Annotated in this window: 52 protein-coding genes (2 of these 52 cut by a window edge); 38 read left to right on the forward strand and 14 right to left on the reverse strand. The window is 71.3% G+C overall.

Translation table 11 applies throughout. From position 1 onward, the window contains the following. From ABH941_RS06955 to ABH941_RS06980, 6 genes are all read left to right on the forward strand, one after another. Nucleotides 1-1,305 carry the 3' portion of a PucR family transcriptional regulator gene (locus ABH941_RS06955; protein ID WP_370127699.1) on the forward strand. It extends 270 nt beyond the left edge of the window, so 1,305 of the gene's 1,575 nt are visible here — the last part of the coding sequence; its start codon lies beyond the left edge, outside the window; it ends in the stop codon at nt 1,303-1,305. Nucleotides 1,306-1,398: 93 nt separating this feature from the next. Beyond that, nucleotides 1,399-2,520: an ROK family glucokinase gene (locus ABH941_RS06960; protein ID WP_370127700.1), complete on the forward strand. Its 1,122-nt coding sequence runs from the start codon at nt 1,399-1,401 to the stop codon at nt 2,518-2,520. A gap of 169 nt (nt 2,521-2,689) precedes the next feature. Further along, nucleotides 2,690-4,120, forward strand: a complete 1,431-nt coding sequence (locus ABH941_RS06965; protein WP_370127701.1) for an ammonium transporter — start codon at nt 2,690-2,692, stop codon at nt 4,118-4,120. After that, nucleotides 4,117-4,458 carry a P-II family nitrogen regulator gene (locus ABH941_RS06970; RefSeq protein ID WP_370127702.1) on the forward strand — a complete coding sequence of 114 codons (342 nt, stop codon included), beginning with the start codon at nt 4,117-4,119 and terminating at the stop codon, nt 4,456-4,458. The genes ABH941_RS06965 and ABH941_RS06970 overlap by 4 nt, the downstream gene beginning before the upstream one ends. A 167-nt stretch (nt 4,459-4,625) precedes the next feature. After that, nucleotides 4,626-5,267 (forward strand): bifunctional 2-polyprenyl-6-hydroxyphenol methylase/3-demethylubiquinol 3-O-methyltransferase UbiG, encoded by a 642-nt coding sequence (locus ABH941_RS06975; protein ID WP_134010658.1) that lies wholly within the window; start codon nt 4,626-4,628, stop codon nt 5,265-5,267. Nucleotides 5,268-5,319: 52 nt separating this feature from the next. Next, entirely contained in the window at nt 5,320-5,958 is a 639-nt protein-coding gene (locus ABH941_RS06980) for an MBL fold metallo-hydrolase (protein WP_370127703.1), read from the forward strand. 75 nt (nt 5,959-6,033) lie between these two features. Here the strand turns inward: ABH941_RS06980 and ABH941_RS06985 are convergent, their stop codons facing one another. Both ABH941_RS06985 and ABH941_RS06990 read right to left on the reverse strand, forming a co-directional pair. Beyond that, on the reverse strand, nt 6,034-6,663 hold the full coding sequence (locus ABH941_RS06985) for a phosphatase PAP2 family protein (protein WP_370127704.1): 630 nt from the start codon (nt 6,661-6,663) through the stop codon (nt 6,034-6,036). Next, nucleotides 6,660-7,316, reverse strand: a complete 657-nt coding sequence (locus tag ABH941_RS06990; RefSeq protein WP_370127705.1) for a DedA family protein — start codon at nt 7,314-7,316, stop codon at nt 6,660-6,662. The genes ABH941_RS06985 and ABH941_RS06990 overlap by 4 nt, the downstream gene beginning before the upstream one ends. A gap of 129 nt (nt 7,317-7,445) precedes the next feature. On the opposite strand from ABH941_RS06990, the gene ABH941_RS06995 reads away from it, so the two are divergent. From ABH941_RS06995 to ABH941_RS07015, 5 genes are all read left to right on the forward strand, one after another. Continuing rightward, the gene (locus ABH941_RS06995) at nt 7,446-7,838 is read left to right on the forward strand and encodes a BlaI/MecI/CopY family transcriptional regulator (RefSeq protein WP_370127763.1); all 393 of its coding nucleotides are present in this window, start codon (nt 7,446-7,448) and stop codon (nt 7,836-7,838) included. Further along, complete coding sequence (locus tag ABH941_RS07000; protein ID WP_370127706.1) at nt 7,835-8,851, forward strand: M48 family metalloprotease; 1,017 nt, start codon at nt 7,835-7,837, stop codon at nt 8,849-8,851. Before ABH941_RS06995 ends, ABH941_RS07000 begins: the two co-directional genes overlap by 4 nt. A gap of 29 nt (nt 8,852-8,880) precedes the next feature. Further along, on the forward strand, nt 8,881-9,297 hold the full coding sequence (locus tag ABH941_RS07005; RefSeq protein ID WP_370127707.1) for a secondary thiamine-phosphate synthase enzyme YjbQ: 417 nt from the start codon (nt 8,881-8,883) through the stop codon (nt 9,295-9,297). A gap of 144 nt (nt 9,298-9,441) precedes the next feature. Continuing rightward, on the forward strand, nt 9,442-10,254 hold the full coding sequence (locus ABH941_RS07010; RefSeq protein ID WP_370127708.1) for an SGNH/GDSL hydrolase family protein: 813 nt from the start codon (nt 9,442-9,444) through the stop codon (nt 10,252-10,254). A gap of 48 nt (nt 10,255-10,302) precedes the next feature. Then, nucleotides 10,303-10,692 carry a glyoxalase gene (locus ABH941_RS07015; RefSeq protein WP_370127709.1) on the forward strand — a complete coding sequence of 130 codons (390 nt, stop codon included), beginning with the start codon at nt 10,303-10,305 and terminating at the stop codon, nt 10,690-10,692. Here ABH941_RS07015 and ABH941_RS07020 read toward each other — a convergent pair. Continuing rightward, nucleotides 10,665-12,509, reverse strand: coding sequence for a long-chain fatty acid--CoA ligase (locus ABH941_RS07020; protein ID WP_370127710.1), 1,845 nt, complete (start codon nt 12,507-12,509; stop codon nt 10,665-10,667). The genes ABH941_RS07015 and ABH941_RS07020 overlap by 28 nt on opposite strands. Before the next feature lie 222 nt (nt 12,510-12,731). Between ABH941_RS07020 and ABH941_RS07025 the strand changes: the two genes are divergently transcribed. From ABH941_RS07025 to ABH941_RS07050, 6 genes are all read left to right on the forward strand, one after another. Further along, nucleotides 12,732-13,688, forward strand: a complete 957-nt coding sequence (locus ABH941_RS07025; RefSeq protein WP_370127711.1) for an alpha/beta fold hydrolase — start codon at nt 12,732-12,734, stop codon at nt 13,686-13,688. Nucleotides 13,689-13,898: 210 nt separating this feature from the next. Continuing rightward, complete coding sequence (locus ABH941_RS07030) at nt 13,899-16,511, forward strand: nitrate- and nitrite sensing domain-containing protein (protein WP_370127712.1); 2,613 nt, start codon at nt 13,899-13,901, stop codon at nt 16,509-16,511. After that, nucleotides 16,508-16,924, forward strand: coding sequence for a roadblock/LC7 domain-containing protein (locus ABH941_RS07035; protein WP_370127713.1), 417 nt, complete (start codon nt 16,508-16,510; stop codon nt 16,922-16,924). The genes ABH941_RS07030 and ABH941_RS07035 overlap by 4 nt, the downstream gene beginning before the upstream one ends. Before the next feature lie 8 nt (nt 16,925-16,932). Next, entirely contained in the window at nt 16,933-17,484 is a 552-nt protein-coding gene (locus ABH941_RS07040; RefSeq protein ID WP_370127714.1) for a DUF742 domain-containing protein, read from the forward strand. A 447-nt stretch (nt 17,485-17,931) separates the two neighbouring features. Further along, nucleotides 17,932-18,165: a hypothetical protein gene (locus tag ABH941_RS07045; protein WP_370127715.1), complete on the forward strand. Its 234-nt coding sequence runs from the start codon at nt 17,932-17,934 to the stop codon at nt 18,163-18,165. After that, a complete protein-coding gene (locus ABH941_RS07050; RefSeq protein WP_370127716.1) occupies nt 18,162-18,893 on the forward strand; it encodes a hypothetical protein in 732 nt (243 codons plus the stop codon). The genes ABH941_RS07045 and ABH941_RS07050 overlap by 4 nt, the downstream gene beginning before the upstream one ends. Before the next feature lie 896 nt (nt 18,894-19,789). Here ABH941_RS07050 and ABH941_RS07055 read toward each other — a convergent pair. Continuing rightward, nucleotides 19,790-21,052, reverse strand: a complete 1,263-nt coding sequence (locus ABH941_RS07055; RefSeq protein ID WP_370127717.1) for an MFS transporter — start codon at nt 21,050-21,052, stop codon at nt 19,790-19,792. A gap of 74 nt (nt 21,053-21,126) precedes the next feature. Between ABH941_RS07055 and ABH941_RS07060 the strand changes: the two genes are divergently transcribed. Then, nucleotides 21,127-22,026, forward strand: coding sequence for a winged helix-turn-helix transcriptional regulator (locus ABH941_RS07060; RefSeq protein WP_370127718.1), 900 nt, complete (start codon nt 21,127-21,129; stop codon nt 22,024-22,026). 50 nt (nt 22,027-22,076) lie between these two features. Then, nucleotides 22,077-22,679: an ATP/GTP-binding protein gene (locus ABH941_RS07065; RefSeq protein WP_370127719.1), complete on the forward strand. Its 603-nt coding sequence runs from the start codon at nt 22,077-22,079 to the stop codon at nt 22,677-22,679. Here ABH941_RS07065 and ABH941_RS07070 read toward each other — a convergent pair. Next, nucleotides 22,673-24,439 carry a hypothetical protein gene (locus tag ABH941_RS07070; RefSeq protein WP_370127720.1) on the reverse strand — a complete coding sequence of 589 codons (1,767 nt, stop codon included), beginning with the start codon at nt 24,437-24,439 and terminating at the stop codon, nt 22,673-22,675. The two genes, ABH941_RS07065 and ABH941_RS07070, sit on opposite strands and share 7 nt — an antisense overlap. 396 nt (nt 24,440-24,835) lie before the next feature. Here ABH941_RS07070 and ABH941_RS07075 point away from each other — a divergent pair, with 396 nt between their 5' ends. The 6 genes from ABH941_RS07075 (at nt 24,836) to ABH941_RS07100 (ending at nt 32,061) form a co-directional block, all read left to right on the forward strand. Beyond that, a complete protein-coding gene (locus ABH941_RS07075) occupies nt 24,836-25,645 on the forward strand; it encodes a hypothetical protein (protein ID WP_370127721.1) in 810 nt (269 codons plus the stop codon). Nucleotides 25,646-25,708: 63 nt separating this feature from the next. Beyond that, nucleotides 25,709-26,722, forward strand: coding sequence for a LacI family DNA-binding transcriptional regulator (locus tag ABH941_RS07080; RefSeq protein WP_370127722.1), 1,014 nt, complete (start codon nt 25,709-25,711; stop codon nt 26,720-26,722). A gap of 223 nt (nt 26,723-26,945) precedes the next feature. Then, entirely contained in the window at nt 26,946-28,349 is a 1,404-nt protein-coding gene (locus ABH941_RS07085; RefSeq protein ID WP_370127723.1) for an extracellular solute-binding protein, read from the forward strand. 93 nt (nt 28,350-28,442) lie between these two features. Next, complete coding sequence (locus ABH941_RS07090; protein ID WP_370127724.1) at nt 28,443-29,393, forward strand: carbohydrate ABC transporter permease; 951 nt, start codon at nt 28,443-28,445, stop codon at nt 29,391-29,393. 8 nt (nt 29,394-29,401) lie between these two features. Next, nucleotides 29,402-30,295, forward strand: coding sequence for a carbohydrate ABC transporter permease (locus ABH941_RS07095; protein WP_370127725.1), 894 nt, complete (start codon nt 29,402-29,404; stop codon nt 30,293-30,295). Between the two features lie 89 nt (nt 30,296-30,384). Next, nucleotides 30,385-32,061, forward strand: a complete 1,677-nt coding sequence (locus tag ABH941_RS07100; protein ID WP_370127726.1) for a glycoside hydrolase family 13 protein — start codon at nt 30,385-30,387, stop codon at nt 32,059-32,061. Nucleotides 32,062-32,285: 224 nt separating this feature from the next. On the opposite strand, the gene fahA is transcribed toward ABH941_RS07100, so the two are convergent. Next, entirely contained in the window at nt 32,286-33,482 is a 1,197-nt protein-coding gene (fahA, locus tag ABH941_RS07105; RefSeq protein WP_370127727.1) for a fumarylacetoacetase, read from the reverse strand. Next, complete coding sequence (locus ABH941_RS07110) at nt 33,479-34,705, reverse strand: homogentisate 1,2-dioxygenase (protein ID WP_370127764.1); 1,227 nt, start codon at nt 34,703-34,705, stop codon at nt 33,479-33,481. The genes fahA and ABH941_RS07110 overlap by 4 nt, the downstream gene beginning before the upstream one ends. Before the next feature lie 328 nt (nt 34,706-35,033). On the opposite strand from ABH941_RS07110, the gene ABH941_RS07115 reads away from it, so the two are divergent. The 7 genes from ABH941_RS07115 (at nt 35,034) to ABH941_RS07145 (ending at nt 44,022) form a co-directional block, all read left to right on the forward strand. After that, on the forward strand, nt 35,034-36,323 hold the full coding sequence (locus tag ABH941_RS07115; protein ID WP_370127728.1) for an extracellular solute-binding protein: 1,290 nt from the start codon (nt 35,034-35,036) through the stop codon (nt 36,321-36,323). 435 nt (nt 36,324-36,758) lie between these two features. After that, a complete protein-coding gene (locus ABH941_RS07120; RefSeq protein ID WP_370127729.1) occupies nt 36,759-37,754 on the forward strand; it encodes a carbohydrate ABC transporter permease in 996 nt (331 codons plus the stop codon). A 47-nt stretch (nt 37,755-37,801) separates the two neighbouring features. Further along, nucleotides 37,802-38,704, forward strand: coding sequence for a sugar ABC transporter permease (locus ABH941_RS07125; RefSeq protein ID WP_370127765.1), 903 nt, complete (start codon nt 37,802-37,804; stop codon nt 38,702-38,704). A 60-nt stretch (nt 38,705-38,764) separates the two neighbouring features. Further along, nucleotides 38,765-40,459: a glycoside hydrolase family 13 protein gene (locus ABH941_RS07130; RefSeq protein WP_370127730.1), complete on the forward strand. Its 1,695-nt coding sequence runs from the start codon at nt 38,765-38,767 to the stop codon at nt 40,457-40,459. A 1-nt stretch (nt 40,460) separates the two neighbouring features. After that, the gene (locus ABH941_RS07135) at nt 40,461-41,549 is read left to right on the forward strand and encodes a LacI family DNA-binding transcriptional regulator (protein ID WP_370127731.1); all 1,089 of its coding nucleotides are present in this window, start codon (nt 40,461-40,463) and stop codon (nt 41,547-41,549) included. 148 nt (nt 41,550-41,697) lie between these two features. Next, entirely contained in the window at nt 41,698-42,948 is a 1,251-nt protein-coding gene (locus ABH941_RS07140) for an MFS transporter (protein WP_370127732.1), read from the forward strand. A 48-nt stretch (nt 42,949-42,996) separates the two neighbouring features. Then, complete coding sequence (locus ABH941_RS07145) at nt 42,997-44,022, forward strand: LacI family DNA-binding transcriptional regulator (protein ID WP_370127733.1); 1,026 nt, start codon at nt 42,997-42,999, stop codon at nt 44,020-44,022. A 70-nt stretch (nt 44,023-44,092) separates the two neighbouring features. On the opposite strand, the gene ABH941_RS07150 is transcribed toward ABH941_RS07145, so the two are convergent. Further along, nucleotides 44,093-44,947 (reverse strand): sirohydrochlorin chelatase, encoded by an 855-nt coding sequence (locus ABH941_RS07150; protein ID WP_370127734.1) that lies wholly within the window; start codon nt 44,945-44,947, stop codon nt 44,093-44,095. A gap of 456 nt (nt 44,948-45,403) precedes the next feature. Here ABH941_RS07150 and ABH941_RS07155 point away from each other — a divergent pair, with 456 nt between their 5' ends. Further along, nucleotides 45,404-45,646: a DUF397 domain-containing protein gene (locus ABH941_RS07155; RefSeq protein ID WP_030247960.1), complete on the forward strand. Its 243-nt coding sequence runs from the start codon at nt 45,404-45,406 to the stop codon at nt 45,644-45,646. A 95-nt stretch (nt 45,647-45,741) separates the two neighbouring features. On the opposite strand, the gene ABH941_RS07160 is transcribed toward ABH941_RS07155, so the two are convergent. Beyond that, the gene (locus ABH941_RS07160) at nt 45,742-46,323 is read right to left on the reverse strand and encodes an ATP-binding protein (RefSeq protein ID WP_370127735.1); all 582 of its coding nucleotides are present in this window, start codon (nt 46,321-46,323) and stop codon (nt 45,742-45,744) included. 422 nt (nt 46,324-46,745) lie between these two features. Between ABH941_RS07160 and ABH941_RS07165 the strand changes: the two genes are divergently transcribed. Further along, nucleotides 46,746-47,612 (forward strand): helix-turn-helix transcriptional regulator, encoded by an 867-nt coding sequence (locus ABH941_RS07165; protein ID WP_134010717.1) that lies wholly within the window; start codon nt 46,746-46,748, stop codon nt 47,610-47,612. On the opposite strand, the gene ABH941_RS07170 is transcribed toward ABH941_RS07165, so the two are convergent. Continuing rightward, the gene (locus ABH941_RS07170; RefSeq protein ID WP_370127736.1) at nt 47,609-48,187 is read right to left on the reverse strand and encodes a TetR/AcrR family transcriptional regulator; all 579 of its coding nucleotides are present in this window, start codon (nt 48,185-48,187) and stop codon (nt 47,609-47,611) included. The two genes, ABH941_RS07165 and ABH941_RS07170, sit on opposite strands and share 4 nt — an antisense overlap. A 134-nt stretch (nt 48,188-48,321) precedes the next feature. Continuing rightward, nucleotides 48,322-49,830, reverse strand: a complete 1,509-nt coding sequence (locus ABH941_RS07175) for an MFS transporter (protein WP_370127737.1) — start codon at nt 49,828-49,830, stop codon at nt 48,322-48,324. A gap of 87 nt (nt 49,831-49,917) precedes the next feature. Between ABH941_RS07175 and ABH941_RS07180 the strand changes: the two genes are divergently transcribed. Beyond that, entirely contained in the window at nt 49,918-50,310 is a 393-nt protein-coding gene (locus ABH941_RS07180) for a MarR family winged helix-turn-helix transcriptional regulator (RefSeq protein WP_370127738.1), read from the forward strand. Between the two features lie 53 nt (nt 50,311-50,363). Here the strand turns inward: ABH941_RS07180 and ABH941_RS07185 are convergent, their stop codons facing one another. The 3 genes from ABH941_RS07185 to ABH941_RS07195 form a co-directional block, all read right to left on the reverse strand. Next, nucleotides 50,364-51,293, reverse strand: a complete 930-nt coding sequence (locus ABH941_RS07185; protein ID WP_370127739.1) for a DMT family transporter — start codon at nt 51,291-51,293, stop codon at nt 50,364-50,366. A gap of 225 nt (nt 51,294-51,518) precedes the next feature. Further along, a complete protein-coding gene (locus ABH941_RS07190) occupies nt 51,519-52,472 on the reverse strand; it encodes a M56 family metallopeptidase (protein ID WP_370127740.1) in 954 nt (317 codons plus the stop codon). Nucleotides 52,473-52,616: 144 nt separating this feature from the next. Next, the gene (locus tag ABH941_RS07195; RefSeq protein ID WP_370127741.1) at nt 52,617-53,258 is read right to left on the reverse strand and encodes a DUF5134 domain-containing protein; all 642 of its coding nucleotides are present in this window, start codon (nt 53,256-53,258) and stop codon (nt 52,617-52,619) included. 330 nt (nt 53,259-53,588) lie between these two features. On the opposite strand from ABH941_RS07195, the gene ABH941_RS07200 reads away from it, so the two are divergent. The 3 genes from ABH941_RS07200 to ABH941_RS07210 form a co-directional block, all read left to right on the forward strand. Next, nucleotides 53,589-54,860 (forward strand): glycosyltransferase, encoded by a 1,272-nt coding sequence (locus tag ABH941_RS07200; RefSeq protein ID WP_370127742.1) that lies wholly within the window; start codon nt 53,589-53,591, stop codon nt 54,858-54,860. Continuing rightward, on the forward strand, nt 54,857-55,582 hold the full coding sequence (locus ABH941_RS07205; RefSeq protein ID WP_370127743.1) for a polysaccharide deacetylase family protein: 726 nt from the start codon (nt 54,857-54,859) through the stop codon (nt 55,580-55,582). The genes ABH941_RS07200 and ABH941_RS07205 overlap by 4 nt, the downstream gene beginning before the upstream one ends. Nucleotides 55,583-55,770: 188 nt before the next feature. After that, nucleotides 55,771-56,896 carry the 5' portion of a DUF6421 family protein gene (locus ABH941_RS07210; RefSeq protein WP_370127744.1) on the forward strand. The gene runs 272 nt beyond the window's last position, so only the first 1,126 of its 1,398 coding nucleotides appear in the window; its start codon is at nt 55,771-55,773; the stop codon falls past the right edge of the window.

Here is a 56,896-nt window from a genome sequence, read left to right on the forward strand (position 1 = left end):
GTCGCGGCCTGCGAGCGGCACCGGATGCCGCTGTTCGCGGTGCCCGAGGACGTCGCGTTCGCGCAGCTCACCGAGTACGTGGTGCGCCAGGTCTCGGCGGACCGGGCCGCCGACCTGTCGGCGCTGGTGGACCGGCACCGGGTACTGGTCTCGGCCAGCGGCGGGGCCGGGCTGGACGCGGTGCTGGAGCTGCTGGGCGGCGATCTGGACCTGGACTGCTGGGTGCTCACTCCCAGCGGCCGGGTCGTCGCCGGACCACCCGACCGGCTCAACGAGGCCGAACGGGACCAACTGGTCCGGGCCCACCTGGACGGTCAGCGCCGCCGTCCGGGACCGTCCGTCCGGGCCAGGGTCGGCCCGCGGCAGTTCTCGGTGCTGCCGGTCGCCGCCGAGGGCGCCGGGCTGCTGGCGCAGTGGCTGCTGGCCGTCGAGGGCGATGTCACCGAGTGGACGCCCAAGCGCCAGCAGCTCGCCGAGAACCTCGCCAGGCTGGCCGCGGCCGAGCGGGAGCGCCGGGACGAGAGCCGCAGGCTGCGGATCCGGCTGGCCGACGAGGTGATCACGCTGCTGCAGCGGGACGCGCCGCCGGAGGAGCTCAGCCGCGCGCTGGAGGCCTCGCTGGCGATGGCGCAGACCGCCCTGGACGCCCCGGTGCCGGACTCCTGGGTGGTGGTTTCCGCCGAGGGCCAGGGCCTGCCCGAGGGCGCGGCCAGGGCCGCCCTGGTCGAGGCGCTGACCGGCGCGGACGACCGGGCGCTGATCGGCGGCGGCGGGACCGGCGCGATCCTGCTGGTCCCCGAGCCGGCCGACGGCGGCACCATGGCGGAGCAGCTGCGGACGCTGCTGGCGCCGCTGGAGGCCGGGCTCGGTGCGGACGGCCGGCTCACCCTGGGCGCCAGCGCCCCGGCCGCCTCGGCGGGCGGGCTGCGCGGCGCGCTGGAGGAGGCCCGGCACGCCCGCCGGATCGCCTCGTCCCGGGTCGGCCGGATCTGCGTCAGCGGTCCGGAGGAGCTGGCCTCGCATGTGCTGCTGCTCGCGGCCGTCCCCGACGAGGTACGCCGGGCCTTCCGCAGCAGGCTGCTCGACAGGGTGATCGGCTACGACCTGGAGCACCAGGCGGACCTGGTCCGCACCCTCGGCGCCTTCCTCCGCTACGACGGCTCCTGGACCCGCTGCGCCGCCGCCCTGCACGTGCACGTCAACACGCTGCGGTACCGGATCGGCCGGATCGAGGAGCTGACCGGGCGGGACCTGTCCAAGCTGGAGGACCGGGTGGACTTCTACCTGGCGCTGGAGCTGTCCTGACGGACGGGGGCCGGGTCGCTTCCCGCCGCGGAAAGGAGGGAGGATGGCTGGCAGCCACACCACAGACCCAGGTGAAGGAACGGAACCGACCACGTGACGACCCCGCGCAGCCCCTACTTCCGAGGCACCGGCCTCAGCGCCACACGGCTGGGCACCCCAGGACGCCGCACCCCGCCGCGCCGTGACGGCGCCCCCCGCCCCGGGCTGCTGCGGCTGCCGACCGTCGGCATCGACATCGGCGGCACGAAGATCGCCGCCGGGGTGGTGGACGGCGACGGACGGATCCTGGAGCAGCTGCGCACCGAGACCCCGGACAAGAGCAAGAGCCCCAAGGTGGTCGAGGACACCATCACCGAGCTGGTGCTGGACCTGGCGGACCGTCATGACGTGCACGCGGTGGGCATCGGCGCGGCCGGCTTCGTGGACGCGGACCGGTCCAGGGTGCTCTTCGCCCCGCATCTCTCCTGGCGCAACGAGCCGCTGCGCGAGGCGCTCAGCTCGCGGCTCAGGCTCCCGGTGGTGGTCGAGAACGACGCCAACGCCGCCGCCTGGGCCGAATGGCGCTTCGGCGCCGGCGCCGGCGCCGACCACCTGGTCATGGTGAACCTGGGCACCGGCATCGGCGGCGCCATCGTCCGCGATGGCTGGCTGGAGCGCGGGCGGTACGGCATGGCCGGGGAGTTCGGCCATATGACCGTGGTGCCGGGCGGGCTGCGCTGCCCCTGCGGCAACCGGGGCTGCTGGGAGCAGTACTCCTCCGGCAACGCCCTGGTCCGCGAGGCCAGGGAGCTGGCCGCCGCCGAATCCCCGGTCGCCCAGCCGCTGCTGGACCGGGTCGACGGCGACGTCAGCCTGATCACCGGGCCGCTGGTCACCGAGGCGGCGCAGCAGGGCGACGCGGTGGCGGTCGAGCTGCTCCAGGAGATCGGCCACTGGCTCGGCCTGGGCATCGCCAACCTCGCCGCGGCCCTGGACCCGGGCCGTTTCGTCATCGGCGGCGGGGTCTCCGCGGCGGGCGAGCTGCTGATCGGCCCGGCCCGGGAGGCGTTCCGGCGCAACCTCACCGGACGCGGCTTCCGCCCCGAGGCGGACATCGTGCTGGCCCGGCTGGGCAACGAGGCCGGCCTGGTCGGGGCGGCCGACCTGGCACGTCAGGTGGCCCGGCGTTTCCGCACCGTCAAGCGCAGCCGGGTGGAGCGCCGCCCACGGAGTTGAATCCATCAACATCCTTTTCCTGCAACGGAACTGATCATTCATCAGTGAAAGGGTAATTTTCCGCCCGGAAATACTGACGCAACGTCAGGGAAACCGCACCGCTGGACCTTCCGGTTGGATGTGCGCGGCTCGGCCGCGCCGCTCAATCCCCGACGGGAGGCACTGCGCAGTGATTCCCTATCCAAGTTGGCTCAACTCGGGCGACAACACGTGGCAGTTGGTGGCCGCGACGCTGGTCGGTCTGATGAGCATTCCCGGTATCGCGATCCTCTACGGTGGTCTGGTCCAGCGCAAATGGGCCGTCAACACCATGCTCATGGCGTTCAGCGCGTTCTCCATCGTGCTGGTCGCCTGGGTGCTCTACGAGTTCAAGATGAGTTTCGGCAGTCCACTGCACATGGGCCCGGGCATCCTGCGCGCGGCCGTGGGCAAGCCCGGGACCATCACCGGTGCCAAGGCCGAGATCGGCCAGGCCAACATTCCACTGGTCAGCGGGGCCGGCCTGATGCCGGCTTTCCGCTTCCCGCAGTCCACTCTCGCCTACTTCCAGTTCGCCTTCGCGGCGATCACCCCGCTGCTGTTCCTCGGCAGTGTCATCGGCCGGATGAACTTCAGAGCCTGGCTGCTTTTCGTACTGCTGTGGTCCGGAATCGTCTACTCCGTCAATGCCTTCCTGCTCTGGGGCGGCGGCTGGTGGGCCCAGATGGGCGCGCTGGACTACTCCGGCGGCTATGTCATCCACCTCGCCGCCGGGACCTCGGGCTTTGTGGCAGCCGCGGTCGTGGGACCGAGGCTGGCCCGGGACAGAGCCAGAGCCGTGCCCAACAACCTGCCTCTGGTGGCAGTCGGGGCGGGTCTGCTCTGGCTCGGCTGGAACGGCTTCAACGGCGGCGACATGTACTTCGGCGGCCAGAACGCGGCCGCGGGCGTGCTGAACACCAACCTGGCCACGGCGGTCGCCCTGCTCACCTGGCTGCTGCTGGACATGTTCGCCGGCGCGCAGCGCAAGCCCACCTTCCTGGGCGCGGTCAACGGCATGATCGTCGGTCTGGTCTCGATCACTCCGGCAGCGGGTTTCGTCACCGGCGTCGGTGCGATCCTGATCGGTCTGATCGCCTCGGTCCTGGTCTGGCTGTCCTGGAACAAGCTGGGCAAGCTGAAGTTCATGAGCCGGGTCGACGACGCCCTGGGCGTGGTCCACACCCATGGCGTGGCCGGTCTGGTCGGCGGCCTGCTGGTCGGCCTGTTCGCGGACCCGGCGATGGCGATCTACTACAACCAGGACGGCAGCGCCGTCTCCGTCGCGGGCCTGTTCCACGGCCACCCCAAGCAGCTGGCGCTGCAGGCCGGGGCGGCCGGGACGATCATCGTCTGGGACGGCCTGATGACCTTCGTGATCCTCAAGGTGATCGGACTGTTCGTCAAACTCCGTTCCCCCGACGAAGTGCTGGAGCTGGGCGACCTCGCCGTGCACGACGAGGAGGCGTACCCGAGCGAGGAGGGCCTGGCGGCCGTGGGCGCCGGCTCCGTCAGCACCGGCCCTCCGCCGACGGAGGCCCCGGCATCCGCCAAGAGCGCCGAACCCGCCGCTGAACCGTGAAACTGATCACGGCCGTCCTTCCGACGGCCGGCTTCGAGCAGGTCCACCAGGCGCTGCGGACCCTCGGCATCCCGGGGGTCACCGTCAGCACCGTACTGGCGCCACCGCTCGGGCGGGGCCGGCGTACCCCCCGGTACGAGGTGTACCGGGGGGTACGCCGGCAGGTCGCCCTGCACCCCGCCGTGCGGATGGACATCGTCACCACCGATCTGGACGCCGTGGACGTGGTCCAGGTGATCACCGTCGCGGGTGCGGGCAGCGGCGGCACGGTGTGGGTCCAGCCGGTCGACACCCTGGTCAGGATCCGCACCAAGGAGCGCGGAGAGGCCGCGCTGTAGCGCGACCGCAGCCGGGGGAGACGGGCCGGGCGGCGGGCCAGGAGTCGGGGTCCGCCTGCTCGCGAAGATCACACCGGAACGACAGCCAGGAGCCACCTGACGCCCTGCGGGCCTTAAGCTTCTCGAACAGAGGTCCACAGACTCCATACCTGAAGGTGTCACCCCTCATGGACAAGCTGGTAGAGCACTCTTCCCACGGCGATTCCGACGACGACGGCGCGCCGACGGCACTCCCGGAATACACCGAGCGTCTGGCGACCCTGGAGACGTCCGGCCTGAAGCGGCTGCTGCCGACTCAGGCGCCCTACCGGTGGAACCTCCGTCGGCTCGATCTGGGCCGGGTGCTGGACGTGGGCTGCGGGCTCGGCCGCAATCTGCTGGCGTGCTCACCTTCGAGCGTGGGCGTCGACCACAACGAGCACTCGGTGGCGACGGCCCGGGCGCGCGGCCTCAACGCGTACACCCCGGACGAGTTCAGCGCGTCGGACGACGGCAAGCCGGAGAGCTTCGACAGCCTGCTCTGCGCGCATGTGCTGGAGCACCTGGACCAGGACGTCGCCGAGGAACTGCTGGCGACCTACCTCCCCTCGGTGAAGCCCGGTGGCAAGGTGGTCCTGATCACCCCTCAGGAGGCCGGCTTCGCAAGCGACGCGACCCATGTGCGCTTCGTCGACCTGGACGGGCTGCGCGCCCATGTCGAGACGGCCGGGCTGGACGTCGTCCGGTCGTACTCCTTCCCGCTGCCGCGGGCGGCCGGGCGCAGCTTCAAGTACAACGAGTTCGTGATGGTGGCGACCGTTCGTCGGTGACGGAACCGACGCCCCTATCATGCAGTGACAGCGCGAACCGACGAGGAGAGCCATGCGCCTCACCAAGATGTCCCACTCCTGCGTCCGGCTGGAGAAGGACGGCCGGACCCTGGTGCTCGACCCCGGGGTCTTCTCCGAGGCGGAGGCGCTGGACGGTGCGGACGCCGTCCTGATCACCCATGAGCACTTCGACCACTTCGAGGAGTCCCGGCTCCGGGCCGCCGCCGAGGCCAATCCGGCGCTGGAGATCTGGACCAACGGCGATGTGGCCGAGCAGCTGACCGGCCTGGGCGAGGGGCGGGTGCACCGGGTCGGGCACGGGGACGCCTTCACCGCGGCCGGGTTCGAGGTGGAGGTGCACGGCGAGTGGCATGCGCTGATCCACCCGGACATCCCGCGGATCGGCAACATCGGCTTCGCCGTGGACGGCAAGGTGTTCCACCCCGGAGACGCGCTGACCGTACCCGACCGGCCCGTCCCGACGCTGCTGCTGCCGGTGCACGCGCCCTGGTCCAAGACCGGCGAGGTCGTTGACTACGCCCGCGCGGTCGGCGCGGAGCGGGCGTTCGCCCTGCACGATGTGCTGCTCAGCCCGCTGGGGCTGGCCGGGGTGGAGCGGTTCATCGGGATGCTGGTCAAGGACGCCGGCTATGAGCGGCTGGCGCCGGGCCAGGGCGTCGAGCTGAGCTGAGCCACTACGCGCCGTGGGCCCGTACCCGGTACCGGGTACGGGCCCACACACGTTTTGAGCTACGGCGGTCCTGAGCTATGCAGTCAGCAGCGGGCGCAGGAAGCCCGACTCCAGCCGGACCACCAGTGGCGGCCCGTAGCGCTTGGCCGCCAGCATCACCGGGACGGCCACGACCGCTCCGACGACGAGGCCGACCACGACGTCGTGCGGGTAGTGGGCGCCGACCCAGATCCGGGAGAAGCCCATCACCAGAGCGGCCAGCGTCGCGATGATCCCGAGTCTGCGGCTGATCAGCCAGACCGCCGCCGCGGCGGCCGCCGCGATTGCCGAGTGGTTGCTCGGGAATGCCCAGTCGCCGACCCCGGGGCAGGGCTGCACCGTCGCCGGGGAGGTGATCACCTGGCAGGGCCTGGCCTCGTCGAAGACGCTCTTGACGATGTCGTTGACGACATAGGCCACGACCACCGCGACCGGCACGGCCAGGGCCATCGCCATGGCGACCGAGTCGCGGGACCGGCGCGCCCGCCACCAGCACCAGATCATCATCAGCGCGAACAGGCCCAGCCCGTAGGTCGCGTAGAAGGAGACCAGGTCGTCGAGCCAGTGCGGGGCGTTCGCGGCTTGGGTGATGAACCAGTGGTACAGGCCGCCGTCGATGGACTTGCCGTCCAGCGCTGCCAGCAGCGTGGGGGAGTGCTGGATCACTGAGCCGCCTTGGCGGCCCTGCGGCTGCGCAGTACCTCGAGCACGATCGGGATCAGCGAGACCACGACGATCAGGGCGATGATCGGCAGCAGGTACTTGTCGATGCTGGGGATGGTGTTGCCGAGGCCGTAGCCGGCCAGGGTGACCCCGACGCTCCACAGCACGCCGCCGACGACCTGCCAGAGCGTGAAGGTGCGGACCGGGACGTTCAGGGCCCCGGCCATCGGGTTGAGCACGGTGCGGACCACCGGGATGAAGCGGGCCAGCACGATCGCCTTGGCGTATCCGTACTTGGCCAGGATCTCCTCGGCCCGGACCGCGCCCTGCTGGAGGTGCTTGCTCTTGCTGCGGGCCAGCAGCGCCTTGCCGCCCTGGACCCCGATGACATAGCCGACCTGCGCGCCGACCAGCGCGCCGATCACGGCGGCGACCAGGACCTCGGCCAGGTTGAGGTGGACGCCGTTCTTGCTGGTGGTGCAGAGCAGACCGGCCGTGAACAGCAGCGAGTCGCCGGGCAGGAAGAAGCCGACCAGCAGCCCGGTCTCGGCGAACAGGACGACGGCGATGCCGAGCGCCCCGAAGGAGGCGAGCAGCGAGTTCGCGTCCAGCGGGTTCACCGCCAGATTGATCAAGGCCGTCGGGTCCGGGGCCATGGACGTCACACTCCTGCGATGGGGGACACTGGTTCGAGTCCAAGCACTATCGTCTACATGTGTGTAGACGGTTGCTGCCACTCTAGTGGATAACAACGGTTGGCTCGTGGGAGGCGAAAGTCCTTGACGATGATCGGACCGCAGCGTCGCCACCCCGGCGAGCTGGAGGCGAGTGTCCTCGCCGTGCTCTGGGCCGGGGAGCGGGCGCTGACGCCCGGCGACATCCAGCGTGCCATCGGCGGCGAACTCGCCCGGACCACGGTGAACACCATTCTCACCCGGCTCTTCGACAAGGGAGTGGTGGTCCGCACGCGTGTCGGGCGTGCCTTCGCCTACGCGCCGGCGCAGGAGGCGCAGGACGCGCCCGGGCTCGCCGCCCGGCGGATGCGCTCCGAACTGGAGAAGGAGGCGGACCGCTCGATCGTGCTCGCGCGCTTCGTCTCGGGACTGAGTGAGGACGACGAGCAGGTGCTGCGGGCCCTGCTCAGCCGGGACGCGGGCGACGACGGGGTGCGGCCGTGACCATCGACGTCTGGGCGCCGCTGCTGCTCCCGCTGCTGCTCGCACCACTGCTCGCGCTGCCCTCCATGGGCGCGCTGCCCGACCTGCTGCCGCCCAGGGCCGCCGCCTGGCTGCTCACCGCGACCGCGGCCGGGCTGGCCGCTGCCGGTGCGGCAGCGCTCGTCCTGCTGACCGTGGCGGCGCTGCTGCACCTGCCGTTCGTCGCCGCGCTGGGCCACCTCGACCTGCCGGTCGCCCGGCATCTCGCGCCCGGAGCGGTGGCGCCGGTCGGAGCGGTGGCCGCGGCCGTGCTGGTCGTACTGGCCCTGCGGTCGTTGCGGGTACTGCGCCGGCACCGGGCAGAGCACGCCGCCGCCAGGATGCTGGTCGCGCGTCACACCGGCCCCGGCGCCGGCGGCGACGTCGACCTGATCGTGCTGCCGGACCGGCTGCCGGACGCGTACGCCCTGCCCGGGGGGCTGTTCCGGGGCGGCCGGGACCGGATCGTGGTCACCGCGGGGATGATCGAGGCGCTCCCCGCAGATGAGCGCGAGGTGCTGCTGGCGCACGAGCGGGCCCATCTGGCGGGGCATCACCACCGGTTCCTGCTGCTGGCCGACCTGGCCGTGGCACTGCATCCGCTGCTCCGCCCGCTGCGCGACGGCGCCGCGTACAGCCTGGAGCGCTGGGCCGACGAGTCCGCCGCCGAGCGGGTCGCCGACCGGCGGCTGGTGGCCCGGGCGGTCGGCCGGGCCGCGCTGGCCGGGGCCGGCGCGGGGGCGCTGCGGATGGCGGCGGGGCCGGTGCCGCGCCGGGTCGCCGCGATGCTGGAGTGCAGGGCCGCGCCGCGCCGCCGCCGGGCGTCGCTGCTGGCCGCGGCGGTGCTGACGGGGGCGCTCGGGCTGTCGCTGGGCAGCGCACTGGACGCGGCCAACGATCTGCACCAGCAGGTCGAGGCGGCCCAGTCGGCGCCCTGGCTCCACGGGCTGCACGGGTCGCACGACTCGCCCGGGGCGGACGACAGGGAACGGTAGCCGGTCGGCCGGTGCGCGAGGATGGGCGCATGGCCTTCACCACGCTGACGTTCGAACTCACCACCGGCAGCCGCGAGGCCGCGGTGGACATCACCGACCGGTGCGACGACTTCCTGCGCGAGGCGGCCCCGGGTCGTGACGGGCTGCTCAATGTCTTCGTGCCGCACGCCACGGCGGGCGTCGCCGTGATCGAGACCGGCGCCGGCAGCGACCAGGACCTGCTGGCCCTGCTGCGCGACCTGCTGCCCGCCGACGACCGCTGGCGGCACCGCCACGGCAGCCCTGGGCACGGCCGGGACCACGTCCTGCCGGGGCTGGTCGCGCCGCACGCCACCCTGCCGGTGGTCGGCGGACGGATGGCGCTCGGCACCTGGCAGTCGGTGGTCCTCGTCGACACCAACGGCGACAACCCCCGGCGCACCGTCCGGCTGTCCTTCCTTGGCTGATGGGACGGGTGACGACACGAGTGACCATTTGGGTGACGACACGTCAGATTCCATGGCATGAACACTGTTGAATTGGGTTACTCGCCGGTATAAATGGCGTGACGCACGTCACCCCGTGCGCCACCCATCAGCAGTGGAGGTCCCATGCGCTCACCCGGCGCACGCTCGCTCCGCACCGCGACCCTGACCCTCCTCACCACCCTCGGCCTCGCCTGCACCGGCCTGGCCGCCGTGCCGGCCCACGCGTCCGAGCCCGGCTACGTCGCCCTGGGGGACTCGTACTCCAGCGGCGTCGGCGCCGGCAGCTACACCAGCTCCAGCGGCAGCTGCGAGCAGAGCACCAAGTCCTACCCCTACCTGTGGCAGGCCGCCCACAGCCCCTCGTCCTTCTCCTTCAAGGCCTGCTCCGGCGCGACCACCGCGGACGTGCTGAGCAGCCAGCTCTCCACGCTGAGCAGCTCGACCGGGCTGGTCAGCATCACCATCGGCGGCAACGACGCCGGCTTCTCCAGCACCATGACGACCTGCGTGCTGGGCGGCACCAGCTCCTGCCTGTCCGCCGTCTCCACCGCCGAGACCTACATCAACGGGCCGTTGGCCGCCAGGCTCGACGCGACCTACGCGGCGATCCACTCGGACGCCCCCAACGCCAAGGTGGTGGTGCTGGACTACCCGCACCTCTACAAGGTCCCGGGAAGCTGCCTGTTCGGCATCAGCGACACCTCGCGCAACGCCATCAATGCCGCGGCCGACGAGCTGGACGGCGTGATCGCCAAGCGCGCCGCCAACGCGGGCTTCACTTTCGTGGACGTCCGCGGGGCGTTCACCGGCCATGAGATCTGCTCCAGCGACCCCTGGCTGCACAGCACCACCTGGCCGATCGACGAGTCCTACCACCCGACCGCGGCCGGCCAGTCCGGCGGCTACCTCCCCGGCTTCACCAGCGCCGCGGGCTGATCCGTCGGATCGGCGCCGTCGGATCGGCGTCGTAGGATCAGGGTCGTCATGAACGACGACCACCAGAACCAGTCCTTCGTCCACCACGTCGAGTTGTGGATGGACGACCTCGCCGCAGCCGAGCGCCAGTGGGGCCCTGTCCTGCTGGCCCTCGGCTGCGCGCCGTTCCAGCACTGGGAGCACGGACGCAGTTGGCGCAGCCGGGACGGCAGCTATCTGGTGATCGAGCAGTCGCCCGCGCTGCGCGCCGGCGGACACGACCGGCTGCGCGCCGGGATCAACCACCTGGCGCTGCGCGGTGAGCGGGCGTTGGTGCTGGCGGCGGCGCTGGCGACGGGATGGGTGCAGCGGGTCGACTCCGGGCAGGCGGTGCATCTGATCGACGGTCAGGGCTTCGAGCTGGAGGTGGTCTACGACGAGGCGCCGGCGGAGGCGTAGAGGGCGTCGATGTCGGTGGCGTAGGTCGTGGCCACGGCGCGGCGGCGGATCTTCAGGGACGGCGTCAGCAGCCCGCGGTCCTCGGTGAACTCGCCGGGGAGGACCCGGTACGCGCGGATGGACTCGGCGCGGGAGACCGCGGTGTTGGCCATCGCCACGCTGCGCTGCAGTTCGGCCTGGAGGTCCGGATCCTGCCGCGCCGCGGTCGCCGCGGACTGGTCCGGCTTGCCGCGCTGCCGCTGCCAGCGCACCAGCGCGTCGGGGTCCAGGACCAGCAGCGCGCCGATGTAGGGCCGGTTGTCGCCGACCAGCATGCAGTGCGCGACCAGGGGGTGGGACCGCACCCGGTCCTCCAGGACGGCGGGGGCGACGCTCTTGCCGCTGCTGGTGACGATGATCTCCTTCTTGCGGCCGGTGATGGTGAGATAGCCGTCCTCGTCCAGGTGGCCGAGGTCCCCGGTGGCGAGCCAGCCGTCGTGCAGGGTCAGTCCGCTCGCCTGCGGATCGTTCAGATAGCCCTGGAACACCTGGCCGCCGTTGATCCACACCTCGCCGTCGTCGGCGATCCGTACCGAGGTGCCTGGCACCGGGTGTCCGACGGTGCCGAAGCGCGGCCGGTCGGGCGGGTTGGCGGTGGCGGCCGCGGTGCACTCGGTGAGCCCGTAGCCCTCGTAGACGGTGATCCCCGCGCCGGCGAAGAACAGTCCGAGCTCGCGGTTCATCGCCGAGCCGCCGGAGAAGGCGTGCCGCACCCGGCCGCCCAGGACGGCCCGTACCTTGCTGTAGACCATCCGGTCGTAGACCTGGTGCTGCACCCGCTGGGCCGGGCTCGGACCGGGTCCGTCGCCGAACGCGTGCCGCTCCACCGCCGCGGCGTAGCGCACCGCGGCGTCCACGGCCTTCTCGAACGGCCCCAGCTTCCCGGCCTCCTCCGCCACCTCACGGGCCCGCTGCAGCAGCTTCTCGAAGATGTAGGGGACGGCGAGGATGAAGGTCGGCCGGTTGGACTCCAGCGCCGGCATCAGGTCGGCCGGCGCGAGGCTGGGCTCGTGCGACAGCCGCACTCCCGCGCGCAGCGCCGCGACCTGCACCATCCGGCCGAAGACATGGGCGAGGGGGAGGAACAGCAGGGTGGCGGGCTGTTCGCTGGCCTTGTTCTGGAAGACCTCGTGGTACCGGGCCACCACGTTGTCGGTCTCGGCGGCGAAGTTGGCGTGGGTCAGCACACAGCCCTTGGGGCGTCCGGTGGTCCCCGAGGTGTAGATGACGGTCGCGGTGGACTCGGGCGTGACCGCCTTCCGGTGGCGGTCCAGCAGGTCGTCGGGGACGCCGCGGCCGGCCAGTTCGAGAGCGCGGAGCGCGCCGGCGTCCAACTGCCAGATGCTGCGCAGCTCCGGGAGGCCCTCGACCACCGAGCCGACTGTCATGGCGTGGTCCTCGTGCTCGACGACGCAGGCCACGGCCTTGGAGTCGGCGAGGATCCAGCGGACCTGCTCGGCGGAGGAGGTGGGGTAGACCGGGACGGGCTGGGCCCCGATGGCCCAGAGCGCGTAGTCCAGCACGGTCCACTCGTACCGGGTCCTGGACATCAGCGCGACCCGGTCGCCGAAACGGACGCCCTGGTGCAGCAGTCCCTTGGCGATGGCGACGACCTCGTCACGGAACTGCGCGGCGGTGACGGTCTGCCAGCTGCCGTCCTGGGTGCGCCGGGAGAGGGCGGCCAGGTCGGGCTGAGCCAGGGCGGTGGTGAAGACGGACTCGGCGAGGCCGCCAGTGGTGGGCGGTTCCGTGAGTGCTGGAACCGAGAACTCGCGCACTCTTGCTCTCTCCGTCGGTGGCGCCGTTTCACGCCGTTCTGTGCCGGAAAGTTATCTGACGGTAATACCTGTGGCCAGGGTGTGCGCCCGATCTCCACGCGTCTCCACGTGATGTGCACGCACCGATCGGGCCAGGTTGTGCGGACCCGTTGACGGGGTGTCGACGCCGGACATAACTTACCAGTCAGTAAGTACTGCTCTCCCCTTACCAGGAGGCCGTTCATGTCCACCGTCCCAGCTGTCCCCGCTGCCGCCCCCGCGCCCGGCGCCACCGGCATGCGGTCCGTGACCACGGCCGACGGGGCCTCGCTCGCCGTCCGGACGGACGGTCCCGAGGACGCCGCGGTCACCCTGGTCCTGGCGCACGGCTGGACCCTGGACGCCGGCGCCTGGGAACGGCACGCCCAGGAGCTGGCGGCGGAGGGGCGGATCCGGGTGGTCCGCTACGACCAGCGCGGCCACGGCGGTTCCACCGACGGCAGCGCCCGGCCCTGGAGCATCGACCTGCTCGGTGAGGACCTGGCCCGGGTGATCGAGGAGACCGCGCCGAGCGGTCCGCTCGTCCTCGGCGGCCACTCGATGGGCGGGATGACCGTGATGGCGCTCGCCGCGGCCCGGCCCGGGCTCTTCGCGGAGCGGGTGGCCGGAGTGCTGCTGACCAGTACCTCCGCCGGGCAGCTCGACCCGCGCGGCCGCAAGGGCGCGCCGCTACGCCTGCGTGCGCTGGGGCATCTCGAATCCGCCTTCTTCGGCTACTGCTCGCGCACCGCCGAGCGCTCCGAGCGGATCCGCACCCGGCTGCCCGGTCCCGAGGGGCGGGTCAACCCGTTCCTGGTCAAGCGCTACCTCTACGGCCCCAAGGCGGCCCGCGAGGCCGTGCTCGCCGGAGCGCGCATGATCCACGCCTGCCCGATGACCGCCGTCGCCGACTGGTTCCCGGCGCTGATGCTCCATGACAAGGCGGGCGCCCTGGGTGCGTTGCGGGGCGTGCCGGTGCAGATCGTGGTCGGCACGCTGGACCGGCTCACCCCGGTGGCGCACAGCCGCCGCCTGCTGGAGGAACTGCCGGACGCACAGCTGGAGATCGAGCCGGGCTGCGGCCACATGCTGCTGCTGGAGCGGCCCGAGGCGGTCATCGGGCCGCTGCGTCGACTGTGCGCGGGGGCGCTCGCGCACTGACGGGTGGGGCGGGGCGACGGCGGACCGGGGATGTCGTACGGGAATCTCGCAACTGACAATGACGTAGCTGAGCGAAGCTCGAACTGACGCGCCCACTGGTAGTAGGCTCTCGCCGACACAGCGCCATCCCAGACACCACCGTCCCTCACCCATGCCGTCCAGTCGCGTCCGCCTCCGCGTGCACCTCCAGCGGTCGGTCCGGAGGAGTCCATGCGCATTCGCAGCAGGTCGGTCCGCGCGAAGATCGTCGCGCTGCTCCTGATACCGCTGGTCTCGCTGACCGGCCTCTGGGCCTGGACCACGGCCACCAGCATCGACCAGGTGTGGAGCCTGGTCCAGATCGGTTCGGACTACCGCTGGTTCGGCACGCCCGCCGACGACCTCTCCCGAGCGCTGCAGGACGAGCGCAGGGCCGCGGTCGCCTATATCGCCGCGGCCCCGGGCAAGGGCGACAGCACCGCGCTGCAGAAGGCGGAGTCGGCCACCGACCAGGTGGCTGCCGTGTTCCAGGCGCACGCCAGCGACAGCGGCAAGCTCGACGATCTGACAGGTGCTCAGAAGCAGGCGCTGCAGGGCATCCTGGCCCAGCTCACGGCTCTGCCGGCGCAGCGCGCCGAGGCCGTGGGCCGCAAGGAGGACTGGAACGAGGCCTTCAGCTGGTACACCGGCGCCCAGGACCCCTTCTTCGACCTGCGGCTGCAGATGGGCAATCTCCAGGCCGGCGACCTGACCCGGGAGGCCGGCAACCTGGTCGAGCTGGTGCGCGCCCGCGAGTACATCTCCGAGGAGGACGCGCTGATGTACGGGGCCCGTGCGATCGGGTTCTTCGGCGCCAGCGAGTACCAGCAGTTCCTCAGCGTCAGCGCCGGTGAGCGGCTGCTGTTCCAGGTGCACCAGTCGCAGCTCCCGGACCAGGAGCGGGCGCTCTTCCAGGACTTCACCACCGGCGAGGTCTACACCCAGGTGAACAGTCTGGAGTCCGCGGTGAGCGCGCTGGACGCCCAGCAGGCGCCCAAGCTGATCGACGGCGCCGCCTGGACGCAGACCTTCGACACGGCGCTGAGCCAACTGTCCCGCCTGGATACCAAGTCGGTCGCGCTCGCCAACGACCGGGCCAGGTCCTATGCCATGGGCGTGATCTGGCGAGCCGCCGCGATCGGCCTGATCGGGCTGCTCGCGGTGGTGCTCACGCTGGCGCTGTCGCTGCGGATCGGCCGCGGGCTGGTCCGGGAACTGGTCGGACTGCGGAACGACGCCTTCGATCTGGCCGGCGTGCGGCTGCCCGAGGTGATGCGCAGGCTGCGTGCGGGCGACCGGGTCGACCTCGCGGCCGAGGTGCCCCAGGTGACCGTCCGGCCCAGCGGCAACGACGAGATCGCCCAGGTCGGCCGGGCCTTCAACGCGGTGCAGCGGGCCGCCGTCGAGGCCGCCGTCGAGCAGGCCGACCTGCGCCGTGGGGTCGCCGCGGTCTTCGTCAACCTGGCCCGGCGCAGCCAGGCCCTGCTGCACCGGCAGCTCACCCTGCTGGACGAGATGGAGCGCCGCGCCGAGGACCCGGACGAGTTGGAGGACCTGTTCCGGCTCGACCACCTCACCACCCGGATGCGCCGCCACGCCGAGGGCCTGATCATCCTCTCCGGCTCCGCGCCCGGACGGAACTGGCGCCGTCCGGTACGCATCCTGGACGTGGTGCGGGCCGCCGTCGGCGAGGTCGAGGACTACGCCAGGGTGCGGGTGCACCGGATGCCGCAGGTGGCCGTCGTCGGCGGAGCGGTGTCCGACATCGTGCACATGATCGCCGAACTCGTCGAGAACGCCGCGGTGTTCTCCCCGCCGCACACCCAGGTCAGGGTCCAGGGCGAGGAGGTCGCCAACGGCTTCGTCCTGGAGATCGACGACCGCGGCCTGGGCATGGGCGAGGAGGCGATGGCGGCGGCCAACGCCCGGCTCGCCACCGGCGGCGACTTCGACCTCACGGACACGGACCGGCTCGGGCTGTTCGTCATCAGCCGACTGAGTGCCCGTCACGGCGTGCAGGTGTCGCTTCGGCGCTCTCCCTACGGGGGGACGACCGCGGTGGTACTGCTGCCGCGCGAGCTGATCACCGAGGTCCCCTCGCGGGGCGGCGACGCGCCGGTCGAGGAGTCCGAGTCCGACCTCACGGCCGAGCACGCGCTGCCGCTCAACGCACTGCAGGTGACCCGTTCGCGGGCCCGCAGGGAGCTGCCGACGGGGGCGGGTGCGGCCGCGGCCGGTGGCGTCGGGGAGCCGGAACAGCCCGGCGAGGCCGGGGAGTCCGGACGGGAGCCCGGGCCGCAGCGCAGGACGGGCCCGCGCCATGCGGCGCCGTTCCCGGCCGCGGTCCGGGAGGAGCCGGGCCTGGCGGCCCTGCCCAAGCGGCGTCCGGTGTCCAGCCGGGCCGACAGCTATCTGGCGGCACGGGACGGTTCCGCGCGGGAGACGCCTGCGCGTGAGGTTCCGGTGCGTGAGGCGCCTGTACGCGAGGTTCCGGTGCGTGAGGTGCCCGAGCCGGCGCCGCTGCTGCCGCGCCGGGTGCGCCAGGCGAGCCTGGCCCCGCAGCTGCGGGTCGCCGCCCAGGAGGCCGCCGCCGAGCACTCCGAGCCGTTGGGGCAGGTGCAGCCCCCGGCGCGGGAACGTTCGCCCGAGGAGGTACGGGCCACCTTCGCCTCGTTCCAGCGCGGCCTCAGCCGGGGCCGTGGCCGGGCTGGCGCCGACCAGGGCCCGGCGCTCCCGGCCGATGATCCGCACACCGCCCGCGCGGGCGCATCCCCCGAACCCTCAGCGGAAGGACCCTCCCGATGACCGTACCGAACACGTCCACCGGCGATCTCAACTGGCTGCTCGACGACCTGGTGCGCCGCGTCCCCGAGGTCCGCCACGCGGTCGTGCTCTCCAGCGACGGGCTGGCCACCGGGGCCTCCTCCGGGCTGACCCGCGAGGACGCGGAGCACCTGGCCGCCGTCGCGTCCGGCTTCCACAGCCTGGCCAAGGGCGCCAGCCGGCACTTCAACGCCGGCGGCGTCAGACAGACCATGATCGAGCTGGACCGCGCCTTCCTCTTCGTCACCGCCGCCGGGGACGGCAGTTGCATGGCGGTGCTCAGCGAGGCCGAGGCGGACGTGGGCCTGGTCGCCTACGAGATGGCGCTGCTGGTCAAGCGGGTCGGCGAACACCTCGGCAGCGAGCCCCGGGCGGGCCTGCCCACGGGGCGGTGAGTGGCATCGTGCCGGAGACGGGGGGCCTCGGCGGCCGGGGACGAAGGGCCTGGGGGGACAGCTCCTGGGAGAACGACGGACTACCGGAGGAGGACGGCGCCGAACCGGACGGCGCCGGCCATGAGGACGCGGGCCACGAGGACCCGGGCCACGACGGTGGCGGCTCCCTGGGCGACGACTCCTGGGACGACGAGGCCGAACAGTCGCAGCTGGTACGCCCCTACACGCTCACCCGGGGCCGCACCCGGCACGCGGAGGGCGCGGCGTTCGACGTGATCGCCCAGGTCGTCGCCGCCGACCGGACCGGCCTCACCGAGCCGGACGCGGGGGAGAGCGCGGACGGCCCCGAGCACCAGCAGATCCTGGCGCTGGTCCGGTCCCGACCGCTCTCGGTCGCGGAGGTCGCCGCGGAGACCGATCTGCCGCTGGGCGTGGTACGCATCCTGCTGGGCGACCTCCTGGACGCGGAACTGATCCGGGTGAGCCGGCCGGTGCCCACGGCGCTGCTGCCGGACGTGAGCGTGCTGCGCGAGGTCATCCAGGGGCTGCGGGCGCTGTAGGCCCCGTCGCCGGTCGGATGGCGGCGGATCGTCACCACCCCTGATGCATCAGGTGTTTGAGGCGTATTCACCCTGATGGGTGGGTTTGCCGCATCTTCCCGTGAAGTGCTGCGGCGCCGGGCAATCCTTGCGCGCATGGCACCGTCTCACCACCAGCATCATCACCACCATCACTGGATCTGTACCGTACCGCCGCCCCCGCCACCACCGCCGGTACCGCCGCCCCCGCCGCTGCCCACGGACGGTCCGCCGCCCACCGCTTTTCCGACCCTGCCGTCCTTCCCGTCCTTCCCGCCGTTTCCGCCGTTCCCGCACTGCAGCGCGCCGCCCGAGCCGCAGCCGACACCCCGGCCGACGCCGCCCCCGAAACCGCATCCGGTGGTGCGTCCTGCCGCGTATCCGACGGTCCGTCACACTGCAGCTCCGGTACACCATCCAGCTCCGATCGTGGTGCGTCCGACCCCGACGCCGCCACCACACCCGCTCGCCGCTCTGCCGACCCCGCCCCGTCCCGCCCAGATCCACACCACCACCGCGCCGCCGCGGATCATCACCGACACCGCCGCTCCGGCCACCAGTGGATCCCCCGAGGCCGCCTTCATCCTGGTCGCGGTCACCCTGCCGGCGCTGATCGCGGCCGGCGCGAGCTTCATCAACCACGCTGTCGGGAGGCACCGTTGATCCTCGGATTCGTTCTCTTCGTCCTCCTCGGCGCACTCACCGCCGTGGTCGTCCTGGCGGCCTTCGGCCGCACCATCCGCTCCAGGGAGGGGACTTTCTCAGGCGGCGCCCTCAGCTTCCTGGGCTCCGCCTCGCTGTCCGCCTTCATCCTGGTGGCGGCCTTTCTGATCGCAGGCTCCTGGTCCAACATCAACACCGCCCGCGGGCACACCTTCGACGAGTCCCGGGCCCTCAACGCCGCCTACACGGACGCGGATCCGACCACCCGACCGCTGCTGGCCACCTACGTCACCTCGGTCATCGGCAGCGAGTGGGCCACCATGGCGCACGGCAGCGCCAACCCGGCCACCTGGAACGACCTGGACGCAGTCAGGGCCCACGTAGCGGCGCTCCCGGCCAACAGCCCAAGCAGAGCACAGGAGTTGACCGACCTCGCCACCGTCTACACCACCCGTCAGATCCGACTGGCGGACACCCAGGCCACCCTCCCCGCCCCGCTCTACCCGGCGCTGATCGGAGCCGGCCTGTTGGTCCTGCTGTACGCACCGATCGCCGGACTCACCTTCCACCTGCGCGAGTCCATCGCCCTGGGGCTGGTCGGCGCAGTGGTCGGCTTCGGCATCTACCTGGTCCTGCACATGACCCACCCCTACACCGGCCCCGTCCACGTGACCCCCGTCGCCTACACCCAGAGCCTGGCCCGCTTCGCCCAACTGTCGGCCGGCTAGGCGCCGGTGTCTGGTGCGCGGGGGCGGGGGCGGGGGCGGGGGCGGGGGCGGGGGAGGCGGGGCGTTTCCGCTGGTCGGCGGCAGCTGTAGGTGGCTTACATGGCGCCACCGTTGCCGCCCGCCCCCGCCCGTGGCTTGTTGCTGCTGCTCGCTCCGCTCGCGGGCCAACCGCAGCGGGGGAGCCGGGTCGGGGCCGAGCGCCGTTGCCGGGCCCGCCTGGTGGGTGGGGGCGCAGAAACGGTTCTGCGGCAGGGCTTCGGCCGAACCGGGGTCACTTTTGGTACGCCAGGGCACTTTTGGTACGCGGAGATCGGGGCAAATAGCGCATTACGGCATGATCAAGTGACACCTTGTCCCGAAATTGACCCCGGTTCCCCCTCGGGCCGGGCTTTTCGGGTCACTGCCTATACGTTCGGGTCACTCCCTCGACGCCCAATCCGGACATTGCGGGCAGGAGGCGTCGGATGAGTGACCCGAACGTATGGGGAGTGACCCAAAACCGGCCAACTCCACGGAAGGAACGTTTCTGCACGACCCGCCACCAACCGCCCCGCCGCCCGGCAACGGCGAGAACGCGCACCCCTCCCGGCCTTGTCGCCGCGAGCGAAGCGAGCAACAGCAACAAGCCACGGGCGTGCCACTCGGCAATGGTGCCGCCATGTAAGCCACCTACAGTTTCCGCCGCCCGGCAACGGCGGGCCGCCCGCACCCCTCCCCGCCCTTGTCGCCGCGAGGCGGAGCCGAGCTACAGCAACAAGCCACGGACGGCGGAGGGCGGCAATGAACCCGCCATGTAAGCCACCTACGGCTTCCGCCGAGCGGCGGTGCCGTCCCGCCCCCGCCGGGGCCGGGCGGCACCACACCCGCGCCACTACAGAACGGCGGGATGCTCGGCGTCATCCCTGAGGCAGCTCCCGCATCCGCCGGATCGGGCTGAGCAGCAGGGTGGCGGGGCTGGCCAGGGCGAGTCCGGCCATCAGCCAGAGCGCCTCGTGCGTCCCCCACAGCGCGGATGCCGCACCGGCGGTCACGGCGCCTACGGGAATGGCTCCCCAGGAGATGAACCGTACGGTTGCCATTACCCGGGGAAGGAGCTCGGGTGGGGTCTGGGTCTGTCGGTAGGTGCGGGTCACGATGCTGGTCACCACGACGCCGCCGGCGAAGCCGGCGTTGCCCAGGGCGAAGAGGGTCAGCGCCCAGCCCTTGCCCGCCAGCGGCATCAGCAGGGCGAACGCCCCGGCGGTCAGCGCCGCGGCGCAGAGCGCCCGACCGCTGCCCATCCGGGCGACCAGGCGCGGCGTCGCGGCCGCGCCCAGCAGGCTGCCCACGCCCTCGGTGGCGATGAGCGCACCCACCAGCGCCGGTGGCGCACCGAGCGTGCGGACCAGGAAGACGGGCGTCAGCGCCATCAGACCGCCGCAGACGAAGTTCACCGCGGTGGCGTCGGCCAGGCAGGGGCCCATCACCCGGTGCCGGGTGACGAAGCGCCAGCCCTCACGGATCAGCGCGCCCATCGAGCCGCGTGGGACGCCGTCCGCCGGGTGCGCCGCCCGAGGCAGGCTGCGCAGCAGCGTTGCCGAGAAAAGGTAGCTGATGGCGTCCACGGCCATGGACGCTGCCGCGCCCAGGAGTTGAACCAGTACCCCGCCGAGCGACGGGCCGCCGAGCTGCGTCACCGCGCGGGTGCCCGAGGTGAGGCTGTTGCGGGCGGTGAGCTCGTCCTTGCTGACGATCGAGGGCAGGAAGGTCGAGTTGCCGACGTCAAAGACCACGCTCGCCAGCCCCACCACCAGCGCGACCGCGATCAACTGGGTGAACCGGAGGACCCCGAACGCGGCGGCGAGCGGGACCGAGGCCACGGCAGCGGCCCGGATCAGGTCCATCGCCACCTGTGCGCCGCGCAGTGGCAGCCGGTGCACCAGGACGCCCGCCGGCAGGCCGATGAGCAGCCAGGAGACGAAGGAGGCGGCCGTGATCAGGCTGACCTGGAGCGCTGTCGCGTGCAGGGAGACCACGGCGACCAGCGGGAGCGCCACCGAGGTCACCGCGTCGCCCACCCCGCTCACCGTGCCGGCGCTCCAGTAACGCCAGAACACCCCCGCTCCCGCTGCCCGGCTTTCGCCGGCCTGGATCTCCCCGTCCGTGGTTGCCGTCGCCATACCCGCCCGCCCCCGTTGCTCGTCTGCTCGTGCACCAGTAAGTCTCTAATCGGAACTCACTATACTCAGGACCTATGCGCTACACGGAACAGGCTGACTCGGACTGCGCGATCGCCCAGGCGCTGTCGGTCGTCGGCGACTGGTGGACGCTGCTGCTGATCCGCGACATCGCGGGCGGCACGCATCAGTTCGACGCGCTCCGCGATGCGCTCGGCATCAGCCGGAAGGTCCTGACGGAGCGTCTGAAGGCGCTGGTCGCGGACGGGGTCCTGGAGAAGCGCCTGTACCACCCGCATCCGCCCCGGTACGAGTACCACCTCACGCCCTCCGGCACCGGTCTGCTACCGGTTCTGGTCGCCCTGCAGGACTGGGGCGCACGGCATGTCATGGGCGACGGTTCGCTCACCGCGACCAGCACGTCCGACTCGGCGGAGACCCGACGGGTGCACGCCCTGGTCGGCACCCGCCTGCCGGAACTGGAGCTGATGTCCGCCAACGGGGCCCCGGTCGATCCACTGGGTCCGGTGGACCGTGCGACGGCCTGGACCGTGCTCTACTGCTTCCCCGGCGCCTACGCCCCCGGCCCGCAGGCCTACCCGCCCGGCTGGGGGGAGATCCCCGGCGCCCGCGGCTGCACCCTGGAGTCCTGCACCTACCGCGATCGGATGGACGACTTCGCCGCCCGCGACGCCCGCGTCTTCGGCGTCAGCACGCAGCGTCCCGACCAGCTCGCGGCGTTCGCCGAACACGAGCGGATCAGCTTCCCGCTCCTCTCCGACGCGGAGTTGCGGCTGGCGGCGGCGCTGCGACTGCCCACCTTCCGCGCGGCAGGCGTGGACCGGCTCAAACGGCTGACCCTGGTTCTCGACGCCTCCCGCACCGTGCGCGGCGTCCTGTATCCGGTGGAGGACCCGGCCGGCTCGGTCGAGGACGCCCTGGCGCTGGTCGACTCGCTCGGAGGTCGGTTCGGCTAGCCCGGCATCTGGGCCCGTCAGGGCTGCGGGAAGCCGCTAGGATCTCGCGCGTGGATCCGATAACCCCTCGTACCGGCGTCGTCACCGCACCCGTGGCTCTCAAGATCCTTGTGGCCGGGGGGTTCGGGGTGGGCAAGACCACGCTCGTCGGTGCGGTCAGTGAGATCCGTCCGCTGCGGACCGAGGAGCAGCTGAGCGAGGCCGGACGGCCGGTGGACCGCACGGTGGGGGTGGAGGCGAAGACCACCACCACCGTCGCCATGGACTTCGGACGGATCGACATCCGCGAGGGCCTGGCCGTCTACCTGTTCGGCACCCCGGGACAGGACCGTTTCTGGTTCGTGTGGGACGAGCTCGCGGTGGGTGCCTTGGGCGCGGTCGTGCTGGCCGACACCCGGCGGCTCGACGAGTGCTTCCCCTCGGTGGACTACTTCGAGCAGCGCGGCATCCCCTTCGTGGTGGCCGTCAACTGCTTCGAGGGCGCCCGCCCGTATCCGATGGACCAGGTGCGAGCGGCCCTCGACCTCGGCGCGGAGATCCCGCTGGTGCAGTGCGACGCCCGGGTCCGGGAGTCGGCCAAGCAGGTGCTGGTCTCCGTGGTCGAGCTCGCCCTGAGCTCGGCCGAGGGCACGGCGGTCCGGACCGGTCAGTGAGCTGGGATCACTGCGCTGGTGAGGGTCTGCGGGTCGTCCGTGAACACACGCAGATAGGTCCGGCCGCCCGAGCTGGTGGAGCTGGTGCTTCGGCGGACCAGTCGGTAGGTGCCGGAGCCGCCGGGGGCCAGCATGGCCGGGCCTGAGGCGACTCTCCAGCCGAAGCTGACCCAGGCGTTGTCGCTGGAGGCGAACTGCGGGGTGAGCACCGCGTCCGAGGTGTTGGTCAGCTTCACCGTCAGTGCCGTGATGTCGACGGTGCCGCTGCCGGTGGAACTTCCGCCGGTCGTGGTCCTGGCCGTGGTCTGCACCGCGGAGATGTCCATCTTCAGCGGCACCGGGGAGGCGACCGCGACCAGGAGGCAGAGCAGGGCCGGGAGGCCGAGGAGGGCGGGCAGGGCCAGTCGGACCCGGCGGTGGGTCAGCAGCCTGGGGCGCCACTGCCACAGACGCCCGTAGTCCTCCTGCGGGCAACTGGCGAAGGCGATCAGCCAGAGCGGGGTGAGCAGTACGAAGTAGGTCTCGGGGGAGCGCGGGGCCAGCAGGAAGGCGGGCCAGGGGAGCAGGGCCAGGGCCGGGGACAGCCGCCGGGGGTAGAGCAGCAGGGCGACCAGCGTCGCGACCAGCAGCAGGGCGGCGGCGTAGGAGTACATGGCCAGATTGCCGGTGCCGGAGGTCAGGTAGAAGCTGATGTCGATCGCGCCCAGCCCCTGCGGGGTCGCGTGCTGGGTGAGTACGCCGCCGATCCCGCCGAGCCAGGCGGTGCCGTCCCGGATCATCAACGGCAGGTTGACCAGCAGGAAGGCGCCGAGGGCGATGGCCGCCCAGCGGCCGGTCACCAGGAGCGCGCCGCGCCAGGGCAGCTCGCCGCGGCGGGCCAGCAGGATGCCGGCCAGCAGGAAGGGCGCCAGGAACCAGCCGAGCTGGTGCGCGGAGGCGGCGATGCCGAGGCAGACCGCCGAGATGACGCCCTGTCGGCCCAGCACCCCGCCGGACCCGGTACGGGTCCACCGGTAGACCGCGACGGCGAGGAACGGCAGCGCCAGGAAGACCGGGTAGCCGTTCCTGACGTAGAAGAAGTACCAGCTCATGCCGAAGCAGATCAGCGTGGCGGCGGGACGCAGCTGCGCCGGCAGCGCCCAGAACATGAACACCGCGGTCGCGGTCAGTCCGGCGAAGGCGAACAGGCCGAGCACGGGCACCCAGGAGGGCAGGCTGTTGACGAAGGGTGCGGCCAGCAAGGCGCTCAGCGGCGGATAGCTGAAGGTGTCCGCGTAGTCGCCGTTCATCAGCGGAGTGGTTCCCACGCCGAACTGCTGGGCGAAGTGCGGCCAGTGGTGCCCGTAGACATGGCCCCCGGCGATCAGGGCCCGGGCCGCGAGGGTGACCAGCGGCCCCTCGTCGTCCTGGTAGGCCCGCTGGTGCGAACCGACCGAGGCCAGGAACAGCGCGGCGAAGCGCAGGAAGCCGGCCAGCAGCACGGCCAGGTCCACCCGGACCAGGGCGCGCTGCCGGCGCACCGTGAGCACCAGCACGGCCAGCAGCACCAGCGACGCGTACAGCGCCAGCAGGAGCGCCAGCACGGTGTGGTTCGCCAGCGCGTGCGCGCGGATCGCATCGGCCATGCCCTGGAAGAGGGCGAGCACGGCGAGCAGGCTCAGCGTCCGGTGCAGGTACGACGGACTCTGTCGGCCGGACCCCGGGACCGGGCGCAGGGCGGCGAAGCGACGGCTGGTCAGAGCCGCAGAAGGAACGGACATACTGTGAGAAGGTCCCCAAGATTCGGTCAAACTGACTCGTTCGGCCACACCAAACTAGAGGACTGGGGTAAGACCCGGAGCGCGACTCGGTGAACACCAGGTGCGGAAGTCTCATCTGCGCCGGTCGCCCCACCTCTCCTGCCGCTGACCGGGGGTCATCTCCTCCCCCGGAGCCAGTAGCCTGGTGCTCCGTTCTTCGTCGTAGGCCGAGCGGTGCAGCGGGCCGGTTCACCGGCGCCGGGCCCGGCGGTGAGCGGTCCGTGCCGCTGCGGCTGTGTCCGTTCGCCCGTAAACCTGCTCGACCGGGCCCACAATGGTTCTTCATGGTTCTTCACCGGACGGGCACATCTGGGAGTCTGTCCATCACACGTGGGTGAGGGGAGGGGGGAGACAGCTGTGGTCGGACTCGCAGCCCAGCCCGACGCGCGCGGCCGCCTGCCCCGTCCCCGGTTCCACTGGCGCTACGGGCTCGGCTTCGTGCTGCTGCTCTGCAGCCTGCTGGCGCTGGTCGCGGTGGGTCAGTTCGCCGGCTGGATCGGCTCCGCGCACGGACGGGCCCAGGCTGAGGCCGCGGCGGACTACCGGGCCTCCTCGCTGCTCCTCGCCCTTCGGGCGGTCCCGCAGGCCGGCTCCTCGGAAGCGGGCCCGGTGGCGGAGGCCGCGTACGCGGGCGCGGTGCGACGGGTCGGCGGCCAACTGCTGGACGCCCGCTACGGTCCGGCCCCGGGCCAGGTCGAGCTGACCGTGCGGATCACCGGTACGTCGGTCGGCGGAGCCCTGACCGGACACCGGAGGACGACGGTGCGGCACTGCTACGACTTCGGCTGGACGGGTGGCCCGGCCGCGGCCGTCCGGAGCTCGACGGACTGCCCGCCGGTGGCGGCCGGCCTGCTCGCGGCGGCCGGGAAGGCCGAGGCGCTGGCGGACCGGCTGACCCCGCTGTCCGGCACCGCGGCGGCGCTGCAGGCGGACACGGCCGCGCTGCTGTCCCGGGCCAAAGCGGCACCTGGCATCACATTTCGGGAGTCGGCGCTCCCGGGACCGCTGAACGGCAGTACGGTCGGCAGTACGGTGGCGGCGGTCTCCAACGCCGAGGACGGGTGCGTCTTCGTCGAGCTGCACGCCGGAGTGGTGACCGCCTGGCCCGCGCCCCTGCTGGCGGCGTGCACGCCCGCCCGCGCTGCTCAGGCCGTGCAGACCGGATAGTTTTTGTCACTGGATTGCAAGAAATAGTAAGCAGCTTGCGCTCCATGACATACACTTGCGGGCATGACACGACGACTTGCTGAAGTGGCGAAGAAAGTCGGGGTCAGCGAGGCGACGGTCAGCCGCGTCCTCAATGACAAGCCCGGCGTCTCCGAGAACACCAGGACCGCGGTGCTGACCGCGCTCGACGTGCTCGGGTACGAGCGGCCGACCCAGCTGCGCGGGGAGCGCTCCCGGCTGGTCGGCCTGGTCCTGCCGGAGCTGCAGAACCCGATCTTCCCGGCCTTCGCCGAAGTGGTCGGCGGGGCGCTGGCGCAGCAGGGGTTCACCCCGGTGCTCTGCACCCAGACCGCCGGCGGGGTGTCCGAGGCCGACTACGTCGAACTGCTGCTGCAGCAGCACGTCTCCGGCGTGGTCTTCTTCGGCGGGCTCTACGCGCAGGCGGACTCCCCGCACGAGCACTACGAGCGGCTGGCCCAGCGCGGGCTGCCCACCGTGCTGCTCAACGCCGCCATCGACGGGCTGGGCTTCCCGCAGGTCTCCTGCGACGACGCGGTGGCCGTGGAGCAGGCGATGGGGCACCTGGTCTCGCTCGGCCACCGGAAGATCGGCCTGGTGCTGGCCACCCCGGACCACGTCCCGTCCCGGCGCAAGCTCGCCGCGGCGCGGATCGCCGCCGAGCGGGCCGGCGTCGAGCTGCCCGACGCGCACATCGAGCACGCGCTGTTCTCGCTGGAGGGCGGCCAGGTCGCGGCGGGACGGCTGGTGGCCCGCGGGGTCACCGGCATCATCTGTGCCAGCGACCCGATCGCGCTGGGCGCGGTGCGCGCGGTGCGCCGCGCGGGGCTCACCGTCCCCGGGGACGTCTCCGTCGTCGGCTACGACGACTCCTCCTTCATGACCTGCACCGACCCGCCGCTGACCACCATCAGGCAGCCGATCGAGGCGATGGGCAGGGCCGCGGTGGACCTGCTGGCGAGCGAGATCGCCGGGGCCCGGGTCACCCACGACGAGCTGCTCTTCGAGCCGGAGCTGGTGGTGCGTGGCTCGACCGGGCCGGTGCGCAGCCGGGGCTAGATCCGGGCCTGATCCGGGCTGGATCCGCACGCAGTGCAGCGTCAAGGGGTCGGACGGTTACCGTCCGACCTCTTTGTCATGCCCTCTCGTTACCATGTCGAAATCTTGCAATCTTTGGTCGACATATTGTGGTCATCTGCTGGCGATGGTTAAGTGTGCCGCATCACAGCGCAACGACACCCTGAACCGCCACCCCGAATCGCCACCCAGAAGGGTCCTCACAATGACCAGTGAGCGACTGACCAGTCCTCGCACCCGTAGAACGGCCGCCCTGCTCCTCGCGGCAACTGTCGGCCTCACCGCGGCCGCCTGCGGAAGCAGCACCAAGACTGCTTCCAACGGCGGTAGCGCCGGCGCGAGTTCGGGCGGCGGCAAGGTGACCGTCAGCATCGACTGCGAACCGCCGACCAGCCAGCCGGTTCCCCGTCAGCAGTGGGTCGACGACATCGCCGCGTTCGAGAAGCAGAACCCCAACGTCACGGTGAAGAGCATCGACACCTTCCCGTGCGAGACCCCGGCGCTGTTCACCGCGGCCCTCGCCGGTCACACCGAGCCGAACGTCTTCTACACGTACTTCACCGACAAGCAGCAGGTGCTGGACTCCGGTCAGGCCGCGGACATCACCCAGTACGTCAACGCCACCACCGTCCCCACCCTGAACGACATCCTTCCGGGCGTGCTGGACGGCCAGAAGTCGGACGGCAAGCTGTACGGCATCCCGCGGAGCAACTACTCCATGGGCATGATCATCAACCGCAACCTGTTCAAGCAGGCCGGGCTCAACCCCGACAAGCCGCCGACCACCTGGGCCGAGGTCGCCACCGACGCCGCCGCGATCCAGAAGCTGGGCGGCGGCATCAGCGGCTACGGCGACTACAGCGCCGGCAACAACGGCGGCTGGCACTTCGTCGCCGAGATGGACGCCCTCGGCGCCCCGGTCGTCAGCAGCGACGGCAAGACCGCCGCCTTCAACGACGCCCAGGGCCTCTCCGTCCTGCAGAACCTGCACGACCTGCGGTTCAAGGACAGCGCCATGGGCGCCACCCAGCTCTACAAGTGGGGCGACCTGCAGAAGCAGATGGCCTCCGGCAAGCTCGGCATGTACGTCGCGGCGCCGGACGACATCACCTACATGGTGCAGCAGCTCAACGCCAAGTACTCCGACTACGGCATGGGCCCGATCCCCGGCACCGACGGTCCCGCCAAGGGCACCCTGGCCGGCGGCGACGACTACATGTTCAACGTCAAGGACACCCCGGACCAGATCAAGGCCGGCGTCGCCCTGGTCAACTTCCTCAAGCTGACCATGGGCCAGGGCCAGTTCAACTACGCCCGCGCCAAGAGCACCAACCAGGCCGTCGGCCTGCCCGAGCCCGAGTTCTACCAGGGCGCCTCGCTGCAGGCCGACAACACGCTCAAGGCCGCCAACGCGACCATGCCGGTGGCCAACTACGCGCCGTTCATCCAGGCCGCGGTCCCCGGCGACCTGGAGCCCGGCAACGCCCAGGACATCTACAAGGTGCTGGACACCGCCATGGCGTCCACGCTGACCAACCCCAACGCCAACCTCCAGCAGCTGCTGAAGACCGCGGAGACCCAGGTCAACCAGGTCCTCGCCAACAAGTAGCAGCAGCAACCGAACCGAACGCCGGAGTGGGGCGGCCGCTGTCCGGGCCGCCCCGCCACCGTCGTCCCCGTCCAGGCATTGTCAGGAGCCCCGATGGCGGCAATCGAGGTACTGGTGAGCACCACCGAACCGGGTCCCGACCCCCGGCGGACACCGCGCAGGCAAGGCGACTTCGTCCGGGAGCTGCGGCGCAACATCAGCGCCTACGGCTTCATGGTCGGAGCGCTGCTCTGCTTCGGCCTCTTCTCCTGGTACCCCATGGTCCGGGAGTTCATCATGAGCTTCCAGAAGCAGAAGCTCGGCCGCACCCACTGGGTCGGCATGCACAACTTCAACCAGATCTGGAACGACCCCAGCTTCGGCCAGGCCTGGAAGAACACCCTCTACTTCACCCTGCTCGCGCTGCTGCTCGGCTATGTGGTGCCGTTCTTCGTCGCCGTCGTGCTCAACGAGTTCCGGCACGCCCGCGCCTATCTGCGGGTCGTGGTCTACCTGCCGGTGATGCTGCCGCCGGTCGCCTCGCTGGTGCTGTTCCAGTACTTCTACAACCCCGAGTACGGCCTGTTCGACCACATCCTGCACGCGGTCGGTCTGCCCACGCTGCAGTGGCTGCAGTCGGCGAACACCTCGATGATCGCCGTGGTGATCGCCTCCACCTGGATGAACATGGGCGGCGCCACCCTGATCTACCTGGCCGCACTGCAGGGCATCCCCGGCGAGCTCTACGAGGCGGCGGAGATCGACGGGGCCGGCATCCTGCGCCGGGTATGGCATGTGACGATCCCTCAGACCCGGCTGATCCTCAGCATGCTGCTGATGCTGCAGATCGTGGCGACCATGCAGGTCTTCGTCGAGCCCTTCGTGCTCACCAACGGCGGGCAGGGGGTCGACAACTCCACCACCACCATCGTCTATCTCGTCTACCAGTACGCCTTCAACTTCAGCAACTACGGGGCCGCTTCGGCCCTGGGGCTGCTGCTGCTCCTGGTGCTGGTCGCGTTCGCCCTCGTCTACCGGTGGATCAGCCGCCGAGCGGAACAGTGAGGTCAGCCATGGCTGTCGCAACCGAGACGTCCACCCGGACCCTGGTCTCCCGGGTCCAGCTGAACCGCCCGCGCGGGCGGGTCGTCTACCGGACCGTGCTGGTGCTGACCCTGCTGGTGTTCAGCCTGGTCTTCCTCGGACCGCTCTACATGATGGTCACCGGTGGCCTCAAGACCACCGCCGAGGCGATCCAGAGCCCGCCCACACTGTTCCCCAAGAAGATCACCCCCAGCACCTACGGCACCGCCTGGACCCAGCTCAACCTGGCCCAGCTGCTGACGAACACGCTGATCTACGCCTTCGGGGCGCTGTTCTTCCAGCTGGTCTTCGACATCGGCGCGGCCTACGCCTTCTCCAAGCTGCGCCCGGTCCTCGGCAACGCCGTGCTCGGCGCCATGCTGGCCACCCTGATGATCCCGGCCATGGTGCTGATCGTGCCGCAGTACCTCACCGTCATCGACCTGCCGGTGCTGCACGTCAACCTGCTGAACACGCCCTGGGCGATCTGGCTGCCGTCGGTCGCCAACGCCTTCAACATCTTCCTACTGAAACGATTCTTCGACTCGATCCCCCAGGAGCTGCTGGACGCGGCCTCGATCGACGGAGCCGGATCGATCCGGATCCTCTGGTCGCTGGTGCTGCCGATGTCCCGGCCCATCATCTCGGTGGTGTCCATCTTCGCCCTGGTCGCGGTCTGGAAGGACTTCCTCTGGCCGTTGCTGGCCGAGCCCTCCCCAACCAAGCAGACTCTGAACGCCGGCATCTACTCGCTCTCCCAGGGGGTGCCCGAGAACGTGCTCATCGCGGCATCGGCCATCTCGGCGGTGCCGACGATCCTGTTCTTCCTCTTCTTCCAGCGCAACATCATGGCCGGCCTGACCGCGGGCAGCCTCAAGGGCTGACTTCCCGACAGACTGCCGCGGACACCCTCCCGCAGTGCCGCGCCCGCCCCGTGATTGGTCCTGCCCCGGACCAGCCCCGTCCCCGACAGATGGAGACCCCTACCGTGCACGAGCCCCAGTGGTGGCGCGACGCCGCGATCTACCAGGTGTACGTACGCAGTTTCGCCGACGCGGGCGGCGACGGAGTCGGCGACCTCGCCGGCGTACGCTCCCGGCTTCCCTACCTCTCCGAACTCGGTGTCGACGCACTCTGGTTCACCCCCTGGTACAACTCGCCGTTCGCCGACGGCGGCTACGACGTCGCCGACTACCGTGACATCGACCCGGCCTTCGGCACCCTGGCCGAAGCCGAGAAGCTCATCGCGGAGGCGCTCGACCTGGGCATCCGCACCATCGTCGACATCGTCCCCAACCATGTCTCGGACCGGCACACCTGGTTCCAGCAGGCGCTGGCCGCGCCGCCGGGGTCGCCCGAACGGGCCCGCTTCTGGTTCCGGCCCGGCCGCGGCGAGCACGGCGAACTGGCGCCCAACAACTGGCGCTCCCAGTTCGGCGGATCCGCCTGGACCAGGGTCACCGAGCCGGACGGGACGCCGGGGGAGTGGTACCTGCACCGCTTCGCCCCCGAGCAGCCCGACCTCAACTGGGACCACCCGGAGATCCGGCGCGAACACGAGGACGTGCTGCGGTTCTGGTTCGACCGCGGCGCGGCCGGCGTCCGCATCGACTCGGCCGCCGAACTGGTCAAGGACCCGGCCCTGCCGGACTACGACTACGACGCCCCGCACCCCCCGGACGAGCCGCACCCCTACATCGACCGGGAGGAACTGCACGACATCTACCGCTCCTGGCGGGCCATCGCCGACTCCTACCCGCAGCCGCGCGCCCTGATCGGCGAGGTCTGGCTGCCCGACCCGGAGCGCTTCGCCCGCTACCTGCGGCCCGACGAACTGCACACCGCCTTCAACTTCGGCTTCCTGGCCTGCCCCTGGGACGCGGTCGAGCTCCGGGACACCATCACCACCACGCTGGCCGTGCACGCCCCGGTCGGCGCCCCGGCCACCTGGGTGCTGGCCAACCACGACATCACCCGCACCGCAACCCGCTACGGCCGCGAGCACACCGGCTTCGACTTCGCCGACAAGGCCCACGGCATCCCGACCGACCTGGAACTGGGCACCCGCAGGGCCCGCGCCGCCGCGCTGCTCTCGCTGGCCCTACCCGGGTCGGTCTACCTGTACCAGGGCGAGGAGTTGGCGCTGCCCGAGGTGGAGGACATCCCGGCGGACCGGATCGAGGACCCGATGTACCACCGCACCGGCGGGGTGGATCCGGGTCGGGACGGCTGCCGGGTACCGATCCCCTGGTCCGGGGTGGCCTCGCCGTACGGCTTCAGCCCGCCGACGGCGGGGGCCGAGCCCTGGCTGCCGCAGCCCGCGGCCTGGGCGGAGCTGAGCGCCGAGGCCCAGGCCGGCGACCCGGCCTCGATGCTGACGCTCTACCGGCAGGCGCTTCGGATCCGCCGCGAGGACGCTGCGCTGGGCGACGGGCCGATGGAGTGGTTGGCAGCGGGGCCGGACGGCGCCGCCCTCGGCCCACGGGTCCTCGCCTTCCGGCGCGGTGCCGGCTTCGCCTGCCTGGTCAACCTCTCCGACACCGCAGTGCCCCTGCCGGGGCCGGCTTCGGCGGCGCTCCTGCTGGCCAGCGGCCCCACCCCGGGCGGACAGCTGCCCCCCGATACGGCGGTGTGGCTGCGGACCACCTGACAGGTCCTCAGCTGCGCCGCTGCGACGTCCCGTACGTGCCGAGGGTCGCGTACGGGACGCCGCAAACCCTTGCACGGCGCTTGCGGGAGTCTTTGGCTGCGGCGTCTGCCTGGTTTGTCGCGCAGTTCCCCGCGCCCCTAAGCAACTGCAACTGGCTCAGTTGCAACCCGCCAGGGGCGCGGGGAACTGCGCGACAAACCATCTACGGTCCGCAGACTTCCCACCTACCCCACCACGGTCCCACTGACCTCCCCGAGACCAATCCGCCCCCCGCCCGCCCCCGGTGCACTCGCACGGATCGTCACCGTGTCGCCGTCCTCCAAGAACCCCCGCTCGCTGCCGTCAGCCAGCCGCAGCGGCCGTTCGCCGTTCCAGCTCAACTCGATCAGCGACCCCCGCTGTCCCGCGTCCCGGCCGGACACTGTGCCGGAGGCGAACAGGTCGCCGGTCCGCAGCGAGGCGCCGTTGACGGTCATATGGGCGAGCATCTGGGCCGGGGACCAGTAGGTGTCGCGGTAGGGCGGACGGGAGACCACCTCGCCGTTGAGCAGGATCTCCAACTGCAGGTCCAGGCCCCAGGGTTCCTTCTCGGCGAGATACGGCAGCGGCTCGGGACGCTGGTCCGGTCCGTGCACCCTGGCTGCCTCCAACGCGGCCAGCGGAACCACCCACGGAGAGACCGACGTCGCGAAGGACTTGCCCAGGAACGGTCCCAGCGGCTGGTACTCCCAGCGCTGGAGGTCGCGGGCGCTCCAGTCGTTGACCAGGACGACGCCGAAGACATGCTCGGCGAAGGCCCCGGTGGCGACGGGTTCGCCTAGCGTCGACGGCGCGCCGACGACAAAGCCGACCTCGGCCTCGATGTCCAGCCTGAGACTGGGCCCGAAGTCGTCGGCCCCCCGCTGCCCGCTGGGCCGCCGCACCGGGGTCCCGGAGGGCACAACCGTGCCGGCCCGGCCGTGGTAGCCGACCGGCAGGTGCTTCCAGTTGGGCAGCAGCGGCTCGGGCGTGTCGGGGCGGAAGATCCGTCCGAGGTTGGTGGCGTGCGCCTCGGAGGCGTAGAAGTCGACGTAGTCCGCGACCTCGACGGGCAGCCGCAGCGCCACCTCGTCGATCCGGTGCAGGCTCCGCTCGCAGAAGCGGCGCCGTTCGTCGGTCTCCAGCATCCGGCGGACCTCGGCGCGGACATAGGCCCATTCCCTGGGCCCGCGCCGCAGGAACCGGTTCAGCGAGCCGGTCGCCAGGTCCGCGCCCAGCGGTGTGCCGGCCCACATCGCCGCCAGATCCAGCACATGTTCGCCGATGGCGACCCCGACCCGGGGCTCGCCGACGGGCCTGCCGCCGCGCAGCGGCGTGAACACCCCGTACGGCAGGTTGTCGAGGGTGAATCCGGAGCCGTCCGGGACGGGAACCCAGCTCACACCTCACCGCCGGGCCCGCGACCGCTCCAGCTCCAGGCGTAGCGGCCGTCGTCGCTGGCCCGGCCGCCCTCGGCGAGATCCAGCGGGCGGAAGGTGTCGACCATCACCGCGAGTTCGTTGAAGAACTCGGCGCCGATGCTGCGCTCGTAGGCGCCGGGCTGCGGGCCGTGGGTGTGGCCGCCGGGGTGCAGCGAGACCGAGCCCTGGCCGATGCCGGAGCCCCTGCGCGCCTCGTAGTCGCCGCCGCAGTAGAACATCACCTCGTCGCTGTCGACGTTGGAGTGGTAGTAGGGGACCGGGATCGACAGCGGGTGGTAGTCCACCTTGCGCGGTACGAAGTTGCAGATGACGAAGTTGTCGCCCTCGAAGACCTGGTGCGCGGGCGGGGGCTGGTGGACCCGCCCGGTGATCGGCTCGTAGTCGCTGATGTTGAAGGCGTAGGGGTAGAGGCAGCCGTCCCAGCCGACCACGTCGAAGGGGTGGGTGGGGACGGTCAGCACGGTGCCGCCGATCGAGCCGCCGACCCGGTGCTTGACGTAGACGTCCACATCGCCGTCGGCATCCCCGCCGAGGTCCTCGGCGAGCAGCGGTCCGACCGGCCCGCGCAGGTCGCGTTCGCAGAAGGGCGCGTGCTCCAGCAGCTGTCCGTACTTGGACAGGTAGCGCCGGGCCGGGGTGATGTGGCTGCCGGCCTCGATGGCGTAGAGCCGCAGCGGCGCGTCCCCGGTGGGGAGCCAGCGGTGGGTGGTGGCCCTGGGCACGATGACGTAGTCGCCCTGGCCGACCTCGATGCTGCCGAAGACGCTCTCCAGCACCCCGGCGCCCGACTCCACGTACAGGCACTCGTCGCCGGTGCCGTTGCGGTAGAGCGGGGAGGGCAGCCCGGCGGCGACATAGGCGATGCGGACGTCGGCGTTGCCGAGGACGGTGCGGCGGTCACGGACCGGGTCGGACTGGCGCCAGCTCTCGCCGGGGAAGAGCTCGTGCAGCCGGAAGTGGTAGGGCTTGAGCGGGTGATTGGGCTCGGGCTTGTCGTCGGGGAGCTGCCAGACCCGGCTGTCCACCATCGCCGACGGCAGATGCCGGTGGTAGAGGAGGGACGAGTCGGAGAAGAAGCCCTCCTCGCCCATCAGCTCCTCGAAGTAGAGCCGGCCACTGTCCACGTCCCGGTGCTGGGTGTGCCTCTTCGGGGGGATCGTGCCCGCGCTGCGGTAGTACGCCACCTTCGCCTCCTGAGCGACCTGAGCGACTCTGACCAGGACGCATACCTGGTGAGGCATGCACTCACATCCCATGGCGCGGCCGGGCCGCTGTCAAGCAGTGGACTGCCGCGCCAGGCGGGGTCAATGAGCCGAGCGGCAACGACCTGGACACACGAATGTAACGATCACCCAGCCTTTCAGAAAGTTGCTGCAAGGTCTTTCCATGCCGCTCACGCCCCTGTTACGTTCCTCCCCAAGCCCGACGGCAGCAACGGTGCGTCGGCCCGGGGAGGCTCCTTCGCAGGTGCCGACCCACCCACTCGGGCATCCACCCTCCAAGGAGTTCACAATGCGTCGTGGCATTGCGGCAGCCGTTCTGGCGGCAGCGATAGCGGTTTCTGCAAGCGCTTGCGGGAGTAGCAGCAGCGGAAGCACCGGTTCTGGCGCCAAGGCCGACGGTCCGGTCACCATCACCTGGTGGGACACCTCGGACGCGACCAACGAGGCCCCCACCTACCAGGCCCTGGTCTCCGACTTCGAGAAGGCCAACCCGAACATCACGGTCAAGTACGTCAACGTCCCCTTCGCCGACGCGCAGACCAAGTTCCAGACCGCCGCGGGCAGCAAGGGCGCGCCGGACGTGCTGCGCGCCGACGTCGGCTGGACCTCCGGCTTCGCCAAGGCCGGCTACCTGGTCCCGCTGGACGGCACCGCCGCCACCGCGGACAGCGGCTCCTTCGAGAAGCAGCTCGTCACCCAGGCCAGTTACAGCGGCCACCAGTACGGCGTGCCGCTGGTCACCGACACCCTCGGCCTGATGTACAACAAGGCGCTCTTCACCAAGGCCGGCATCGCCAAGGCCCCCACCACCTGGGACGAGCTCAAGGCCGACGCCGCGCTGATCAAGCAGAAGGACGGCGTCGACGGCTTCGAGTTCAACGCCGCCTCCTACTACGCGATGCCGTTCCTCTACGGGGAGGGCACCGACATGATCGACTCCACCTCGCAGAAGATCACCATCAACTCCGCGGCCGCCGTCAAGGGCATCGACACCATCAAGAGCCTGCTGGCCAGCCCAGGTGTCACCAAGCTGGACACCACGGCCAACGCCTACGCGACCATGATGGACAAGTTCGGCAGCGGCAAGATCGCGATGATCGTCCAGGGCCCGTGGGAGACCACCAACGTCTACAAGGGCTCGGCGTTCAGCGACAAGGCCAACTTCGGCGTGGCCGCGGTCCCGGCGGGCTCCAGCGGCAAGTCCGGCGCCCCGATCGGCGGCCACAACCTGGTGGCCTACGCCGGGTCCGACGCCGCCCACCAGGCCGCCTCGGAGAAGTTCATCGCCTTCATGACCTCGGCCGCCTCGCAGGCCACCATCGCGACCAAGAACGCGACTCTGCCGACCCGGACCGACGCGTACACCTCCGCCGTCACCTCCAACCCGGGGATCGCCGCCTTCCAGTCGATCCTGACCGCGGGCGTGCCGCGCCCGGCCGTCCCCGAGTACAGCTCCATGTACACCCCGTTCAACACCGAGCTGCTGAAGATCCTGGCCGGCCAGGAGAGCACCCAGACCGGTCTGAACAACGCCTCGATCGCCATCAAGAAGCTGTTCCCGAACTACTCCGGTCAGTAATCGGTCACCCGGCGGCCCGCCCCGATGTTTGGGGCCGGGCCGCCGGGTACCGGGGGTCACACCCGTGCCCACGTCCCACGCTGTAAAGAGAAGTCGCAGATCCGAAGAGGTGTCAGACCGTTGAACCCTCCCCCAACGAAGAGGGGGATTCCTGGCTCACGACGGCTGCGGGTCGGCGACCAGCAGTGCTTACACGATCAACACCAGCCGGGTTGGAACCAGCCCGGTTTGGAGCGGCAAAGCAGAGGAACTGCATGTGTCGGCTTGGTTCTCGCGCGACACGGTATGCGCGCTTGGTTGTCGCAACGCATGTGACGCACCTTACACCCGCAGGAGGGCGGTCATTCGCCCCGAAGGTTCAACCCGTCCTCTGCTCTGCTTCGCAAGAGTCCATCTTCCCCGCCTCGAAGGCCGGGGCTTCAATGAGGGAACGACATGACCGTCGCCGTCCAGGGCAGAGCCCGCAAGGAGCGCCGCGACCGCGAACCCCGGGCGGGGCTGATCGCCCGGCTGCGGCGTTCGTACGACCAGCACTGGTACGCCTGGGTGATGTGCACCCCGGTCGTCGTCGTCCTCGCCGTGCTGGTCGGCTACCCGCTGGTGCAGGGGGTGATCCTGACCTTCACCAACGCCAACAGCCTCAACGTCGGCCGCACCATCGGGGTCAACCACATCCCCGACAGCTACACCTGGGTCGGCTTCCAGAACTACGTCGACCTGCTCACCGGCCCCGACAACCAGCTGGTGCCGCACTTCGTCTGGACCATCGTCTGGACCGTCGTCTGCGTGGTGCTCACCGTCGGAACCGGCCTGGGCCTGGCCGTGCTGATGAACCGTAAGATGCGCGGCCGCGCCGTCTACCGGATGCTGCTGATCCTGCCCTGGGCCGTGCCGACCTTCGTCACGGTCTTCTCCTGGCGGCTGCTGCTCAGCGACGGCGGCGCCGTCAACGGGCTGCTCGGGGCGCTGCACCTGCCCCAGCCCAGCTGGCTCAGCGACCCGCTGGCGATGAAGGTCGCCGCGATCCTGGTCAACACCTGGGTCGGCTTCCCCTTCATGATGCTGTCCTTCCTCGGCGGACTGCAGTCCATCCCCAGCGAGCTCTACGAGGCCGCCGAGATGGACGGCGCCACGCCGTGGCAGCGCTTCACCCAGGTGACCCTGCCCGGACTGCGCCCGGTGAGCAGCACCGTGACGCTGCTCGGCATCATCTGGACCTTCAACCAGTTCAATGTCATCTACCTGCTGTTCGGCTCCAACGGCACCGACAGTGTGCAGATCCTGGTCACCTACGCCTACCAGCTGTTCTTCGGTCAGATGCCGCAGGACTACGCGGGGTCGGCGGCGGTCGGCGTGATCTGCCTGTCGCTCCTGGTCGTCTTCACCGGCTTCTACCGTCGCTGGATGAACAGGAACGAGACTGCGGCATGAGCACCAGCGTCCTCCCCGAACCCGGCGACACCGCAGGAGCAGACCCGATGTCCACCCTCACCACCGCCGACCGGCCCGTCGGGGTCGGCGCCGCGAAGCCCGCCCGGCGCCCGCTGCTGCGCGGCGAGCGCGGCAGGCTCGCCTCGGTCGGCCTGCACGGTCTGCTGACGGTCGCCGCGTTCGTCGCGGCCTTCCCGGTGGCCTGGATCCTGTACATCTCGCTCGGCTCCGGCAAGGACGACTACCTGCACCCGGGCCGCATCCTCAGCCGGATGACGCTGTCCAACTACGGCTTCGTCGTCAACCACACCGGGTTCGGCACCTGGATGCTGAACTCGCTGATCGTGGGCCTGGGTACGATGGCCGTGGGTGTGCTGATCTCGGCCAGTGCCGGCTACGCGGTCTCCCGGATGCGCTTTCCGGGGCACCGTCCGCTGATGTACACCTTCCTGCTGACCCAGATGTTCCCGGTGTCGGTGCTGATGGTCCCGCTCTACAAGATCATGGCGAATCTGGGCCTGCTCGACACCTACCAGGGCCTGATCCTGGTCTACTGCTCCACCGCCGTCCCCTACAGCGCCTGGCTGCTGAAGGGCTACTTCGACACCATCCCGGTCGAGATCGACGAGGCCGGGCGCATCGACGGCCTCTCACCGTTCGGCACCTTCTGGCGGCTGATCGTCCCGCTCGCCAAGCCGGGCCTGTCCGTCGCGGCGTTCTACACCTTCCTCACCGCCTGGGGCGAGGTCGCCTTCGCCTCGCACTTCATGCTCTCGGCCGACAAGTACACCCTCTCGGTCGGCCTGCAGACCTACATCAGCCAGTACAACTCCCAGTGGAACTACATGGCGGCCAGCGCGGTGCTGATCGCGGTTCCCGCCGGAGTGGTGTTCTACCTGGTACAGAAGCACCTGGTGGCCGGCCTCACCGCCGGCGGCACCAAGGGCTAGCGGCCCAGGGCCACCCGCACCCCCCGTCACCGTCCGTCCTCCTGAGACCCAAGGGATCCCATGACCTCCCAGCACCCCGCCACCCCGACCGTCGCTGCCGCCGACTCCGGCCGCAGACCCGGTTGGTGGCGCGACGCGGTGATCTACCAGGTCTACCCGCGCAGCTTCGCCGACGCCGACGGCGACGGGATGGGCGACCTGGAGGGTGTCCGCAGCAGGCTCCCCTACCTGCGGGACCTGGGTGTCGACGCGGTGTGGCTGTCCCCCTTCTACGCCTCGCCGCAGGCCGACGCCGGCTACGACGTCTCCGACTACCGGGTCGTCGACCCGATGTTCGGTGACCTCGCCGACGCCGAGCGGCTGATCGGCGACGCGCACGGGCTGGGCCTGCGGGTGATCGTGGACATCGTCCCCAACCACGCCTCCGACCAGCACTCCTGGTTCCGTCAGGCGCTGCGCGAGGGCCTCGGCAGCCCGCTGCGGGAACGTTTCCACTTCCGTCCCGGCCGGGGTGAGGCGGGCGAACTGCCGCCCAACGACTGGGAGTCCATCTTCGGCGGCCCGGCCTGGACCCGCACCGTCAGCAGCGACGGCACGCCCGGGGAGTGGTACCTGCACCTCTTCGCCCCCGAGCAGCCCGACCTCAACTGGGAGAACGCCGCCGTCGCCGACGAGTTCCGCTCGGTGCTGCGGTTCTGGCTGGACCTGGGCGTCGACGGCTTCCGGATCGACGTCGCCCACGGTCTGGTCAAGGCGGCCGGGCTGCCCGACATCGGCCACCACGACCAGCTGCGGCTGCTCGGCAACGACGTGCTGCCCTTCTTCGACCAGGACGGCGTGCACGAGATCTACCGCGACTGGCGCCGCATCCTGGACGAGTACGGCACCGACCCGGACACCCGCCGCATCGCCGTCGCCGAGGCCTGGACCCCCTCCGTCCAGCGCACCGCCAACTACCTGCGCCCCGACGAACTGCACCAGGCCTTCAACTTCCAGTACCTGGGCACCGCCTGGGACGCCGAGGCACTGCGCGAGGTCATCGACCTGACCCTGGACGCCATGCGCCCGGTCGGCGCTCCGGCGACCTGGGTGCTGTCGAACCACGACGTGGTCCGGCACCTCACCCGCCTGGGGAGCGGCGAGGACGCCGAACAGGATCTGCGCCGGGCCCGCGCGGCGACCTTGCTGATGCTGGCGCTGCCCGGCTCGGCCTACCTCTACCAGGGCGAGGAGCTGGGGCTGCCGGAGGTCGTCGACCTGCCCGACGAGGTCCGCCAGGACCCGGCCTTCAGTCGGGCCAAGGGCACCAACGCCGAGGGCCAGGAGGGGATGCGCGACGGCTGCCGGGTCCCGCTGCCCTGGTCCGGCGCCGAGGCCCCGTTCGGGTTCGGCCCGGTGCCGGGCGGCCCCAGCTGGCTGCCGCAGCCCGCCGAGTGGGCCAAGCTCAGCGTGGAGGCCCAGACCGGCGACCGCAGCTCCACCCTGGAGCTGTACCGCGCCGCCCTGACGGCCCGTCGCGAGCACCCGGCGCTGGGCACCGGCGACAGCGTGGAGTGGCTGGACGACGCCCCGGCCGGGGTGCTCGCCTTCCGCCGCAGCAGCCCCGACGGCGTGTTCGCCTGCTTCGCCAACACCGGCGACCTGGCCGTGCGGCTCGCCGCCCCCGGACGGCTGCTGCTGGCCTCGGAGCCGGTCACGGTGGTCGAGGACGAGATCCTGCTCCCGGCCGACGCCACCGTCTGGTGGGCTCTCTGACATGGCCTCTCCCTCCGCGGCGTCCCCCTCGGCGGCGTCGCCCCGGCCGGCCGCGACCCCGGCTCCGCCCACGGCTCGGCTCGCCGACATCGCCGCCCAGGCGGGTGTCAGTGAGGCGACCGTCTCCCGGGTCTTCAACGGCCGGGCCGGAGTCTCCCCGACGACCCGTCAGTCGGTGCTCGCCGCGCTCGACGTGCTCGGCTACGACCGGCCGGTACGGCTGCGGCAGCGCAGCGCTGGACTGATCGGACTGATCACCCCGGAGCTCAACAACCCGATCTTCCCGGCGCTGGCCCAGGTCATCGAGCAGGTGCTGACCCGCTACGGCTACACGCCGCTGCTGTGCACGCAGACCCCCGGCGGCTCGACCGAGGACGAGCTGGTCGACATGCTGGTGGAGCGCGGCGTCACCGGCATCGTGTTCGTCTCGGGCCTGCACGCCGACACCACGGCCGACATGGAGCGCTACGCCCGGCTGGCAGGCCGCGGCGTCCCCTTCGTCCTGATCAACGGCTACAGCGAGCAGATCTCGGCGCCGTTCGTCTCCCCGGACGACCGGGCGGCGATGCGGATGGCCGTGCAGCACCTGGCAGAGCTCGGCCACGAGCGGATCGGCCTCGCACTGGGCCAGCGCCGGTTCGTGCCGGTGCTGCGCAAGCTGGAGGGCTTCACGGCGGCCTGCCGCGACATCCTCGGGCAGTCCGACGAGGAGATCGCGGCCCGGATCCAGCACACCCTGTTCAGCGTCGAGGGCGGCCATGCGGCCGCTGCGGCCCTGTTGGAGGCCGGCTGCACCGCGGTGGTCTGCGGCAGCGACCTGATGGCCTTCGGCGTCATCAGGGCCGCCCGCCAGCACGGCCTGGGCGTGCCGGGCGACGTGTCGGTGGTCGGTTTCGACGACTCGCCGCTGATCGCCTTCGCCGATCCGCCGCTGACGACGATCCGTCAGCCGGTGGAGGCGATGGGCGCGGCCGCGGTCGACGCCCTGCTGGAGGAGATCAACGGCAACGCCCTGCACCGCGCCGAGTTCGTCTTCCAACCCGAGCTGGTCGTCCGGGGCTCCACCGGGGCGGCCCGCCCGCGCGTCTGAGGGGCCGCGCGGGTGCGCAGGAGAGCGGGGCCGGACGGGAGGTGCCTCCCCGTCCGGCCCCGCTCGGTCGGCGGTTAATCGGTGGCCCCACACCGGCGCGCCGACCAGACTGGGGCGTTCACCGACTACTGTTCCCAGCGGGAGAGTTGTGTTCGCCAGCTATCGTCGGACCCTGCAGGCACCCGGGACCGTGGCCTTCGTCCTCGCCGGTCTGCTGGCCCGGTTCCCGATCGGGATGTCCGGCGTCGCGGCCGTCTTCATGGTCACCGGCGCGCTGGGCTCCTATGCGCTGGCCGGCGCGCTCTCCGCGACCGTGCTGGCAGTGATCGCGCTGGCCGGACCGCAGGTCTCCCGGCTGGTCGACCGTCGTGGGCAGGCGCGGGTTGCCGTCCCGGCGCAGTTGCTGGCCGTCTCCGGCGGCATGTCCGAACTGCTGGGCCTGCATTTCGGTGCCCCGCGCTGGCTGCTGTTCGCCGCCGCCGCGCTGACCGGTGTCGGCCCCAACGTGGGCAGCATGTCCAGGGCCCGCTGGGCCGCCCTGCACCCGGGCGAGGAGGAACTGCTGCACAGCGCCTATGCGCTGGAGACGGTGATCGACGAGCTGTGCTTCATCCTGGGCCCGATCGCCGCGACCCTGTTGGCCACCACCCTCTTCCCGTCGGCGGGATACCTGGCGGTCGGGGTGCTCCTGATCCTGGGTACGCTGCTGTTCTGCGCCCAGCGACGCACCGAGCCCGAGGTGCGCGGTGCCGGTGGGGCCTCCGGCGGTGGATCCGCGCTCCGGACGCCCGCCCTGCGCGTCGTCACGCTGACCCTCACGGCCACCGGCGCGGTGTTCGGCCTGATGGAGATCACCGTGATCGGCTTCGCCGACGCACACCACCACAAGGCCGCCGCCAGTCTGGTGCTGGCCTGCTACGCCCTGGGGTCCTGCCTGTCCGGCATCGGCTTCGGACTGTGGAAGCCCAAGGGCAGCGCCGCCACCCGACTGCCGCTGTTCCTGCTGGCGATGACGGCGCTGCTGGCACTGCTGCCGCTGGTCCGCAGCCTGCCGGAGCTTGCGGCCACGCTGTTCGCGGCGGGATTCTGCACCGCGCCGACGATGGTGACGGCGATGGGGGTGGTCCGTGACCGCGTTCCTCCGCACACGTTGAACGAGGGCTTCAGCTGGGCCACCACCGGCCTGCTGATCGGCGTCTCGGCCGGCGCCGCGGTGGGCGGCTGGGCGGTGCAGCACCTGGGCGCCGGCGCGGGCTTCCGGATCCCCGCCGCGATGAGCGGCCTCGCCCTGCTGATCGCGCTGCTGGGCCGGCGCGGGCTCGCCGAGCGGCCCGCCGCTGCACGCCGTCCGGCGGCGGAACCGTCCGAAGCGCCCGGACCGGTCAGCCAGGTGCAATAAGGTGCGATGCTGTACGGCAGCGGACCGACAAGGACTGGGGAACCCTTCTTGAACACAGCACGGCTGGCGGATATCGCGGCACAGGCCGGGGTGAGCGAAGCCACCGTCTCCCGGGTGCTGAACGGCAAGCCGGGGGTCTCCGCCACCACCCGGCAGATGGTGATCGCCGCCCTGGACGTCCTCGGGTACGAGCGGCCCACCCGGCTGCGCCAGCGCAGCGCCGGTCTGATCGGGCTGATCACCCCGGAGCTGAGCAACCCCATCTTCCCGGCCTTCACCCAGGTCATCGAGCAGGTGCTGACCCGCTACGGGTACACGCCGGTGCTCTGCACGCAGACCCCGGGCGGTTCCACCGAGGACGAGTTGGTGGAGCTGCTGGTGGAACGGGGGGTCACCGGCATCTGCTTCATCTCCGGGCTGCACGCGGACACCAGCGCCGACACCGAGCGGTACGCCAGGCTGACCGGCAAGGGCGTCCCCTTTGTCATGATCAACGGATACAGCTCGAAGATCGCCGCCCCGTTCATCTCCCCGGACGACCGGGCGGCGATGCAGATGGCAGTGCAGCATTTGGTCGGCCTGGGACACCGGCGGATCGGACTGGCGGTCGGTCCGGCCAGGTTCGTGCCGGTGGAACGCAAGCTGGAGGGCTTCGCCGAGGCGATGCGCACCCGGCTGGGCATGGAACCGGCCGAGTCCGCCGATCTGGTCCAGCACTCGCTGTTCAGCGTGGAGGGCGGCCAGGCGGCCGCCGGAGCGCTGCTGGACAAGGGCTGTACGGCCATCGTCTGCGGCAGCGACCTGATGGCCTTCGGGGCGATCCGCGGGGCACGTTCGCGTGGCCTCTCGGTGCCCGGTGACGTGTCGGTGGTCGGTTTCGACGACTCCCCGCTGATCGCCTTCGCCGATCCGCCGCTGACGACGATCCGTCAGCCGGTCGAGGCGATGGGCGCGGCGGCGGTCAACGTCCTGTTGGAGGAGATCGGCGGCAACCCGGCGCAGCGCGGCGAGTTCGTGTTCCAGCCGGAGCTGGTGGTCCGCGGCTCGACCGGGGCCGCACGGCCGCGCCCCTGACGGCAAGGCACGGCATGACGGACGGCGGGGGTGTGGGCCGCAGCTCCGCACCCCCGCCGGTTCCGTGCGCTCAGGTGAGGTCGGGGTCCAGCTCGATGCCCAGCGCCGTCAGGTACAGGCCCAGGACCAGTCGGGCCACGGTCGGGTACGCCCCCAGCGGCTCCGACGCCTGGCACTCCGCCTCCGCCGTCACCGACTTGAGCATGTCCGGGTCCACCTCGGGGCCGAAGACATAGGGGGCGAGCGCGGGCTGGGCGGAGCCGGTCTCGCGCAGATGCGCGGCCGCGGCCGCCACCGATCCGGGCTCGTCCAGCGCGGCCGCGACCACCGGCACCGCCAGCCGGGCGGCCAGCAGCACCGCGGTGACCTCGGCCAGCTGCAGCGCCTCGGCCCCGCCGACGGTGGCGAGCACCACGCCGTCGGCGGAGGTGTTGATGGCGAACAGCCTGGCCCGGTCGGCGCGGGCGAGCCCGGCCTCGGAAAGCCGTACGTGCAGTGCCTCGGCCAGCAGCGGATGCGGTCCGAGCGTGTCGGTGACCCTGACCTCGCCCGGGATGCCGCTCAGGGCGGCCCGGAAGGAGTCGGAGGGGCCGGGGAGCAGCGGCACGACGACCGGAGCCGGACGCTCCTCGGCGGCGGCCGCGCCCAGCAGGGCGGCCAGGGTCTCGGCGCCGTCGCCTTCGGTGCCGTTCGAGGACAGGTAGCCGGCCCTCGCGTCGATCCCGGGCTGCTCGGCGCGGATCAGTGAGACCAGTTCGTCGGCGATCTGCTGCGTGGCCGGAGTGGCCTCGGCGGGTACGGCCAGAAGCAGCGCGGGGGCCTCCGCGGGGATCTCGTGGCGTTCGGGCCGACGGTGCCGGCCGCGTGCCCGGGTCCCGGGCGTGCGGACGGGCAGCGGTGTGCTGGGGGTGGCGGCAGAGCTCATGTCGGACGATCGTAGGTCATGTGTGCGGACTGCTGAAGTCGGGCACCCTTCTTTGTGATTCAGCGGCGTGGGCATACCCCCTGAATCACCTTCAAATCCGGTCATATATTCGATGATCGGATTCCGCATGCAACCGGATCACGGTGAGCAGCGTCACATAGCTGTGCGGCGCACATGATTACTGACTGTGCGTCACCGGGGCGCTGCGCGCTGTGGATCTTGATGGCAGCCCGACGGCGCGTTGCAGTGCGACCGTAGCCCAGAGCGACGAGTCGGGTGGCATTTGTCCCTTTCGATCCGTCAGCCCACCATTACGGAGCGGAAGTTGTCACATGTGGTGAACGCACGTGCACGCGCATAAGCAGCTGCACGTGCAAGTGCACTGGCGTTATCATCACGTGCAGTGAGGCGCCTCTCTGGCCCATCCTGCACGGCTCGCACAACCAGGAGACACCGATGCTTCGCATGTACAACGGCATGGCCGCCACGGAGATCGAGGGTGTGGTCTGGCAGAAGAGCCGTTTGAGCAACTCGCAGGGTGACTGTGTCGAGTTGGCCCGCCTCGCGGACGGCGATGTGGCGGTGCGCAACTCGCGGTTCCCCGAGGGGCCGGCCCTGATCTACACGCGGGCCGAGATTGCGGCGCTGATAGACGGAATGAAGAAGGGCGAGTTCGACCATCTCGCCGAGCCGGCCTGAGCGCCGGCCCGGTCCGCGGTACGGACCCCGGTCCGATCGCCGCGACACGGGGCCGACCGCGCGACCGGACACACTGAGCGGCGGTGCCGGGGGAGTCACTCCCCCTGGTACCGCCGCTCATTCTGTGTCTCCCCGGCCGCCTGGAAGGAGCCCGTCCCCTCCAGTTCGAACAGGGCCCAGACCACCTTTCCGGCGGCCACCGGGTGCCAGCCCCAGGACTGGCTGAACGAATCCACCAGGTGCAGACCGCGTCCCGACTCGGCGACCCAGTCCGGCTCCCGGGTCACCGGACCCGAGCTGCTGGGGTCGCTCACCGCGCACACCACCTGCGGCGAACGCCGGACCAGGCTGAGGCGTATCAACGGGGCGGGGGACTGTGCGGCCTCGCCGAACTTCTGGGTGATCGGCCCGGGGGTGCCCGTCCCGGGGCTCGTCCCGCGCTTGCCCCAGGCGCTGGTCCGTTGTTCGGGGACGCTGGCGGCCGCGAGCGCGTGCCGCAGCGCATTGGTCACAAGTTCACTGGTCACCAGGGCGATGTCGTCGAAGAGGTCGCCGAGACCCCAGCGGTTCAACGTCAGCTTGGTGAACTCACGTGCGGTGCGCACGGATTCCAGCCGGGGGGCGAGGGCGCAGTTGACCACGTCGGGGTCCGTGGCCAGTGCCGGGCTCAGGCCCATGAAGAGCTCCTCCCATAAGGGCGCTGCAGGCATTGCTGCCGAGGTCTGCCCTGCCGGGGTCGCGCGCGCGGCACCGGACTCCGCCGCGTCGCCGAACGGATGACGGGGCGGTGGCTCGGAGTGGCGCGAGGGGGGAGCGGGCTCCCCGCAGGACTGCCAGTGGGTGTGCATGTGCACGTGCATCATGCTCCTCCCCGCTCACGTCAGATGCAAGGGTGGATTCACGTGCATGTGCGTATCGGGCATCTGCACGTGCATCTTCGTGTGCAGGGAGTAGTCTCATGGTTGCTCGGCGCAGGCGTGACTACTGAGGCCGAGCCATGACGTCCGAGTTCTTGACACAAACCTGTCCGTTTGGGCACCCTTCGCCACCGGACAGTGGCAGACTGTGCGCTGATTTCATTGGGTGGAGGTTCAACGGAATGACCACAGTTCAGCCGGGGAGCGGCTCGATGGTGCGCCGTATCCTCCTCGGCTCTCAGCTGCGCCGACTCCGTGAGGCGAAGGGGATCACCCGTGAAGATGCGGGCTACACCATCAGGGCCTCCGAATCGAAGATCAGCCGCATGGAACTCGGCCGCGTCAGCTTCAAGGAGCGGGACGTGACGGACCTACTGAGCCTCTACGGCGTCGATGACGAGACCGAGCGTGCCGCTCTGGTGACCCTTGTGCGCGAGGCCAATCAGGCCGGCTGGTGGCACAGCTTCAGCGACGCCATGCCCAACTGGTTCCAGACCTACGTCGGCCTGGAGGAGGCGGCGGCGCTGATCCGCACCTACCAGGTGCAGTTCATCCCCGGCCTGCTGCAGACCGAGGACTACGCGCGGGCCATCGTGCTGCTCAACCGTCCGCACATGGAGACGAGCGAGCTGGAACGCCGCATCAACGTGCGGATGCGCCGTCAGAAGCTGGTCGCCGACGGCGACGGGCCCCGGCTCTGGGCGGTCGTCGACGAGGCCGCGCTGCGCCGTCCGGTGGGCGGCCCGGCCGTGATGAAGGCGCAGATCCAGCGGCTGATCGACGCCGCCGACATGCCCAACGTGGTGGTCCAGGTCATGCCGTTCCGCTTTGGCGGCCATGCCGCGGAGAGCGGGGCCTTCACCATCCTCCGCTTCCCGGAGCAGGACCTGCCCGACGTGGTCTACCTGGAGCAGCTCACCAGCGCCCTGTACCTGGACAAGCGCGACGACGTGGACCAGTACGTCCAGGTGATGGAGCGGCTCAGCGTCGACAGCCTCACCCCGGAGAGCAGCGTGGAGCTGCTCTCCTCGCTCCTCAAGGAGATCTAGGGCCGCAGGCCGTACCGGGCGAAGAGGTCCGCGCGGATCAGCGCGGGCGAGGTCTCCGCGCCGGGCAGCAGCATGCCCATACAGGCCCCCATCAGGGCGCTGCGGAGCACCGCGTGCTCCGCGACCGGGTCGGCCGCCCCGCGCCGCCGCAGCACCCCCTGGAGCAGCGCCCCGAACCGCCGCTGCTCCTCGTCCTGGATGAACCCCTCCGCGCTCGGCGCCAGGATCAGTGCCAGATGCGTGCGCATCAGCGTCGGCCGCTCCCGGGTCAGCGTCAGCACCGTGTCGATCGAGGTGGCCAGCCAGAGGTCCGGCGGATCCGTCTCCTCCAGCTCCGCCAGCGCCGCCGCCAGCTTCAGGTGCATCAGCCGGTGCGTCGAGGACTGCAGCAGGTAGCGCTTGCCGGGGAAGTAGTACGAGACCAGCCCCCTGGCCAGCCCGGCCCGCTCGGCTATGTCGCCGAGCGTGGTGCCCGCGAAGCCCCGTTCGTCCACCAACTCGACGGTGGCCTGCATGATCCGCGCCCGGGACCGGGCCCGCATGGCCTCGTTGACTGATGCGCGTCGGGGTGACATGGTGCTCCTGCGTTCATTGGCTGCTGGCCAATATACGGCCAGCCTCGAACGCGTGTGGCCGCCCGGGCGGTTCGCCGACGCGGGGGATCGGCGAACGCCCGGGCGGCCCGCCCGAACCCCGTACGGGCGGGTCCTCAGGGGCGCTGGACGGCCTCCTCCTCCGCCGGCTCGTCAGCGGTCGACGTCGCCGAACCGTGGGCCGGGAGCGGGTAGTCGGGCACCGGGTAGGCCGCGGCCGCAGCCGCCCGCGCGGTCCGCCGGTCCTGCACCGCGCCGAACGCGGTGACCAGCAGCCCCAGCAGGGCCACCCCGGCCACCACGCCCACCGCGTTGTGGTCGGCGCCCAGTTGGGCCCGGACGTCACCGCCGCCGCCGGCGGTCACCACCGCGGTCACCACGGCCAGCACCACGGCGCCGCCGATCTGGAACGAGGTGTTCACCAGCCCGGAGGCCAGCCCCTGCTCGGAGTCGGCCACCCCGTCCGTCGCCTGGATGTTGAGCGAGGGGAAGACCAGCGCGAAGTGGATCCCCAGCAGCACCATCGACGGCAGGATCACCGTCAGGTAGTCGGAATGGGGCCCGATCCGCAGGAAGTTGGCGTAGCCCAGCAGCGCGGCCGGGAAGCCGACCAGCATCAGCTTGGTGGTCCCGAAGCGGTCCACCAGCGCGCCCATCCGGGTCGCCGAGGCCGCCACCAGCACCCCGGCCGGCAGGAAGGCCAGCGCCATCTCCAGCGCGGACCAGCCGAGCAGCGACTGCAGGTAGAGCGTGGCGATGAACTGGAAGCCGACGTAGGCGCCGAAGCAGGCCAGCGCGCCGACATTGGCCCGGGCCACCAGCCCGTTGCGGAAGATCCCCAGCCGCACCAGCGGGTGCGCCGTACGCTGCTCCACCGTGACGAAGGCCGCGAACAGCGCCGCCACCCCGAGCAGCGACAGCACGGTACGGGCGCTGCCCCAGCCCACGCCCTGGGCCTCGGTGACGGTGTAGACGAGCAGCAGCAGCGCGCCGGTGGCGGTCACGGCGCCGAGCAGGTCGTAGCCGCGTCCCTCACGCTGCGGCCGCTCCTGACGCGGGATCAGCCGGCTCCCGGCGGCCAGCGCCAGCAGGGCCAGCGGGAACGGCAGCAGGAAGGTCCAGCGCCAGCCGACCTCGGTCAGCAGCCCGCTGAGCACCAGGCCGAGCGAGAAGCCGCTGGCGCCGCAGGTGGTGTAGATGCTCAGGGCCCGGTTGCGCTGATGGCCCTCGGGAAAGGTCGTGGTGATGATGGACAGGCCGGCCGGTGCGGTGAAGGCGGCGGCGACGCCCTTCACGAACCGGGTGGCGATGAGCAGTCCGCCGTCGTTCACCAGGCCGCCGAGCAGCGAGGCGACGGCGAACACGGCGAGCGCGGCGAGGAACACCCGCCGCCGCCCGAGCAGGTCTGCGGCCCGGCCGCCGAGCAGCAGCAGCCCGCCGTAGCCGAGCACGTAACCGCTGACCACCCACTGCAGCGACGTGGTGCTGAGGTGCAGGTCGGTTCGGATGGAGGGCAGGGCGACCCCGACCATCGACACATCCAGGGCGTCGAGGAACAGGGCCGCGCAGAGGACGACGAGAGTGCCCCAGAGACGGGGGCTCCATCGGGTAGTGGCTGTGGTCATGCGGAGGACACTACATGCACATGCATTCAATGCACGTGAATTTAATGTGAACTCATTAAGTTCCGCTGCAACTGCTACACTGCCCTGGTGAGCACCGCCTCGGACCCCGAGCTCGTCGACGCCTGGCGCACCCTTCTCGCCCGCCAGGCCGCGACGGCCTGCGCGCTGGACCGCGAGCTCAATGAGCGGCACGGTCTGGGAATGAGCGAGTTCGAGGTGCTGGAGCGCCTGGTGGAGGGCACCGCGGGGGACTGCGCCGCCTCGCTCCGGGTCCAGGAACTGGCCACCTCGGTCCACCTCAGCCAGAGCGCGCTGTCCCGGCTGATCGCCCGCCTGGAGAAGGCCGGCCTGGTCGAGCGCTCCATGTGCCCCGAGGACCGCCGCGGCGTCTCGGTCTGCCTCACCCCGGCCGGCCGCGACCGCCACACCGACGCCGTCCCCACCCACCGCAGCGTCCTCGCGGAGATGCTGAGCGGCTGACTACTACGTCCGGCGTAGAGCTGACATGACCGCCTCGAACGGCCGAGCGGAGATCAGCCCCGCGCGCCGGCCCGCTGGGCGGTGGCGGCCTCGCGCTGGGCGGCCCGGACGGCCTCCTCGACGCAGCTCTCGGCGCAGGCGTCCGGCATCGCCGGGTGCCGTCCGATGATGATCACGCCCAGCACGATGCAGACCAGGCCGACGGCCTCCCCGGCCAGCGCCCCGGGGGTCAACCGCAGCCGGTCCCCGAGAAAACCCACCCCGCAGGCGATCCCCGCCAGCGGCTGGGCGGCGGTCAGCGCCGGCAGCGACATCCGGAGCGGGGCCGACTCGAACGCGCTCTGGACCAGGATCAGGCCGATCACCCCGATCGCCACCACGGTCCAGGTCTGCCAGCTGCTGAACAGCAGCGCGAGGCCGCCGTGCGTGAACCGCTGTCCGGCGGTGCGCGTCAGCGCGTCCTGCAGGCCGTAGAGCAAGCCCGCGGCCAGCGCCAGCAGAGTGGCCTCCTCGAACAGCGGCAGCCGCCTGGCGATGGAGACCAGCAGCAGGGCGACCCCGGCCACCACCCCGAACACCAGCCAGTGCCGCAGCACCCCGGCCTCGGTCCCGCCGCCGGTCGGCTCCCCGCTGGTGATGAAGACGGTCACGCCAGCGGCCAGCAGCAGCACCCCGCCCCAGCCCGAGCGGCCCAGCCGCTGGCCGGTGATGGACCGCGCCAGCAGCATGGCGAACAACAGATTGGTCGCGAGCAGGGGTTCCACCAGCGAGATCCGTCCGGCTGACAGCGCCATCGCGCTGAGCACCTGGCCGCCGACCATGAAGGCGATCCCGAGCAGCCACTCCGGCTGCCGCATCAGTCGCAGCAGCAGGCGGTAGGACAGGATGTCGGAGCGCGGTGCGCGCTGCGCCGCGTGCTGCTGGAGCACAAAGCCGAGTCCCAGCAGACATGCCGCGCCCACACCGAGCAGAAACACCGTCACGAAGTGTTCACCCCACGTCCCAGCGCGTCCTGACCAGCCAGAAGTCCTGCACTCCGCCTGCCCACGACGGGTCCGTCCATACGCTCGCGGGGACGCGGACGTTTCGGACACCGTCTGTTGCCGCGAAGCCTAGCGCGGCCAGCTGGGAATGGCCTGCGCGTCAACGCAAATCACAGCCGGCCACGGAAAGCTTCAGGAGCCTCTCAGACGGGATGCGGAAACCCCTCAGAAGAGCACACGCAATCCCGGTGCGAACACCAGTGCCAGCGGTGCGCTCAGTGCGGCCAGGGTCGCCGCCGTGAGCCGCAGCCGCCGGGCCACCGGCAGCCGCGGCTCACCGGCGAGCAGCCGCTCCACCCGTCCGGGGACCTGGTCGAGCAGCCCGGGGCAGTGCGGGACGGGGCCGTGCGCGGTGTTCAGCTCGACCAGGGCGACGGCGGTGGCGAGCCGCCCGTGCCGCCGCGCGGCCGAGTCGTCGGCGGAGAGCTCCACCAGCCTGCCGACCTGCTCGCGGAACAGCCGGAAGATCCCGGCGCCGGGGAAGCCGTTGTTGAGCGCCTCGGCGCACTGCAGCAGCCAGTGGTGCCTGGCCCGAACGTGTCCGCGCTCGTGTTCCAGCACCGCGGCCAGCTCACGGTCGCTCAGCCGGTGCAGCGCACCGGTGGTGACCACCAGACGGGTGGCCGGGCCGGGCAGGGACCAGGCGTTCGGCTTGGCGCTCTCCAGCACGACCAGCCGCTCGGCCGCCGCCGGGCGGCGGACCCGCTCCAACCCCGAGGGCAGCTCCGGGGCCCGCAGCCGCAGCTCCCGCAGCCGGTGCCGGCGCAGCGCCCGCGCCGAGCGCACCTCGGCGCCCAGCGCCAGCGCGGTACGGGCCCCGCCCACGGCGAGCAGGGCGGCGACGGCTATGGCCCAGGGGCGGGAGAGCGGGATCCCGTAGGCGGCCTCAACGCCGCGCGGCGCACCGGAGAACAGCAGGGTCCGCACCTCCGGCCAGGCCGCGGCCGCGGTGAGCAGCAGCGCCAGACCGCAGCAGAGCAGGGCGGCCACCACCAGGCACTGCCAGGCCCACAGCGCCAGCACCGGTTCGCGCTCGGTCCAGCGTGCCCGTGCCAGCAACCGGGGACCGGCGGTGGCCAGGACCACGCCGAGCAGCAGTAGGGCGGGCAGCGCGTTCAACCAGACCTCCGCAGGAGGGACCGCAGGACACGCGACACTGCGTGCGCCCCCAACGTATGCGGCGCCGGCCTGCCTCGGCAGCGGATTGCAGCAGGCGTGACGCACGCCACCCCGCGTGCTCCCGAGGCCGGCGGGAGCGGCTGGTCACATGGCCAGCAGCATGGTGAACATGCCCATCCCCAACACCATCCGGCAGGCCTGCGGCAGCTCCGGCGCGCCCAGCAGCCGGCTCGCGACCGATCCACGCTGCGGTGCGCCGAGCCCTGCGGGTGCGGCTGCGGGCGCGGGCGCGGCGATCAGCCGGGCCCCGGCCAGCACCGCGTAGCCGCCGAAGAACACCAGTAGCGCCCCGGTGACCAGGGGCGAACCGACACCGGCGGACATCCCGGCCATGCCGGGCATCGCCGCGCTGGTCCCGGCCCCCGCCGCCGTCGCCACGGCCATGTAGACCATCGCGAGGTGCCCCACCCCGTGGTAGAGGTGGTGCCCCCGGTGCCCCCCGGACTCCCTGCCCCCGGACGCCCCGCCCCCGGGCAGCAGGCCCGCTCCGAGCGACCACACCGCCGCGACCCCGAAGAGCACCACCCACACCGCGAGTGGTACCTGCCGTCCCAGCCCCAGCGGCACCGCCATCGCCGCCATGCCCAGACCCTTGAGCGCCTCCGAGGCGTCGAGCTCGCGCTCGGCCCGGGAGGCGGTCCGCCGGACCAGTCGGACCAGGCAGTAGAGTCCTGTCGCTCCCATCAGTCCGGTCAGCAGCCATCCGACGGCGGCGGGACCATGCATCCGGTCTCCCCTCGAGTCCTGCTCCCACCATGACGCTGAGTGGCGGAGAACTACAGGGCGCAACAGGGGGCGCACAAGCGCAGTGTCCGCAGCCGGGTCTCAGGGTCGTCCCCTGTGCGCGCCCTGAGTCTCGACGTACTCCCAGTGGAGTACACCGGCCTTTTCCTGCCTCTGCGGGACTACGAGGCCGGTGGGGCTGAATCATCCCCGGGTCTGTCTTCCGGCGGGACGGAGATCGTTAGGTTGGGTAGGCCCGAGCCCCCAGGCCGCAGCACAGAGCACCACCGCCTCGGAGGCCAAGCATCCAGAAGCAGGAACGAGACCTCGACCATGGGCCGACTCATCCGCATCCCCCGGCAGCGCACGGCCAGCGGTCGAAGGGGCACAGCCGGCGCGACCCCCCCGCCGCCGCGCGCCGTCATCGTGTCGGCGAGTGTGGGCGCCGGGCATGACCGGGTTGCGGAGGAGCTCGCCGCGCGGCTGGAGGAGGCCGGGGTCGCCGTGGACCGGCACGACTTCCTGGACCTGATGCCCGGTTCGACCGGCCGGGTGTTCGTCGGCTCGTACCACGGCATGATCTCGCGGGCCCCGTGGACCTGGAAGCTGCTCTACGGCGGGATGGACAACCCGCGGATGGCCGGCATCCAGGCCTCCCTGTTCACCGCTCTCGCCGGACGCAGCATCCGCAGGGCCGTCCAGGGCGACACCACCCGCATGGTCATCGCGACCTACCCGCTGGCCAGCCAGGTCCTGGGCCGACTGCGGCAGCGCGGCAAGGTCAGCACCCCGGTGCACACCTATCTCACCGACTTCTCGGTGCACCAGCTCTGGGCCGCCCCCGGCGTGGACGCGCACATGGCGCTGCACCAGGTCGCCGCCACCCAGGCCCGCGCGGTGGGCTGCGCGGACGTCTCCGTGGTCGCCCCGCTGGTGGACCGGCGGTTCACCCCGGCTACGCCGGAGTCCCGCTTCGCCGCCCGGGCCCGCTGGGGCCTGCCGCAGGACGCCAGGCTGGCGCTGCTGGTCGGCGGCTCCTGGGGCGCGGGAGAGCTGGAGCGCACCGTCGCGGACGTCGAGGCGGCCGACCCCGGCATCACCTGCGTCGTGGTCTGCGGCCGCAACGAGGGACTGCGCGAGCGTCTGCTCGCCGCCGGGGTCAAGCACGCCCACGGCTGGGTGGACGACATGCCGAGCCTGATGCACGCCGCCGACGTGCTGGTGCAGAACGCGGGCGGGATGACCGTGCAGGAGGCCGTCGCCAGCGCCCTGCCTGTGGTGACCTACCGCTCGATACCCGGGCACGGACTCACCAACGCGGCCGCGTTGGACGAGGCCGGCATAGCGCGCTGGGCCCGCCACTCCGGCGAGCTCGCCGCCGCCCTGGCCGGCGCCCTCTCGGACCGCGTCATTCCCATCTCGGCGGCCCGCCGCCCCGGCGTGGACGCCGTCCACATGCTGCTCGCATCCGCGGGCCTGGACTGCCTCGCGGCGGCCTCGGCCGACGCCGCCGGCGACCCGGCCGCGGTCTCTGCAGGAGTCGCCCTCCCGGTCCCCGCGACCGTTTCCGCAGCCGTCCCCGCCACTATGGAGTCCGTCCGTTGAGCCGCGTCGTCAAGGCAGCCGCCGCCCTCGCCGGGGGCCTGGCCCTCGCGCATGCCGCGCCGGCCGTCACCGCCGTCCAGCCGCTGGAAACGCTGCGCACCCGACTGCTCCCCGGCTACGGGGGGCAGGGCGCTCCCGACCACATCGCGCTGACCTTCGACGACGGCCCCGACCCGCTCTCCACTCCGCGCTTCCTCAGCCTGCTGGAGAACCGGGGGGTGAAGGCGACCTTCTTCCTGCTGGGCTTCATGCTGGAGCGCGACCCCGGCCTCGGCCGCGCGATCACCGATGCCGGGCACGAGATCGCCGTCCACGGCTACCTGCACCGCCCGATGGTGCTGCGCACCCCTGGTCAGACCCGCGACGACCTCACCCGCGCCCACGCCCTGGTCACCGACGCGACCGGGGAGACCCCGCGCTGGTACCGGCCGCCGTACGGCGTCGCCACCACCTCCGCGCTGGTCACCGCGCGCGGCCTGGGGATGCGTCCGGTGCTGTGGACCAGCTGGGGCGCGGACTGGCGCGCGGGCGCCACCGGCAGCTCCGTCTTCGACACGGTCACCCGCAATCTGCGCGGCGGCGGCACCGTCCTGCTGCACGACTCCGACTGCACCTCGGCCCCGGCCTCCTGGACCGCGACCCTCAGCGCGCTGCCGCGCCTGCTGGACCACTGCGAGGAGCAGGGCTGGAAGGTCGGCCCGCTCGCGGAGCACGGACTGTAGTCACCCCCCACATGTTCAACGGCACCCCGGCCCAACGGCCGGGGTGCCGTTCTGCGTGATGGGACCGGTCGGGCGAGAGTGGTCTGTGAGGTGTGCCATTTCTGCTCCGCCGATCTTCCCTTGAACAGAAGAACCTTCTGTATATACGGTGTCTTAACAACAGTTCCTTCGGTACAGGCAGGGTTGTCATGCAGAATTTCTCGCCCGAACTCCCTTCGGCAGTCGGCCCTGCCTGGACGCGGCTCAAGGAGGCCGTCGAGGCGATCCGTCCCCTGCAGTCCAAGGACGGCTCCATCGACCTCAACTCCCGCGGCGCCGGTACCCGCGACGAGGCCGACTCGCTGCTCGCCGCCATCACCGGCGCGGTACGCGACCTCGCCCCGCACTTCGCGCACGACGCCGCCTACCTGGACGCCGTCGTCACCGACCTGGACCGCTGGCGCGCCTCGGGCTACGCCGTGCCCGACTTCCTGGACTCGCTGCTCGCCTTCCAGCCCGCGGCGCAGCGCGAGGACGGGTTGCTCCACCTGGTCCTCTTCCCGATGTACACCCAGAACGGCAACCCGGACCGCAACATCGAGGCCGTGCTGCTCACCGTCGTCTGGCCGGACTGGCTCGCGGAGCTGGAACGCACCCGTTTCGACAACCCGATGTTCGTACCGATCACCTTCATCGACTTCACCTCGGGGTACGACACCAACTCCGCGGTGCTGTTCCCGGAGACCGTCGCCGTCCGCGAGGCCCCCGAGCGCTTCACCTGGGGCGGCATCTTCTGCGACCGTGAGGCCGCCCGCTTCCGCGCGGTCAGCGGCGCCGCCGTCGGCGCCCTCGGCCTGGAGATCCCCGCCGACGCCGCCGCGCTGCTCGACGACCAGAAGCTCTCCCAGGAGACCTTCGTGCTGTGGGACCTGATTCACGACCGCACCCACAGCCACGGCGACCTGCCGTTCGACCCGTTCATGATCAAGCAGCGCAGCCCGTTCTGGATGTACGGGCTGGAGGAGCTGCGCTGCGACCTCACCGCCTTCAAGGCCGCCGTCCAGCTGGAGAAGGAGGGGCAGCCCCACTCCGGTCCGATGGGCCGCAATGTCCAGTACGCCATCCTCTTCGACCGGATGTTCCGCTTCCCGGTCAGCGGTGGCCGGGTCCGCAACTACGACGGCCTGGGCGGCCAGCTGCTCTTCGCCTACCTGCACAAGCACGACGCGCTGCGCTGGACCGACAACCGGCTGCGGATCGACTGGGACCGCGTCGCCGAGGTCACCACCGACCTCTGCACCGAGATCGAGACGCTCTACCGGGACGGCATCGACC

Source organism: Streptacidiphilus sp. EB103A (assembly GCF_041261405.1).
Taxonomy (GTDB): Bacteria; Actinomycetota; Actinomycetes; order Streptomycetales; family Streptomycetaceae; genus Streptacidiphilus.

Coding starts and splice junctions, on each gene's coding strand:
- ABH941_RS06975 (WP_134010658.1), top strand. CDS start 4,626: ATGGACAAGCTGGTAGAGCACTCTTCCCACGGCGATTCCGACGACGAC.
- ABH941_RS06980 (WP_370127703.1), top strand. CDS start 5,320: ATGCGCCTCACCAAGATGTCCCACTCCTGCGTCCGGCTGGAGAAGGAC.
- ABH941_RS06990 (WP_370127705.1), bottom strand. CDS start 7,316: ATGGCCCCGGACCCGACGGCCTTGATCAATCTGGCGGTGAACCCGCTG.
- ABH941_RS06995 (WP_370127763.1), top strand. CDS start 7,446: ATGATCGGACCGCAGCGTCGCCACCCCGGCGAGCTGGAGGCGAGTGTC.
- ABH941_RS07005 (WP_370127707.1), top strand. CDS start 8,881: ATGGCCTTCACCACGCTGACGTTCGAACTCACCACCGGCAGCCGCGAG.
- ABH941_RS07010 (WP_370127708.1), top strand. CDS start 9,442: ATGCGCTCACCCGGCGCACGCTCGCTCCGCACCGCGACCCTGACCCTC.
- ABH941_RS07015 (WP_370127709.1), top strand. CDS start 10,303: ATGAACGACGACCACCAGAACCAGTCCTTCGTCCACCACGTCGAGTTG.
- ABH941_RS07025 (WP_370127711.1), top strand. CDS start 12,732: ATGTCCACCGTCCCAGCTGTCCCCGCTGCCGCCCCCGCGCCCGGCGCC.
- ABH941_RS07030 (WP_370127712.1), top strand. CDS start 13,899: ATGCGCATTCGCAGCAGGTCGGTCCGCGCGAAGATCGTCGCGCTGCTC.
- ABH941_RS07035 (WP_370127713.1), top strand. CDS start 16,508: ATGACCGTACCGAACACGTCCACCGGCGATCTCAACTGGCTGCTCGAC.
- ABH941_RS07055 (WP_370127717.1), bottom strand. CDS start 21,052: ATGGCGACGGCAACCACGGACGGGGAGATCCAGGCCGGCGAAAGCCGG.
- ABH941_RS07060 (WP_370127718.1), top strand. CDS start 21,127: ATGCGCTACACGGAACAGGCTGACTCGGACTGCGCGATCGCCCAGGCG.
- ABH941_RS07070 (WP_370127720.1), bottom strand. CDS start 24,439: ATGTCCGTTCCTTCTGCGGCTCTGACCAGCCGTCGCTTCGCCGCCCTG.
- ABH941_RS07080 (WP_370127722.1), top strand. CDS start 25,709: ATGACACGACGACTTGCTGAAGTGGCGAAGAAAGTCGGGGTCAGCGAG.
- ABH941_RS07085 (WP_370127723.1), top strand. CDS start 26,946: ATGACCAGTGAGCGACTGACCAGTCCTCGCACCCGTAGAACGGCCGCC.
- ABH941_RS07090 (WP_370127724.1), top strand. CDS start 28,443: ATGGCGGCAATCGAGGTACTGGTGAGCACCACCGAACCGGGTCCCGAC.
- ABH941_RS07095 (WP_370127725.1), top strand. CDS start 29,402: ATGGCTGTCGCAACCGAGACGTCCACCCGGACCCTGGTCTCCCGGGTC.
- ABH941_RS07100 (WP_370127726.1), top strand. CDS start 30,385: ATGGAGACCCCTACCGTGCACGAGCCCCAGTGGTGGCGCGACGCCGCG.
- ABH941_RS07115 (WP_370127728.1), top strand. CDS start 35,034: ATGCGTCGTGGCATTGCGGCAGCCGTTCTGGCGGCAGCGATAGCGGTT.
- ABH941_RS07120 (WP_370127729.1), top strand. CDS start 36,759: ATGACCGTCGCCGTCCAGGGCAGAGCCCGCAAGGAGCGCCGCGACCGC.
- ABH941_RS07125 (WP_370127765.1), top strand. CDS start 37,802: ATGTCCACCCTCACCACCGCCGACCGGCCCGTCGGGGTCGGCGCCGCG.
- ABH941_RS07130 (WP_370127730.1), top strand. CDS start 38,765: ATGACCTCCCAGCACCCCGCCACCCCGACCGTCGCTGCCGCCGACTCC.
- ABH941_RS07135 (WP_370127731.1), top strand. CDS start 40,461: ATGGCCTCTCCCTCCGCGGCGTCCCCCTCGGCGGCGTCGCCCCGGCCG.
- ABH941_RS07150 (WP_370127734.1), bottom strand. CDS start 44,947: ATGAGCTCTGCCGCCACCCCCAGCACACCGCTGCCCGTCCGCACGCCC.
- ABH941_RS07155 (WP_030247960.1), top strand. CDS start 45,404: ATGCTTCGCATGTACAACGGCATGGCCGCCACGGAGATCGAGGGTGTG.
- ABH941_RS07160 (WP_370127735.1), bottom strand. CDS start 46,323: ATGGGCCTGAGCCCGGCACTGGCCACGGACCCCGACGTGGTCAACTGC.
- ABH941_RS07165 (WP_134010717.1), top strand. CDS start 46,746: ATGACCACAGTTCAGCCGGGGAGCGGCTCGATGGTGCGCCGTATCCTC.
- ABH941_RS07170 (WP_370127736.1), bottom strand. CDS start 48,187: ATGTCACCCCGACGCGCATCAGTCAACGAGGCCATGCGGGCCCGGTCC.
- ABH941_RS07175 (WP_370127737.1), bottom strand. CDS start 49,830: ATGACCACAGCCACTACCCGATGGAGCCCCCGTCTCTGGGGCACTCTC.
- ABH941_RS07195 (WP_370127741.1), bottom strand. CDS start 53,258: ATGCATGGTCCCGCCGCCGTCGGATGGCTGCTGACCGGACTGATGGGA.
- ABH941_RS07200 (WP_370127742.1), top strand. CDS start 53,589: ATGGGCCGACTCATCCGCATCCCCCGGCAGCGCACGGCCAGCGGTCGA.